35 protein-coding genes are annotated in these 41,773 nt (G+C 37.5%); 11 read left to right on the forward strand and 24 right to left on the reverse strand.

All coding sequences use genetic code 11. The features are described from left to right. Positions 1 to 1,973, forward strand: a 1,973-nt coding sequence (locus I2F23_RS08660) for a pyrroloquinoline quinone-dependent dehydrogenase (protein ID WP_213014693.1), incomplete at its 5' end; no start/stop codon positions are given. 58 nt (positions 1,974 to 2,031) lie between these two features. Here the strand turns inward: I2F23_RS08660 and I2F23_RS08665 are convergent. From I2F23_RS08665 to I2F23_RS08675, 3 genes are all read right to left on the reverse strand, one after another. Continuing rightward, complete coding sequence (locus I2F23_RS08665; protein WP_195772201.1) at positions 2,032 to 3,531, reverse strand: cation:proton antiporter; 1,500 nt, start codon at positions 3,529 to 3,531, stop codon at positions 2,032 to 2,034. A gap of 91 nt (positions 3,532 to 3,622) precedes the next feature. Beyond that, the gene (gene ypfJ, locus I2F23_RS08670; protein ID WP_195772202.1) at positions 3,623 to 4,525 is read right to left on the reverse strand and encodes a KPN_02809 family neutral zinc metallopeptidase; all 903 of its coding nucleotides are present in this window, start codon (positions 4,523 to 4,525) and stop codon (positions 3,623 to 3,625) included. A gap of 22 nt (positions 4,526 to 4,547) precedes the next feature. Beyond that, positions 4,548 to 5,459, reverse strand: coding sequence for a DUF808 domain-containing protein (locus tag I2F23_RS08675; RefSeq protein ID WP_195772203.1), 912 nt, complete (start codon positions 5,457 to 5,459; stop codon positions 4,548 to 4,550). A 188-nt stretch (positions 5,460 to 5,647) separates the two neighbouring features. On the opposite strand from I2F23_RS08675, the gene trpS reads away from it, so the two are divergent. Next, a complete protein-coding gene (gene trpS, locus I2F23_RS08680) occupies positions 5,648 to 6,661 on the forward strand; it encodes a tryptophan--tRNA ligase (protein WP_195772204.1) in 1,014 nt (337 codons plus the stop codon). A gap of 241 nt (positions 6,662 to 6,902) precedes the next feature. Here trpS and lpdA read toward each other — a convergent pair whose 3' ends face one another. From lpdA to sdhC, 7 genes are all read right to left on the reverse strand, one after another. Further along, positions 6,903 to 8,336, reverse strand: coding sequence for a dihydrolipoyl dehydrogenase (gene lpdA / locus I2F23_RS08685; protein WP_195772205.1), 1,434 nt, complete (start codon positions 8,334 to 8,336; stop codon positions 6,903 to 6,905). Positions 8,337 to 8,404: 68 nt separating this feature from the next. Next, complete coding sequence (gene odhB, locus I2F23_RS08690; protein WP_195772206.1) at positions 8,405 to 9,628, reverse strand: 2-oxoglutarate dehydrogenase complex dihydrolipoyllysine-residue succinyltransferase; 1,224 nt, start codon at positions 9,626 to 9,628, stop codon at positions 8,405 to 8,407. Between the two features lie 18 nt (positions 9,629 to 9,646). Next, positions 9,647 to 12,469, reverse strand: coding sequence for a 2-oxoglutarate dehydrogenase E1 component (locus I2F23_RS08695; protein WP_195772207.1), 2,823 nt, complete (start codon positions 12,467 to 12,469; stop codon positions 9,647 to 9,649). A 553-nt stretch (positions 12,470 to 13,022) separates the two neighbouring features. Next, entirely contained in the window at positions 13,023 to 13,736 is a 714-nt protein-coding gene (locus I2F23_RS08700) for a succinate dehydrogenase iron-sulfur subunit (RefSeq protein WP_195772208.1), read from the reverse strand. 13 nt (positions 13,737 to 13,749) lie between these two features. After that, the gene (locus I2F23_RS08705; protein WP_195772209.1) at positions 13,750 to 15,645 is read right to left on the reverse strand and encodes an FAD-dependent oxidoreductase; all 1,896 of its coding nucleotides are present in this window, start codon (positions 15,643 to 15,645) and stop codon (positions 13,750 to 13,752) included. Between the two features lie 16 nt (positions 15,646 to 15,661). Beyond that, positions 15,662 to 16,030 carry a succinate dehydrogenase, hydrophobic membrane anchor protein gene (sdhD, locus tag I2F23_RS08710; RefSeq protein ID WP_195772210.1) on the reverse strand — a complete coding sequence of 123 codons (369 nt, stop codon included), beginning with the start codon at positions 16,028 to 16,030 and terminating at the stop codon, positions 15,662 to 15,664. Beyond that, the gene (gene sdhC / locus I2F23_RS08715; protein ID WP_195772211.1) at positions 16,030 to 16,431 is read right to left on the reverse strand and encodes a succinate dehydrogenase, cytochrome b556 subunit; all 402 of its coding nucleotides are present in this window, start codon (positions 16,429 to 16,431) and stop codon (positions 16,030 to 16,032) included. The genes sdhD and sdhC overlap by 1 nt, the downstream gene beginning before the upstream one ends. Positions 16,432 to 17,225: 794 nt before the next feature. Between sdhC and gltA the strand changes: the two genes are divergently transcribed. Continuing rightward, positions 17,226 to 18,500 carry a citrate synthase gene (gene gltA, locus I2F23_RS08720; protein WP_195772212.1) on the forward strand — a complete coding sequence of 425 codons (1,275 nt, stop codon included), beginning with the start codon at positions 17,226 to 17,228 and terminating at the stop codon, positions 18,498 to 18,500. A gap of 51 nt (positions 18,501 to 18,551) precedes the next feature. Here gltA and ftn read toward each other — a convergent pair whose 3' ends face one another. From ftn to smc, 4 genes are all read right to left on the reverse strand, one after another. Beyond that, positions 18,552 to 19,016 (reverse strand): heteropolymeric bacterioferritin subunit Ftn, encoded by a 465-nt coding sequence (ftn, locus tag I2F23_RS08725; protein WP_195772213.1) that lies wholly within the window; start codon positions 19,014 to 19,016, stop codon positions 18,552 to 18,554. Between the two features lie 224 nt (positions 19,017 to 19,240). Next, the gene (gene ligA / locus I2F23_RS08730) at positions 19,241 to 21,298 is read right to left on the reverse strand and encodes an NAD-dependent DNA ligase LigA (RefSeq protein WP_213014694.1); all 2,058 of its coding nucleotides are present in this window, start codon (positions 21,296 to 21,298) and stop codon (positions 19,241 to 19,243) included. A 52-nt stretch (positions 21,299 to 21,350) separates the two neighbouring features. Then, the gene (locus I2F23_RS08735) at positions 21,351 to 22,391 is read right to left on the reverse strand and encodes a cell division protein ZipA C-terminal FtsZ-binding domain-containing protein (RefSeq protein WP_195772214.1); all 1,041 of its coding nucleotides are present in this window, start codon (positions 22,389 to 22,391) and stop codon (positions 21,351 to 21,353) included. Position 22,392: 1 nt separating this feature from the next. Next, positions 22,393 to 25,848, reverse strand: coding sequence for a chromosome segregation protein SMC (smc, locus tag I2F23_RS08740; RefSeq protein WP_195772215.1), 3,456 nt, complete (start codon positions 25,846 to 25,848; stop codon positions 22,393 to 22,395). 158 nt (positions 25,849 to 26,006) lie between these two features. Between smc and I2F23_RS08745 the strand changes: the two genes are divergently transcribed. Then, complete coding sequence (locus tag I2F23_RS08745; protein ID WP_195772216.1) at positions 26,007 to 26,612, forward strand: alpha/beta fold hydrolase; 606 nt, start codon at positions 26,007 to 26,009, stop codon at positions 26,610 to 26,612. On the opposite strand, the gene I2F23_RS08750 is transcribed toward I2F23_RS08745, so the two are convergent. The 4 genes from I2F23_RS08750 to I2F23_RS08765 all read right to left on the reverse strand — a co-directional run bounded on the left by I2F23_RS08750 (position 26,609) and on the right by I2F23_RS08765 (position 29,253). Continuing rightward, on the reverse strand, positions 26,609 to 27,640 hold the full coding sequence (locus I2F23_RS08750; protein WP_195772217.1) for an omptin family outer membrane protease: 1,032 nt from the start codon (positions 27,638 to 27,640) through the stop codon (positions 26,609 to 26,611). The genes I2F23_RS08745 and I2F23_RS08750 overlap by 4 nt on opposite strands. A 171-nt stretch (positions 27,641 to 27,811) precedes the next feature. Next, complete coding sequence (locus I2F23_RS08755) at positions 27,812 to 28,303, reverse strand: BLUF domain-containing protein (RefSeq protein WP_195772218.1); 492 nt, start codon at positions 28,301 to 28,303, stop codon at positions 27,812 to 27,814. Between the two features lie 149 nt (positions 28,304 to 28,452). After that, positions 28,453 to 28,980, reverse strand: a complete 528-nt coding sequence (locus tag I2F23_RS08760; RefSeq protein WP_195772219.1) for a YecA/YgfB family protein — start codon at positions 28,978 to 28,980, stop codon at positions 28,453 to 28,455. A 69-nt stretch (positions 28,981 to 29,049) separates the two neighbouring features. Beyond that, entirely contained in the window at positions 29,050 to 29,253 is a 204-nt protein-coding gene (locus I2F23_RS08765; protein ID WP_195772220.1) for a PA3496 family putative envelope integrity protein, read from the reverse strand. 280 nt (positions 29,254 to 29,533) lie between these two features. Here I2F23_RS08765 and rpoD point away from each other — a divergent pair, with 280 nt between their 5' ends. From rpoD to I2F23_RS08795, 6 genes are all read left to right on the forward strand, one after another. Beyond that, complete coding sequence (gene rpoD, locus I2F23_RS08770) at positions 29,534 to 31,474, forward strand: RNA polymerase sigma factor RpoD (protein ID WP_407648013.1); 1,941 nt, start codon at positions 29,534 to 29,536, stop codon at positions 31,472 to 31,474. Between the two features lie 101 nt (positions 31,475 to 31,575). Beyond that, on the forward strand, positions 31,576 to 31,863 hold the full coding sequence (locus tag I2F23_RS08775) for a YbeD family protein (RefSeq protein ID WP_195772222.1): 288 nt from the start codon (positions 31,576 to 31,578) through the stop codon (positions 31,861 to 31,863). Positions 31,864 to 31,930: 67 nt separating this feature from the next. Next, the gene (lipB, locus tag I2F23_RS08780) at positions 31,931 to 32,599 is read left to right on the forward strand and encodes a lipoyl(octanoyl) transferase LipB (RefSeq protein WP_195772223.1); all 669 of its coding nucleotides are present in this window, start codon (positions 31,931 to 31,933) and stop codon (positions 32,597 to 32,599) included. A gap of 9 nt (positions 32,600 to 32,608) precedes the next feature. Then, complete coding sequence (locus I2F23_RS08785) at positions 32,609 to 33,133, forward strand: hypothetical protein (protein WP_195772224.1); 525 nt, start codon at positions 32,609 to 32,611, stop codon at positions 33,131 to 33,133. 4 nt (positions 33,134 to 33,137) lie between these two features. After that, positions 33,138 to 34,322, forward strand: a complete 1,185-nt coding sequence (locus I2F23_RS08790) for an iron-containing alcohol dehydrogenase (RefSeq protein ID WP_195772225.1) — start codon at positions 33,138 to 33,140, stop codon at positions 34,320 to 34,322. Between the two features lie 247 nt (positions 34,323 to 34,569). Next, positions 34,570 to 35,961: an APC family permease gene (locus I2F23_RS08795; protein ID WP_277094496.1), complete on the forward strand. Its 1,392-nt coding sequence runs from the start codon at positions 34,570 to 34,572 to the stop codon at positions 35,959 to 35,961. 45 nt (positions 35,962 to 36,006) lie between these two features. Here I2F23_RS08795 and I2F23_RS08800 read toward each other — a convergent pair whose 3' ends face one another. Further along, positions 36,007 to 36,564, reverse strand: coding sequence for a flavodoxin family protein (locus tag I2F23_RS08800; protein ID WP_195772227.1), 558 nt, complete (start codon positions 36,562 to 36,564; stop codon positions 36,007 to 36,009). Positions 36,565 to 36,652: 88 nt separating this feature from the next. Between I2F23_RS08800 and I2F23_RS08805 the strand changes: the two genes are divergently transcribed. Further along, positions 36,653 to 37,021 (forward strand): winged helix-turn-helix transcriptional regulator, encoded by a 369-nt coding sequence (locus tag I2F23_RS08805; RefSeq protein ID WP_195772228.1) that lies wholly within the window; start codon positions 36,653 to 36,655, stop codon positions 37,019 to 37,021. On the opposite strand, the gene trmL is transcribed toward I2F23_RS08805, so the two are convergent. From trmL to lolA, 5 genes are all read right to left on the reverse strand, one after another. Beyond that, positions 37,018 to 37,491, reverse strand: coding sequence for a tRNA (uridine(34)/cytosine(34)/5-carboxymethylaminomethyluridine(34)-2'-O)-methyltransferase TrmL (trmL, locus tag I2F23_RS08810; protein ID WP_195772229.1), 474 nt, complete (start codon positions 37,489 to 37,491; stop codon positions 37,018 to 37,020). The genes I2F23_RS08805 and trmL overlap by 4 nt on opposite strands. 31 nt (positions 37,492 to 37,522) lie before the next feature. Then, entirely contained in the window at positions 37,523 to 38,896 is a 1,374-nt protein-coding gene (cysG, locus tag I2F23_RS08815) for a siroheme synthase CysG (RefSeq protein WP_195772230.1), read from the reverse strand. Between the two features lie 55 nt (positions 38,897 to 38,951). Continuing rightward, positions 38,952 to 40,223 (reverse strand): serine--tRNA ligase, encoded by a 1,272-nt coding sequence (gene serS / locus I2F23_RS08820; RefSeq protein WP_195772231.1) that lies wholly within the window; start codon positions 40,221 to 40,223, stop codon positions 38,952 to 38,954. A gap of 122 nt (positions 40,224 to 40,345) precedes the next feature. Continuing rightward, on the reverse strand, positions 40,346 to 41,134 hold the full coding sequence (locus I2F23_RS08825) for an RsiV family protein (RefSeq protein WP_195772232.1): 789 nt from the start codon (positions 41,132 to 41,134) through the stop codon (positions 40,346 to 40,348). 116 nt (positions 41,135 to 41,250) lie between these two features. After that, the coding region (gene lolA, locus I2F23_RS08830; RefSeq protein ID WP_195772233.1) for an outer membrane lipoprotein chaperone LolA at positions 41,251 to 41,773 on the reverse strand (523 nt) is incomplete at its 5' end.

A 41,773-nucleotide genomic window follows, 5' to 3' on the forward strand; every position in this document is an offset into this window, starting at 1 on the left:
GTTCTGGACAAGAAATTTCAAATCAACCATTGGTAAGCGGAGACATCAGTAGCGACCCAACACAATCCGACTCTGATTGGAAATATTATGGTCGTGATGCAGATGGCACACGCTACTCTCCATTAAAACAAATTAATGCAGACAATGTAAAAAATTTACAACGTGCATGGGTATATCACACAGGTGACTTACCTCCTGCGGGCAAAAAAGATGTATGGGCTGCTGAGCACACACCAATTAAAGTCGGTAACGGTCTTTATGTTTGTAGTGCAACCAATAATGTTAGTCGCGTAGACCCAGCAACAGGTAAAGAAGTATGGAAGTTTAAATCAAACGTTGCTTATGAAAGCATTCCATATACTGCTGCATGCCGTGGTCTCACATATTACGAATCTAAAGTTATTCCTCGTGGTCAAGCCTGCCATACACGTATTGTATTAGGCACGTTAGATATGCGTTTAATTGCTTTAGATACCGAAACAGGTGAGCCATGTGCAAACTTTGGTGATCATGGTACAACAAATCTAAATACAGGTCTTGGCCATACAGTGCCAGGTTTTGTTTCAGTCACATCACCTGCAACAATTGTAGATGATACTGTGATCGTAAACCATGAAGTACGTGATAACCAACGTCGTTGGGCACCATCTGGTGTAATTCGTGGCTACGATGCGGAAACAGGTAAATTCAAATGGGCATGGGACATGAAACGTCCAGATGACCATAGCGAACCAAAACCTGGACAAGAATATAGTCGTGGTACACCAAACTCTTGGGCACCAATGATTAGTGATGAAAAATTAGGATTGGTTTATATTCCTATGGGTAACGCTGCTGCAGACCACTATACTGCCATGCGTAGTCCTGAAGAAGAAAAAGTAAATGCTTCATTGGTTGCTTTAGATGCAAAAACTGGTGACTTGCGTTGGACTTTCCAAACTGTACATAAAGATGTTTGGGATCAAGATTTAGGCTCACAGCCAACACTGATTGATTATCCAGATGCAGATGGAAAATCTGTTCCAGCAATGTTAGTACCAACAAAACTTGGCCAAACATTCTTATTAAATCGTGAAAATGGCAAACCATTGTCACGTGTGGAAGAACGTCCTGTTCCAACAACAGGCGGTGTAAAAGATGATCCTCGTTCTCCGACACAACCTTTCTCAGTAGACATTCCACGCTTAGGTTTCCCAGATCTAAATGAAACGAAAATGTGGGGTATTTCACCAATCGATGAAATGATATGTCGTATCAAATATCGTAAAGCCAACTATCAAGGGATCGACACACCACCTAGTCTAGATAAACCATTTATCATGTACCCAGGAAATAATGGTGGTAGCGATTGGGGAAGTTACTCTTATGACAGCAATCGTGGTGTGATTATTGCGAACTGGAATAATAACCCAATGTACGGTCAGCTTATTACACGTGCACAAGCCAATAAAGATGGCTTAGAATCGATGGATGCTAAAAACTATAAACCTGTAGGTGGTATTGGTCGACCAATGGCAGATACACCATATGGTATTGAAATTAGCGCATTCTTTAGTCCAACAGGTATGTTATGTAGCGAACCACCATACGGTATGATCACTGCTATTGATTTACACAATAAATCAATTTTATGGCAACATCCGCTAGGTAGTGCTGAACGTAATGGTCCATTTAATATGGCGACACACATGCCTATTAATATTGGTACACCAAACAATGGTGGTCCAATTACTACAGCAGGAAATATTATCTTTATCGCTGCAACTACAGATAATAAAATCCGTGCATTAGACCTACGTACAGGTAAAGAGCTATGGAGTGACACACTTCCTGCAGGTGGTCAAGCAACACCTATGACGTACTCAATTAATGGTGAACAATATCTTGTCATTATGGCAGGTGGACATCACTTCATGCGTACAGGTGTAAGTGATGCTCTCGTTGCATATAAGCTTCCAAAGAATATGCAATAAACTTAAATAGAAGACTTAAAAAAACCAGCATTTATGCTGGTTTTTTATTTAACTTCGATTAGAAATTATTTGGATTTTCCAATTTACTCATCTCAACCACTTTATTTGGATCATGTACTGCAGCAACGCCATCTGCATCAATCACATCAATATTTTGTTCAGGATTATAAATACTAATGGTTTCATTACCTTCCGTATCTTCTCCAACAATATATTTCACGCCTGTGCGATTCATCTTATGGCATAAACGCTGATACCAACCCTTTAATCCAGTCGTTTCCTCATTAGGGTTGTGATAAAAAGCATTCATTACAGCAGGTAAGCCTAGCCCACATACCAATCCAGACATTAATACACTAATAAAAGTATAGCCAATCAGAATACTACTATAAGGACTTAATGATGGATGGTTAGCTACAGCAAGAATCAAGGCCAGCGAAATACCACCACGTACGCCTCCCCAACTTAAAATAGTTAAACTTCCGTTATAACTGTTTTTTCTAAATGCAGGAATAAAGGCAAAAGACAAAAAGTTTGCTGCAAATCGAGAGATATGTAGAATAATAAATGCAACCATTCCGCCTAAAATCATATCTGCATTTAAGTCTAAAATGAAAAGCTCTAAGCCAATGAGCGTAAATAGAAATGAGTTAATAATACCTTCAACTGTATGCCAAAAGTGATTAATCTCTGTCGTTTCCCGCTCGCCTAAAATTTCTTCCCATTTATTACCTACAATTAAACCACCAATCACACAAGCAATAGGCGCTGAAGCATGTGCAAACAATGCAACTAAGTAAGAACCACAAGCCAATAATGCCGTCGTTAAAATTAATGATTCGTGCTCATGCTTACCACGTAAAAGTCGTAAAATTCCTGTACCAAATGCCCAACCAATTAAGACAGCAACAACAATTTCGTACAGTAGTGTTTCTAATGTGCCCGCCAGCGTAAAATGATTACCCTGAATTACATTTAACAATGTCATAAATACGGCAATACACATTGCATCATTAAATAATGATTCACCTTCTAATTTAACAATAAGATGGTGCGGTGCTCTTACAGAACTTAGAACACCTTTTACCCCGATTGGATCTGTTGCACCAAGTGCCGAGCCTAAAAGTAACAACACCAATAAAGGTACAGGACTACCAATTAAAAATTGAAATCCGTATAACATACCACCAAATAATACTGCACAAAGCACTAAAGAAATGGTTGCTAAAATACCAATAGGCTTCCAGTGATTTCTTAAATCAGATATTTTAAATTTCAATGCAGAAGATGTTAAAATAAAACAGATCACACCATTAATTAAAAAATCATAAAAATCAATATGCCTGACTGCATTTTCAATATTATGAATATTAATAGTAATAAATTGATTTCCGCTGAGTAAACTTGCACCCCACTGCAAAATAAAAACCAATAGTGCAGAAACAATCGGAACACCAATCGCTTGAGGAAAACCCAAAATACGCTTATTAAATATCGTCGTTGCAATAGATAAGGCAAAAATTACAGTAAACACCTGTAATATAAAATAACTTCCCATACGTACACGTACCTTTTACTTACAACTTACATCATCATCAAAATATATTCAGCTGAATATAGAAAGGGATATATTAAATATCCCTTTAAGCTTAAATCGTTGTATTAAATGTATCACAATCTTGGATACTGCCAGATTTAAATCCTCGATCGAACCAATGCATTCGCTGTTCACTGGTTCCATGAGTAAAGCTATCTGGCACAACTTGACCTGTCGCACGTTTTTGCAAGTAGTCATCACCAATTTTTTCAGCAGCATCCATCGCTTGATGAATATCACCTTCATCAAGAAATTTTACACGATCATTTGTACGTTTTGCCCATACACCAGCAAAACAATCTGCTTGCAACTCTTGCTTTACTGAAAGCTGATTCCCTACTTTTTCGCTTGATTGACGGCGCAAATTATACACTTGATCAGAAACACCCAATAAGTTTTGGACATGATGACCCACTTCATGCGCAATCACATAAGCCAAGGCAAAATCACCCGCCTGATCCTTTCTTGAAAATTCAGTTTGGTTACTACTTGCTGTAATTCCCATTTTATTTTTCATTTCTTGGAAAAATGAGGTGTCTAAATAAACTTTCTGATCTGTTGGGCAATAAAATGGTCCCATTGCAGCACGTCCCGCACCACAAGCAGTCGTTGTTGAACCACTATATAAAACTAATTTTGGATCGGTATAACGTTTTCCATTTTCCTGAAAAATCTGTGTCCATGTTTTTTCAGTATCTGCCAATACCGTTGCAGAAAATTGTTTTGCTTCAGCCTGATCTACAGTTTGATGTTCTAAAGGTTTACTTTCGCTTTGTCCCTGTTGCTGCGTCACTTGTTTAGTTACCTGATACGCCTGCTGAGGATTTACACCAAAAAACTTCCATGCCACAAATGCAACGACTAAGCCAATAATACTAATGCCACCTGCTTTTAAACCACCACCACCTCGACGGTCTTCAACGTTGGTACTCTCTTCTCGGTCTTTCCAGCGCATTTTATTCCCTTTCTTTAAAATATTAAGATTTGTTAAATACTTTTTTTGCTGTTCCCACGACAATAAATACAATAAGTCCGGCAACCAGTCCAAGCGCCAAATTAATAAACATAGGCGTCGTACTGCTTAATATTGTGCCCACATTTGGAATAGAGCCCACATAATCTGCAGAGTCTTCTGTAAAATGATGTGCAGCAGGAATAGCATGGCTAATAATTCCACCGCCTACCAAGAACATTGCAATAGTTCCTACAATAGAAAGCAATTTCATTAATTTTGGTGCAAAGCTGAGTAATAGGCCACCTACTGTTTTTTGCCATGCTTGTGTTTTATTTTTTAAATACAAACCAAAATCGTCAATTTTTACGATTAAAGCGACAAAACCATAGACACCAATCGTCATTGCAATAGAAATTAAACTCATGACAATAACTTTATCTAACAATGTCGCTTCTGCTACAGTGCCTAAGGTAATTACAATAATCTCGGCTGATAAAATAAAATCCGTTTTAATCGCACCTTTTATTTTGTCTTTTTCGTAAGCCTCTGCATTTTTTTCCGAAAGTTCAGCCTCTGTATCATCATGCGCGTGCCCTTTCTTTTTCTGAAAAGCATGTATGACTTTCTCTATCCCTTCATAACAAAGGAATAAACCACCCACTACAAGTAGAGGATTAATTAACCATGGGGCAAAAACACTAATTAAAAGGGCAAGAGGAACTAAAATACATTTATTAAGGAAGGAGCCTTTTGCAACGCCCCATACCACTGACAATTCTCTGTCGGCTTTTACGCCTGTGACTTGCTGAGCATTGAGTGCTAAATCATCGCCCAATACACCTGCTGTTTTTTTTGCTGCGACTTTGCTCATTACAGCAACATCGTCTAGCGTAGATGCAATATCATCTAGCAAAAGAAGTAAGCTACCAGCCATTTTCATCTCTTTTTTGGTTTTTATACTTTATTTTAATCTGTTTTCTTGCTATTTAAATAGTAAATATCGCAATATCAATACAAAGCCTGTATATCAACACATAACCGTTATATCTATGATACAGCGGATCAATTTATGACGTACAATATCGTAACTTAAAATTTAAATCGCTCATTTAGGATTATAGTATGACAGTAGAAAATCAACGTCCAATTATTTTAACTGGGGATCGTCCAACAGGACAGTTACATTTAGGACACTTTGTTGGTTCTTTACGCTCACGTGTAGGTTTACAAGATTCTCACCATCAACACATCTTACTTGCTGATGCACAAGCACTCACAGACAATGCTGATAATTTTGAAAAAGTAAGAAAAAATATTATAGAAGTTGCAACAGATTACCTAGCTGTCGGCATTGATCCAACGAAAACAACGATCTGTGTACAGTCACACTTGTCTGCTTTAAATGAATTGACTATGCTTTATTTAAACTTCGTGACTGTTGCTCGTCTAGAACGCAATCCAACCATTAAATCAGAAATACAGATGCGTGGTTTTGAGCGTGATATTCCTGCTGGCTTTCTTTGCTACCCTGTAGCACAAGCGGCAGACATTACCGCATTTAAAGCCACTGTTGTGCCTGTTGGTGAAGATCAGATACCAATGATTGAACAAACCAATGAAATTATACGTCGTGTTAATAGACAAATAGGCAATGATATTCTGCCAGAGTGTAAAGCACTACTATCAAACGTTGGGCGTCTTCCAGGCTTCGATGGTAAAGCAAAAATGTCTAAATCTTTAGGTAATACGATTGTATTAAACGCAACTGATAAAGACATTAAAAAAGCAGTGAATGCCATGTATACAGACCCAAATCATCTTCGTATTGAAGATCCAGGTCAAGTTGAAGGCAATGTTGTATTTACATATTTAGATGCTTTTGATCCAAATAAAGAAGAGTTAGAAGACTTAAAAGCGCACTACCGTCGTGGTGGCTTAGGCGATGGCACTGTTAAAAAGCGTTTGGAAGGTATTTTAAAAGAACTTATTACACCAATTCGCGAACGCAGAAATGAGCTTTCAAAAGATCCTGACTACATTATGGATGTTCTACAAGAAGGTACAAAGAAGTGTCAGATCTTAACTCAAAGCACTCTAGATGAAATTAAATCAGGTTTAGGGATGTTTAAGTTTTAATAGTACAAGTGAGAAACGTGGGGATGTCATGTCTCGCGTTTTTATTCATGAAACTACATACGCTGACATTTTATCACAAACAGTGACTTAACTATTTGCATAAATTTTATATAATCATTTATGCAAAGAACATAAAGTTTCGTTGTTATACGCAATGTGTCCCCAACCATTGCGTATTTTTTTGTCTGTAGATTCATAAAAAAAGCGACCTCTTTAAGGCCGCTTTGAGGTTTTAATAACTTTACTTACGCTTACGCTGAATGGCATGAATCGCACGACCATCTACAGCCAATGCAGCTTCATGAACGACTTCTGAAAACGTCGGGTGACCAAAAGTCATCAATTGCAAATCTTCTACCGAAGAAACAAACTCAAGTGCAATCATACCTTGGTGAACAATATCAGATGCTGCTGGACCAACAACATGCATACCCAATAAACGATCTGTTTTTGCATCTGCCACAAATTTAACAAAACCAGCACTTTCGCCTGCTGCAAGTGCACGACCATTTACAGCAAATGGGAATTGCCCTGCTTTCACTTCGTAGCCTTGTTCTTTCGCTGCTTCTTCAGTTAAACCCACCCAAGCAGCTTCAGGATGCGTATAGATCACACTGATAATGGTATCATAGTTCACTTGAGCCGCATGACCATGCATACGCTCAACAGCCATTACGCCCTCTTCCATCGCTTTATGTGCAAGCATTGGTCCGCGTACAAGATCACCAATCGCATAGACACCATCTACAGATGTTGCACAGTGATCATTCACTTCTACGAAACCACGTTCTGTGATTTTAACGCCCGAGTCTTCAGCAAGAAGACCAGCTGCATAAGGTTTACGTCCGACACAAACAATAAGCTTATCAAAAGTTTCTGTTTGTTCCTGACCATTTTGCGTATATTTAACCAATACTTCGTTATTATTAACTTCTGTACCTGCCACCTTAGCGCCAATACGAATATCTAGACCCTGTTTTTTCAGAATTTTTTGATATTCTTTTGCAAGTGCTTTGTCAGCCATTGGTAAGAATGTATCCATCGCTTCAAACACAACGACTTCTGCACCCAAACGACGCCATACAGAACCAAGCTCTAGGCCAATAACACCCGCACCAATGACCCCTAAGCGTTTTGGTACTTCAGGAAAGCTTAATGCGCCTGTCGAGTCGACAATAAGCTCTTGATCTACAGGTGCAACAGGAATGTTTACAGGCACAGAACCTGATGCCAGAATTACATACTTTGGTGATAAAACTTGTGTTTCACCTTCATGCGGTACAAATTCTACTTTTTTACCTGCAAGGAGTTTCCCCGTACCTTGCAACCACTCAATATCATTGCCTTTAAGAAGTTGAGCGACACCACCTGTCAGTTGCTCTACAACTTTATCTTTTCTAGCAAGTAATTTTGCAAGATCAACAGATACTTCACCTGTTGTAATACCATGATCTGCAAGCTCATGTTGCGTAGATTCAAAGCGATGAGATGAATCGAGTAATGCTTTTGATGGAATACAACCCACATTTAGACAAGTACCGCCTAAAGATGGTTTTCCATTGTGAATACGCTTTTCAATACATGCAACTTTAAAGCCTAACTGTGCCGCACGAATTGCAGCTTCATAACCACCTGGCCCACCGCCAATCACAACAAGATCAAACTGTTGAGACATATTTATCTCCATAGACCACAATAAGTGGTTTAACTTATTGTGGTTTTTATAGCTGTTCGTTTAAAAAATTAAAGATCGAGAATTAGTTTTGCTGGCTCTTCTAAAAGCTCTTTCACTGTTACTAAGAATCCAACAGCCTCTTTACCATCGATCATACGATGATCGTAAGACAAAGCAAGATACATCATCGGTAAAATAACCACTTCACCATTGACAGCCATTGGGCGCTCTTGAATCTTGTGCATACCTAAAATACCAGTTTGTGGCTGGTTCAAAATAGGTGTAGAAAGCAATGAACCAAATGTTCCACCATTCGTAATCGTAAATGTTCCACCGCTCATTTCTTCAATAGACAATTTACCATCACGTGCTTTTTCAGCGTATCCACGAATGCCCGCTTCAACTTCTGCATAACTCAATCTATCTGTATCACGTAAGACTGGCACAACCAAGCCACGCTCAGATGAAACTGCAACGCCAATATCGTAATAACCATGATAGACAATATCATCGCCATCTATAGATGCATTCACTGCAGGATAGCGTTTTAATGCTTCAGTTACCGCTTTTACAAAGAACGACATAAAGCCTAGACGTGCACCATGACGTTTTTCGAAAAGATCTTTATATTGCTGACGAATATCCATAATTGGCTTCATGTTGACTTCATTAAATGTTGTCAACATCGCAGTTTCTTGTGTTGCAGAAAGTAATCTTTCAGCCACACGTTTTCTTAAACGTGTCATTGGTACACGTTTTTCAATACGCTCACCTACAGCCATGCTTAATGGAGCGACTTGAGGAGATACTGGTGCAGATGTTGGCTTACTTTGATGATTAACAACATCTTCTTTTGTAATACGACCACCACGACCAGTACCTTGTACTTCTTCAGCCGAAATACCTGTTTCTGTTAAAGCCTTACGCACAGAGGGTGCCTGATGCTGTACTTGTTCACGCTCAACAATAGCAGATGCACCTGCTTCTGTTTTTGAAGAAGCAACTTCTACACTTTCTTTAACTTCAGAAGACTGTGTCGATACAGCGGGTGCCGAACCCTCTTCAAACTGTGCAATCACTTCATTTGAAAGTACTGTATCACCTTCATTTTTAGCAATTGAGACCAAACTACCATCTGCAGGAGCAACAACTTCTAGCACCACTTTATCTGTTTCAATATCACAAATCACTTCATCACGTGATACTGTTTCACCTACTTGCTTGTGCCAAGTAGCAATTGTTCCATCTGCTACTGACTCTGGAAATACGGGTGCCTTAATTTCGGTTGCCATTTCTATCATTTCTCCTGATTATTCAGCTTCAATCGCCAACGCGTCAGAAATAAGCTGAGCTTGTTGTTTTGCATGCAAATACGGTGAACCACACGCAGGCGCTGCCGAAGCTTCGCGTCCTGCGAAATGAACTTTAATTTGTTTTCCTGTACTCATAAATCCGTCAAATAGACGTGGTGCAATAAAGTGCCAAGCACCTTGGTTTTGTGGTTCTTCTTGACACCACACCACATCTTTTACATTCGGATAAGCGTCAAGTACTTCAGCTAAACGTTGTGCTGGATATGGATACAATTGTTCTACACGTACAACTGCAACATTTTCCAGATTGACTTCACGGCGTTTTTCTAAAATATCGTAGTAAACCTTACCACCACACAGTACGACACGATTTACATTCGCTTTATTTAATGGGTCTACATCATCAATAACTGTTTGGAATTGGCCATGTGCAAGTTCTTCTAAACTTGAAACAGCCAACTTATGGCGTAATAACGACTTAGGTGACATTACAATAAGTGGTTTACGTAACGGACGAACAACTTGGCGACGTAAAAGATGGAAAATTTGTGCTGGTGTGGTTGGTGTTACCACCTGCATGTTGTCTTCAGCACACAATTGTAAGAAACGCTCTAAACGTGCAGACGAATGTTCAGGTCCCTGACCTTCGAATCCATGCGGTAAAAGCATTGCTAAACCACATACACGCTCCCACTTCGTTTCACCAGATGCGATAAACTGGTCAATGACGACCTGTGCACAGTTTGCAAAGTCACCAAATTGTGCTTCCCAAACGACCAAGGCATGTGGTTGTGTTGTTGCATAACCATATTCAAATGCAAGCACAGCTTCTTCAGAAAGTAATGAATCCCAAAGTGCAAAACGTGGCTGATTTTGTTTAATGTGACAAAGTGGTAGGTATTCTGAACCATCTTTTTGATTGTGAAGTTTTGCATGACGATGTGAAAATGTCCCACGTCCAACATCTTCACCACTAATACGAACTAAATAACCATCATCTAAAATTGTGGCATATGCTAAGGTTTCAGCAGCTCCCCAATTTAATGGCGTTTCACCTGTTTGCATTTTCAAACGTTCGTCAATCACTTTAGATACCTGACGTTGCATTTCAAAACCTTCAGGTAATGTATGCATTCTACGACCAAGCTCTTTCAAACGCTCAATATCGAATGAAGTATCCCAATTATCGGTATAATCTAGACCAAGATACGGCTTCCAGTCGACAAACATTTTCTTGTTTGGTTCAAGCACCAAGGCATTTGCAACGTGCTTACCTGCTTCCAAGTCTGAGCGGTAATGCTCAATCATTTTGTCAGCTTCACCACGGTCTAAAACTTGTTCTTGTACCAATTTATCTGCATATAGTGTACGTGTGGTTGGCTTCTTGCTAATCACTTTATACATCATCGGCTGAGTTGCAGAAGGCTCATCAGCTTCATTATGACCACGACGACGATAACAGAATAAATCGATCACAACATCTTTACGGAATGTATGACGGAAATCATGTGCAAGCTGAGAAATAAATACAACAGCTTCAGGATCATCACCATTTACATGGAAAATTGGTGACTGAACCATTTTTGCAATATCTGTGCAGTATTCAGTTGAACGCGCATCTTTAGGATTTGATGTTGTGAAACCAACTTGGTTGTTCACCACAATATGAACTGTACCACCTACCGTATAGCCACGAGTTTGTGACATTTGGAAGGTCTCCATATTCACACCCTGACCAGCAAATGCAGCATCGCCATGTACAATAATTGGTAGAACATCATCACCGCCAATATCTTTACGACGAACTTGGCGTGCTCTTACCGAACCTTCTACAACAGGGCCAACAATCTCTAAATGCGACGGGTTAAATGCAAGTGCCAAATGCACTTCACCACCAGGTGTGACCACATTTGAAGAAAAACCTTGGTGATACTTCACATCACCAGAACCTTTTTTAGTCAGCGACTTTCCTTCAAACTCACCGAAAAGATCTGCTGGGTTTTTACCCATAATATTAACAAGTAAATTTAAACGACCACGGTGAGGCATCCCAATAACGACTTCTTTACAGCCGACTGCACCTGCACGTTGGATCAATTCATTTACCATAGGAATAAAAGATTCACCACCTTCCACACCAAAGCGTTTTGCACCAACGTATTTATTGCCTAAATATTTTTCTAAACCTTCAGCAGCAGTTAGACGTTCCAAGACGTGCTTTTTTTGACCTGCTGAGAAATTAAATTGACCACGTGCACCTTCTAGACGCTGTTGAATCCAACGCTTCTCTACAGTATTTACGATGTGCATGTATTCGGCACCAATAGACTGACAGTAGGTTGCTTCCATTGCATCTACCATTTCGCCTAGCGTTGCTTCACTTTTGCCAATCGCTAAATTACCTGTATTAAAGATCGTATCTAGATCAGATTTAGTTAAACCATGTGCGCCTAACTCTAAATCTGGTACTTCTTCACGATCTGCAATACCTAAAGGATCGAGATGTGCTTTTTGATGACCACGGTTACGATACGCTGCGATGAGTTGTAATACACCCACTTGGCGGCGTTCATGCTCTGTACTTACTGTACTTTGTACAATTGGTTGTCCACGATTTGAATTACGACCGAGTAATAGAAATTGTTCACGCACAGATCCGTGTGGTTGATCGCCCTTAGGGTATTTATCGAAATATTTACGCCAGTCTTCACTGACTGTAGATGGAGAAGTTAAGTACTGCTCATATAGTTGTTCAATATATGCTGCACTATCAGCTGAAAGTTCAGTATCGAGACGCAGTGCGTCAGCAACTTCTTGCATTTTTGGACCCATTTCCTTGTTGCAAAAACATTTACAGGCTACTCGTGAAGCAACCCATGATCGATCATGTCAATAGTTGAAAATACGATTAACATTATGCCCGACTAGAGTAATATTTGTTGAATATAGGCCTCGTATTAGATCAAATACTCACCTAACACTTATAATGAGACATCAATCTCACTCAACATCACTCATTTATATACCCAGTTTTACACTGTGCAATTTTTACTAATCGACTTAGAAAAAATAAACCACTATTTAGCTTTTCTAAAGCGACTCAATCCTTGTGTACACTTTACTGTTTTTTCATACTATCTAGCATGGCTAAGCTGGCTTTTTTCAATGTTCTTGCCTAGAAATTCTATCACAGGTATTTTCGCTTTTTATGCCTTTTGTCATCAGGATTTCATGAATAAAAGGTGTATGTTTATCACTATTTCTAATGTTGAGCTTAGTACACATTTTTTTCAAGAAAAACAAACGCATTACAGGCTTTCATTTACATAAATAAAATAAAAGCGCACCCAAGTGCGCTCTTATTTACAACTCGTTACCCTGCTTGATCTAAAAGCATATTACGAATGTGACCAATTGCCTTGGTTGGGTTTAAACCTTTAGGGCAAACAGATACACAATTCATAATACCTTTACAACGGAATAAGCTAAATGGATCGTCTAAACGTGAAAGACGATCTGCTGTTGCTGTATCACGAGAATCGATAATAAAACGATATGCATTTAACAATGCAGATGGGCCGAGGAATTTATCTGGGTTCCACCAAAATGAAGGACAAGATGTCGAACAACATGCACATAAGATACATTCATACAGACCATTTAAATGATCACGCTCTTCTGGTGTCTGTAAGCGCTCTTTTGGCGGTGCAGGCTGATTATTAATTAAGAAAGGTTGAATCTTGTCATATTGATCATAGAACTGATTCATATCTACAACAAGGTCTTTAATTACAGGTAGACCTGGCAGTGGACGAATGACTATTTTCTCTGGTAAACCATTTAGATTTTGCAAACAAGCCAAACCATTTTTACCATTAATATTGACACCATCCGAACCACAAATACCTTCACGACAAGAACGTCTAAACGTTAACGTTTCATCTTGAATTTTTAGGGCCAACAACGCATCTAACAACATACGATGCTTCTCAGTCAACTCTAACTTAAATGTCTGCATATATGGCGCTTTATCCTTATCAGGATCATAGCGGTAGATTTCGAAAGTACGTGTTCCTCTACTACTCATTTCTATCTCCCAATTAGAATGTACGTGGCTTCGGTTGAATAGGATCAACAGTTAACGGGCTATACCGCACTGGCTTGTACTCTAAATGGTTATCTGCAGCATACCAAAGTGTATGTTTCATCCATTCATCATCACGGCGACCGTAAGAATATGTTGGATGATCAGCAGGTAATTCATAGTCTACAACTGTATGTGCACCGCGACACTCTTTTCGTGCTGCTGCCGAAATAAGGGTTGCTTTCGCAACTTCATACAGATTTTCTACTTCTAGTGCTTCAATACGTGCAGTATTAAATACTTTAGATTTATCTTTTAAATGAATATTACGCACACGTGGCTCAAGTGCAAGAATCTCTTTCACACCCTTGTCTAGTAACGCTTGAGTACGGAATACACCTGCATGGTCTTGTACAATATCACGTATCGCATCTGCAACATCTTGGGCATTTTCACCAGATACGGAGTTATCTAGTTTATTTACACGCGCTAACGTCTGTTCAAGAACATTTGTTGGCAGTGGTGCATAATCATCGCCATGATGCTTAGTCACATAATCAATAATATGCTCGCCTGCTGCTTTTCCAAATACTACGAGGTCAAGTAGAGAGTTTGTACCCAAACGATTTGCACCATGAACAGATACACATGAGCATTCACCAATCGCATACAAGCCTTTTACAGGTTGAGTAAAGTTGCGCTGACTATTGCTTTCGTACTTATCTTCAGCAACATCATAACCTGCTTCTAAAGATGTATCTTTTTCACCTACTGGAACAACGACTTGACCATGAATATTGGTCGGAATACCACCCATTTGATAATGAATGGTAGGCACAACAGGAATTGGTTCTTTTGTAATATCTACGTTTGCGAACTTTTTACCAATTTCAAAAACTGATGGTAAACGCTTCATAATCGTATCTGCACCCAAATGTGTCATATCTAACAAGATATAATCACCTTTTGGCCCACACCCACGACCTTCTTTAATTTCTTGGTCCATAGAGCGAGATACAAAATCACGCGGTGCAAGGTCTTTTAATGTTGGTGCATAACGTTCCATAAATGGTTCGCCATCTTTATTTCTTAAGATTGCACCTTCACCACGACAACCTTCAGTCAGAAGTACGCCTGCGCCAGCAACGCCTGTTGGATGGAACTGCCAAAACTCCATATCTTGCAACGGAATACCAGCACGTGCAGCCATACCTAAGCCATCACCAGTGTTGATATAAGCATTGGTTGATGCACGATACACACGGCCTGCACCACCTGTTGCAAACAATGTTGCCTTAGCTTGGAATACTGCAATGTCACCAGTTTCTTGATCATACGCAGTTACACCAAGTACTTCACCCTCTTCGTTACGAATAAGGTCAAGGGCAATCCACTCTACAAAGAACTGTGTACCCATTTTTACATTGCTTTGATATAGCGTATGTAAAAGCGCATGACCTGTACGGTCAGCTGCCGCACATGCACGTGGTACGGCTTTTTCACCATAATTTGCAGAATGACCACCAAATGGGCGCTGATAAATCGTACCATCATTGTTACGGTCGAAAGGCATACCCATGTGTTCAAGTTCATAAACTACTTTAGGTGCTTCACGACACATAAATTCAATTGCATCTTGGTCACCTAACCAATCTGAACCTTTTACTGTGTCATAGAAGTGATAATGCCAATTATCTTCTTGCATGTTCCCAAGCGATGCACCAATACCACCTTGAGCAGCCACTGTATGTGAACGTGTTGGAAACACTTTGGTAAGAACAGCAACTTTTAAACCTGCTTGAGCAAGTTGATACGCAGCTCTCATACCTGAACCACCACCACCTACGATGACAGCATCAAATGTTAAATTTTGAATATTTGAATAATTTTCTTTGGGAGTAATTGCGCCCATGATGATGTCTTCCTATCTATCGGTTTGCCCAAAAAATCTGGATACCCCAGATTGCATAAACGAATACAGCAATAATTACTGCTGTCGTCAGAACCAAGCGCAAACCCGATGCAGATGGCCCCATGTGACGTGTCGTAACATAGTCCGTAAAGACCTGCCACATACCAATCCATCCATGAGCAACTAAAGAAAGAATCGCAAGCAATGAGAAAATCTTCATTGGAAGCGTCATCATAAAACCAGACCATTGCTCATAGCTAAAACCGCTATGACACAAAATCCATCCAAAAACAATTACAGTATATGCTGCTAAAACGATAGCACTCACACGTTGAATAAACCAATCACGTGAGCCGGAGCCTGTTAAACCTGTAGCACTTTTCATTAGATTACGATCCATATAAACGCTGCGATTATCCCAATCGCAGACAAGCCCAATGAAACTGTAGCTGCCACTCGACCACTCTGTAGTTCCTCATTAAATCCGAGATCTGCAAGCAAGTGTTTAATTCCCATAATGAAATGGTAAATTAATCCTGCAACAAAAGCCCAAACAATAAGGCGTACGAAGAAACTTCCAAAAATTTGTTCTTTCACATAAGTAAAGCCTTCAGGAGAAGACAATGACTTATCCAATATCCATAAAAGTACTGGAACCAACAAGAATACGATTACACCAGACAAACGGTGTAGGATTGATGCAATAGCCACGGGAGAGCGTAAATTAACCGCTAACACCTGTCCCATGGACAAATTGACAGGTCTGTTGCTTTTCACAGCGGGCATCCTGTAAGTAAAAACTCCCTCTGGAGTTTGTTAGATTAATTCAAAGGAAAGCTAGCATATTATTTAGGCATCATGCCTAAATTCTTTTCTATGTCCGAGAATTATAGAACGCCTATTGACAAATTTCAAACAAGGTTCTTGCCCTAAAATCACTCAATTTTAGTTAAATAATAATCATTTATAAAAACCAAATGTGTCCCTAAACCGTATTTAAATCGTCCAAAATCAATCATCTATTTTTATTTTTAAATACTTATATTTTCTCATATATTGATATATTGCATATTTTTAGTGACTTTTTTTATCTTTATTTTTTTTTGATTCAAAATTGTTTTTTTGCGTTTCAGAAGAATTAATGCTTGTTTTATTTAAGCTTATCTCATAAATATGATGTTTTTATGAAAATAAGCGATCTTTTTTTAATCTTTTTTTTGACAAAAAATACCAGCGTTACAAAAATGTTTTACTAAATATTTCTGTGTTCCAAACCTTTATTTTTATATAGGTTCAGCCCTCTACTGTCTAAAAAAAATACATATTTTGGTCAGTTTTACTCTGTATTTTCTCACTTATAAAAAATAAATTACTATATTTTTTCCCCTATCTTGCTGTACATTGAGAACTATAAGGACGTGATATGTTCATTTTGCATACAAGATAAAAAGGGAAATTCATTAAAAACTCCCATGCAGAGTGCAAACACAGGCAGTGACAAGAGGCTGCTTTATCCAGCTTATGCCAGATAAAGCGACTAAACATATCGGATTACATTCACCAGGACAGGAGATCTATGAATGTCTGAAGCAAATACTAAGAAAGCCACACTCAAACTTAATGGACAAGAAATAGAGTTACCCATTTACAGTGGTACATTAGGCCCAGACGTTATTGATGTTAAGGATGTCCTTGCGTCAGGACACTTCACTTTTGATCCTGGCTTCATGGCAACAGCATCTTGCGAATCAAAAATTACTTATATTGATGGCAATGCAGGAATTTTACTGCATCGTGGCTACCCAATTGATCAACTGGCAACAAAAACAGACTATTTAGAAACATGCTATTTATTATTAAATGGCGAATTACCGACACCTGAACAGAAAAAAGAATTTGATAGTCAGGTTCGTAACCATACTATGGTACACGATCAAGTCAGCCGTTTCTTTAATGGTTTCCGTCGCGATGCACACCCTATGGCAATTATGGTAGGTGTTGTTGGCGCGCTTTCTGCGTTTTATCACAACAATCTCGACTTAGATGATGTAAACCATCGTGAAATTACAGCTATTCGCCTAATTGCAAAAGTACCTACGCTTGCAGCATGGAGCTACAAGTATACTGTAGGGCAACCATTTATTTATCCTAGAAATGACTTAGATTATGCAGAAAACTTTTTGCATATGATGTTTGCAACACCTGCCGATCGTGACTATAAGGTAAATCCAATTCTTGCAAAAGCTATGGATCGTATCTTTACATTACATGCAGACCATGAGCAAAATGCGTCTACGTCTACAGTACGTTTAGCAGGTTCTACTGGTGCTAACCCTTACGCATGTATTTCAGCAGGAATTGCAGCACTTTGGGGGCCTGCACATGGTGGTGCAAACGAAGCTGTTTTAAAAATGCTTGATGAAATTGGTTCAGTTGAAAACGTTGCAACGTTCATGGAGAAAGTTAAAACCAAAGAAGTTAAACTGATGGGCTTTGGCCACCGTGTTTATAAAAACTTCGACCCTCGTGCTAAAGTCATGAAAGAAACCTGTGATGAAGTACTGGGTGCATTAGGTATTAATGATCCGCAACTTGAACTTGCTATGGAACTCGAACGAATTGCTCTTTCAGATGAATACTTTATCAAACGCAATTTATATCCAAATGTAGACTTTTATTCAGGAATTATCTTAAAAGCAATTGGTATTCCTACCTCTATGTTTACTGTTATTTTTGCGCTTGCACGTACTATTGGGTGGATTACACACTGGTTAGAAATGCAATCGACAGCTCATAAAATTGGTCGTCCACGTCAACTCTATACTGGCGAAACACAACGAGATATTCAACGCTAATTATAGTAAAAAAAAGCTGCCTTATTGGCAGCTTTTTTATTCAAATAAAAATTACATTTGTGATTGGATGTAATTTTGTTCACCGATTAATTCAACAAGGCGGATTTGTTTTTCTAACCAGTAAGTATGATCTTCTTCTGTATCAGATAGCTGACGACGCAACATATCTCTACTCACATAATCTTTATGTTCTTCACAAAGTTTGATTCCTTGAACCAATTTTTCACGAACATGATACTCCAATGCTAAGTCAGCTTTTAAGCAAGAGATCACATCTGTACCAACATCAATGTCATCACGGCCCATATCAGGCGTACCACCAAGGAAGAGCACACGGCGAATAATATCATCTGCGTGTGATGCTTCTTCCTCCATCTCGTGATTAATACGCTCATAGATTTTACCTAGACCCCAATCTTCATACATACGAGAATGAATAAGATATTGGTCTCTAGCTGCCAATTCGCCGCCAATTAGCATATTAAGGTAATCTATAACTTCTGGATTGCCACGCATCTGAGTTCTCCTAATTCAATAAAGACATTATGCTTTTTTTTCAATCTAGTTGCAAAACAAATATAAGCATAAGTTACTGATTTTTATATAATTAAAATGAGAAGCATACGCATTTACAATTATAAAAATAATTTCCTATTAAAAAATAGATGTTTAACATTAGCTAAATTAAAAAAAGACCATATTTACAATATGATCTTTTTTGTAACTAAAAAGAATGAATCTTATTCATCAGCCTCATTGGGTGTTTGTCCATAATCTTTCATAAGTATAAGAAATTCAGATTCAGATAAAACTTGAATACCTAACTTTTGCGCCTTATCAAGTTTAGAACCCGCTTTTTCACCAGCAACCAGACATTTTGTTTTACTTGAAACACTTCCGCTTACACGTGCGCCTAATGCTTGTAACATTTGTGTTGCTTGATCTCGATTTAGTTCTGAAAGTGTTCCAGTCAGCACCCAACTTTCACCGTTTAAAGGCTGTGATGTAGAAGCACTTGGCGCGTCCCAATGTATACCACTTTCTAAAAGTTTATCTATCACTTCAATATTATGTTCAGCCTGAAAAAAATCAGCAATCCATTCTGCTGTAATTTCTCCAACATCTGGTGTTTTTTTCAGGGATTCAGTATCTGCTTTACGCAAAGCTTCCAACGTTTTAAATGTGGTCGCTAACATACGTGCTGTTGTTTCACCTACCCCTCGAATTCCTAAGGCATAAATAAAACGTGCCAGTGTGGTTTTTTTACTAACTTCAATTGCATTAAAGAGATTCTGTACAGATTTTTCACCCATTTTTTCTATATTTAGAAGTGTCTCTTTATGTTTATTTAAATGATAAATATAAGAAACATCTTTTAATAACTCTAAATGTAAAAGAGACTCAACCCAGCGATCACCAAGACCCTCTATATCCATCGCTTTTCTAGAGACAAAATGGCGTATTGCTTCTATGCGTTGTGCTGCACAATATAACCCACCTGAACAGCGTGCAAGGGCTTCTCCTTCAGGCATAACCACAGGAGATGCACAAACAGGACAGCTTTCAGGAAGCATCGTTTCTTGCAGATCTTCTACTCTTAGATCGTGCCAAACTTTTTCAACCTTTGGAATCACATCTCCAGTCCGATATACACTAATCGTATCGCCAATGCGTACATCTAAACGGTGTACTTCTCCAATATTATGTAAGGTTACATTAGATACAGTTACACCACCGACGAGTACAGGGGTTAAACGTGCAACAGGCGTTAAAGCTCCTGTTCTGCCAACTTGCCAATCAATACCTTCCACTTTAGTGATTGCAGCCACAGCAGGAAATTTATAGGCGGTTGCCCAACGTGGTTCTCGGCTCAGAAAACCCAACTGTTTTTGTTGTTTTAGGCTATCTACCTTAATAACCATACCATCAATTTCGACAGCTAAATGATCGCGCTCCTCTTGTATTTGTTCATATTTGTCCTGAACCTCTTGAATAGATTTACAAAGGAACTGACGCTCTGCAATTTCAAAACCTAATTGTGTAAGCCACTGTAAACTCTCATGCATTGTTTCTAAAGTATTTGCAGGTTCACACTGGGCAATTCCATAGGCATAAAAAGCAAGGGGTCTAGATGCAGCAATGTTTGGATCAAGTTGTCTTAAGCTTCCTGCTGCTGCATTACGTGGGTTAGCAAATGTTTTTTCACCCTTTTCTTCATTGGTTTTATTTAACTTTTCAAATCCAGACTTGGGCATGAGTACTTCACCACGTACCTCTAATAAACTTGGCAACTCAACATTGCTCGTATGAAGTATCTTCGGTAAATTACGAATCGTTTTCACATTTTGTGTGATTTCTTCTCCAGTTTCACCATCCCCACGTGTTACTCCTTTTACGAAGACTCCATGCTCATACCATAAGGAAATTGCCAAACCATCTAACTTTAGCTCAACATCATAGTTCACATGCTGGTTTGGTAATCTTTCTTCAACACGGCGAGCAAATGCAAATAGATCTTCTTGATTAAATACATTTCCTAACGACAGCATAGGTACTGCATGAACAACTGTATTAAACTTACTTAATGCTTCTCCACCTACACGTTGCGTGGGTGTATCGTGCTGTATATAGGCAGGATATGCTGTCTCTAAATCTTTCAACTGGTGAAATAGCTGATCATATTCATGGTCAGAAATTGTTGGTTCATCCATCACATAATACGCATGATTATGTTTCGCTAACAATTGAATGAGTTGTCGCATACGACTCACAATTTGTGTTTTATCTATATTCACCATAAAAACCACCGTAAAAAAGGCGGAACAATCCGCCTTTTATTTTTAAAATTGATCAGGCTGATGCTGTTGGTTTAAAATCAATGACCTGACGACGCCAATACTCTTTCAATTGGACAGATAACTCATCGTTATTTTCGTCAAATACTTTGCCATCAATTTCCCTTGCAATAAGCCCTGCAGTACTAGCCATGGTATCGAAGCCTTCTTGTGCATATGTATTTGGCAATGCTAAAAAGAAGGCTAAACCGTGCACTTGCTCTGTAGAAAGTGTTTCTAAGTCAAAGCCAACAGGGCCTTCATCAGAAATTTTTAGTACGGAAAACATTAAAGGTGCTTGTGATTGATCATCTTTTGTATCATCTATATTTTTATAGCGATGAAAACAAGATAACTCGCCAAAACGTAATCCATATTTAAGTAATATTTTTAGTGTTTTATCACCAGACAAAATACAGCGTGGCCCAGGATAAACATTTAAGCTAATAATATGCTGTGCATTTGCCAATGAGCATTCATCATCATATCGCTGTTGCTCATTTAAATGCATATCTAAAATAGAGCTTTCTTCATCAAACTCTTTAATTTCAGCTTTTTCTATATCCTTATTTAAATGATATACAGGTTCTTTCTTAGGTTTATCTTCTACAACCTGAACTGCTTGAGCTTGAGTCATTGCTGCTTGTTCTTTTTTTTCAGGTGCAACCGTTGCTACTTCCGGCTCAGCTAAAGATATTTTTTCAACTTTCTCAGTTTGAACCTTTTCTTCAGATGCTTTAGACACATCATTAATCGTTTTGGCTTCTTGAGATTCTATCGCTACTTCAGATTCTTTCTCAGCCGAATTCTCTTTATTTTCTTGAGTTTCAGGTACAGTTTGCTTATCAATACTCTTTTTAATTTTTTGACCAAACTCAATCATATTCAATTGCTGTCGAACAAATCGTGGTAAAACAGGTTGATTTGTTTCCGGATTAATATGTAGCTCAGCATCGAGTGACGGTACAAATTCTTTTGGTTTTCTTAACAGTATATACAATGCAAAGATAATAATACCTACTGCAATGACAATACCAATAATTGTAGTTGTTTCCATGTCAAGACTCCGCAACTAAGCCGTATTCTTTCGCTTCTTCTAAATTCACAGTAACTAGTTTTGATGTTCCTGGCTCAGGCATTGTAACACCAAGCAGATCTGTCGCCATCGTCATTGCTAGTTTATTATGGGTAATGTAAATAAATTGTACTTGTTCTGAAAGTTCTTTCACCAGATTGCAAAATCTGGCGACATTTGCATCATCTAATGGCGCATCAACTTCATCTAGCACACAAAATGGTGCTGGGTTTAATCTAAAAATTGCAAAAACCAGTGATAATGCTGTTAAAGCTTTTTCACCACCAGACAAAAGCGCCAATGAACTATTACGCTTACCTGGAGGTCTTGCCATCAATTTAACACCAGACTGCCAATCGTCTTCTAAACTTAAACTTGCTTCTCCACCACTAAATACTTTTGGAAACAAAACTTTTAATTCGGCATTGATCTTATCAAATGTTTGCATAAAAAGCTTTTTTGTTTCTTGATCGATGCTTTTCATCGCTGCATGTAATTGTTGGGTCGTATTTTCCAAATCTGACATTTGATGTACTAGTGCTTCATGGCGTTGTTTTACATCTTCATACTCAGCAGAAGCCACCAAATTTACAGCACCTAATTTAGAAAATTGCGCTTGTAGTTTTATTAACTTTTCCTGATGTGCTGAGACATCAATATGTATATTTTTCAGATAATCTACATTTAAATCTTTTCGTTGCTCATGATAATGATCTAAATCAGATTTCACCGTATGCCAAGCTAAGCGTTTTTCTTCTAATAAGTCACGAATCTGCTGATCATCCACTTCAAGTTGATGTCTTTTTTCTGTAAGACCTTGCTGTTTTTCTTGAATTGAATTTAATTCATTTTGCCATGTGCTTAGTTGTTTTTGTAGCTGCGCTACAATAATTGTTTGAGCTTCATATTGTTGCTGTAAAACAGGAATTTCTCCGTCTAAAGGTGCTATCAGTGTATCTAGATGCACAATTTGTGTTTGCAATTGCTGTAATTGTAATTTAAAAAAAGAATCATCTTTTTCTAATAGGCTAATGTCTTGTTGGCAACGATTGAACTGATTGTTCACCTCACGATGCTTATCTTCCAATAATTTGATCTGACTAATTAAAGTTTCTGCATCATTTTCTGATGTTAAAAAGAGATTTTGTGCCTGATTATATTCAGATTGCAAATCGTCTAATTTCATTTGTACAGCATGCAAATCAATATCTATATCATCTTTTTGCATTTCATCTTCTTCAAGCTGAAAATCTAGTTGTTTCAGTTGCGATTCTAATTGTTGACAGTGTGAAATATAGGCTTGCTTCTGACTTTGTGTCTTAATTATAGCAATATTAGCGTCTTGTGCTTGATGATGTTGTTGTTTCAATTGGACTTGCTGTGCTTCGATAATGTGTTTTTGTTGTATACATTGGTCTTTGAATTCACTGAGTAACAACTCGTGGGTTTGATGCGTTTTTTCAAGTTGTTCTAGCGCAATTGTGATTTCCTCTAGACGAACCTGATGACTTAAAACACCCTCTATTTTACTACCATCATCATAAAACAACGCTACAATCCAATCTGAGCCAATCCAATAACCATCAAGTGTCAGTATAGATTGACCTTGTTGTAATTGATGCTGCAATTGCAATCCATTTTTTAGCGTATCTATTAATCCCACATCTCGATATAGGGATAACACTGGTACTTTAATCCATGAAGATAATGTAGGTAAATTTAAAACTAGATCCGAAACCACTTCTCTTTCATTTGGAATAAGTTGCCTAGCAACATCTGTACGCAATTCATGGCCATCTACTAAGATATCAGCCATCAACCATTGAGCTAAGAATTTTTCAATAAGATTTGCATATGGCTTCGCTTGGGCCGTTAGTTGCAGAACATGTATTAACTGTTGATTCTTACCCTTACTTCGAGAAGATGTTTTTTTAACTTGTAATTTTTCTAAATTCTGTTTCTCTTGACGTAAAGCACTTATTTGCGAATAAGTATTATCATAATTAATTTTCGCTTCATCGTATTTTTGCTCAAACTGTTTCAGTTTATATTGATCATCTGTTAAGATTTTTTCAGTAAGTTCAATACTTGCCAACAAATCTTGATACTCTTGCTGTAAATCTTGTAATACTCCATCATCATTTTCTTTCTTTAATTTGTCAGACTGAGCTAACAAAATCTCTTTTTGTTGTTGTCCTCTTTGAATATTCTTTATTAACTGCTCAAGTTGAGACTTAAGTGTTTCATTTTTTTGTTTTTGCTTCTCAAAAGATTGATACAATGTTTCTGATATTTTTCTCTTTTCCTTATAAGCAATATTGACATGCTCTACAGAAGCTCTTTTTTGCACCAATTCATTTTCAGCTTCGATTACCTTTTGTTGTAAATCCTCTTTTTGGGTATATAAATCATCAAGTTGAATATCAATTAGTTTTACTTTCTGTTTTAGATCATCTTTTTGTTGTGTTAACAGCGAGAATTGTTGTTGATTTTGATCTAATAGTTGAGTTTTTTGCTGCAACAACATATGTATAGACTGTTTTTTATTATCAGCAATTTGCCATTCTTGCTGTAAAGGTGAAGCATTTCTTACCAATTGCTGGAATATTTGTCCAACATCATTTAAGTTATGTTCAACAGTACTTAACTCAGAACGTGTTTGCTTAAAACGCTCCCCAAGTTCATCCATTTGTAGACTATATTCTTGCTGTAACTTCGTACTTTTTTCATATTGAAAAGACAATATTTCTACTTTTATTGTAAGTATTTCTTTTTCTAACTGTTGATACCGTACAGCACTTTCAGACTGACGCTTTAAGGTTTTAAGCTGTGCTTTTAATTCACTCTCAATATCTTCTAAACGGGACAAATTTTGTGTGGTTTGTTCTAAATGTTGTAAGGTTTCCTTACGACGAGATTGATAACGAGAGATTCCAGCAGCTTCCTCAATAAAGACACGCATATCGTCAGGTTTTGCATCAATCAACCGGTTAATCATACCTTGTTCGATCACTGCATAAGAGCGAGGACCTAAACCCGTCCCTAGAAAAATATCTGTAATATCTCGACGGCGGCAGCGTGTTCCATTTAAAAAATATTCAGACTTTCCTTCGCGCGTTACCTGCCGACGTACAGCTAGCTCCGTATATGCATTATATTCACCACCCAGTTTTCCATATGTATTGTCGAAACGTAACTCAACACTTGCAACACCTACGGGCTTACGCTTTGCTGTTCCTGTAAAAATGACATCTTGCATGCTCCCACCGCGTAATTGACGAGCACTAGACTCCCCCATTACCCAACGTACAGCATCAATCACATTTGACTTTCCACAACCATTTGGTCCCACAATCGCGCTACGATTTGCCTTAAATTTTAGTGTAGTCTGATCTGCAAATGACTTAAATCCAGAAAGCTTTAAACTGCTTAAACGCATACGATACCAATTTTCTAAAAACCATGTCTTTGCCTTGCTATAAATTATTCATAGCACGCACTCAGGGTGCTATTCTTCTTGAAAAACACATATAAATAAAGTGCTTTTTTGAACTTCTTCGCTTAAAGTTAAGGCAAAAGTCACAATTAATTCACTATATGTCTCATTTTTATTTTCTTCCAGGCGCTTCAGGAAATACCCATTTTTGGCAACCACTCCTTACAAAGTACTTAAATACGCCTCACACCTGTAAAATTATTTCCTACCCTGGATTTTATAACGAACCGCCTGTACCACATATTCAGTCTTTTGAACAACTCAGCGATCATGTGCTCTTACAAATTCAGTGTCCGAGTATTGTAGTTGCTCAATCGATGGGAGGGTTATTCGCTATACGAGCAGCTTTAGAAGCCAAGAGCTTCGTGAAAGGCCTAGTACTCGTTGCTACGTCAGGCGGTATAAGTTTAGATGAGTTTGATATAGACGATTGGAGAGCGGACATTCAGAAACAAAATGCTCAGATGCCAGACTGGTTTATAGAAACTCAAGCCAATTATGAAAAAGAACTGATATCAATAAAAATACCAGTTCTTCTTATTTGGGCAGATGAAGATCCGATTAGCCCACTCGCAATTGCGCTTAAGCTCAAATCCTATTTACCTCAGGCGGAACTCAAAGTTATTCCTTCAACTAGCCATCATTTCGCCTCATTACATAGCGAAGAAATTAAAGGCTACATCGATGAACACTTTGACTTATTTTAAAATTGGTATTGTGCACCAATGCCTAAGTTATAATACTTAGAAGAAATTCCTGCATTTCCTTTATAGCTGCTATTGCCTTTAATGGTGGTGGTTGCAGGTGCAAACTTATAATCATTCCAAGTCGCTTCACCAAATAGTTTTACTTTAGGAGAAATATAGTAACCTCCATTCAGTGTCACAGAATAATAATCTGACATTTCACCTTTTTCATAAAAGGTGATATTTCTTGCATAATGCTCGTCTTGATCACGTGCCCGTACCCACTGGCTCATTTTCGCAATCGCATTAAACTCATATTTATTATTGGTATAACGACCAACTAATCCAATATAAGGTGCTTTAAATTTTTGTTGATAACCGATTAAAACCCTATCATCAGCAAACTTTCCTTCGAACAGCATTGCTGTTCCTTGTATGTAGTTTCCAGAAGAGTCCGTTACACCATAATGATATTCACCACCTTTTGCTGTCCAACTAAAGCGACTTTGCTCGTAACCTGCCAATATACCTACTTTATAATTCGGTTTCTGTACAAACCAAGAAGTAAAATTAATATCAACTTTGTTTGCAGAATTTAATGATGTATTTGGATGATGTGACCAATCTGTATTTAGAGATCTTGCTTGAGGATCTTTCCAGTCATAGTCATTCATTGTAACTGTATTAGAAGAAAGCGTAGTCCAACCATTAATATTCATAGTCAGCCAAGATCTTAACTCCCAAGTAAAATCTGCTTTAATCGTTGGTGCATTTTTTATTTCCCAGTTTAGTAAACTGATCATATCTCTAGTATTACCATTAAAGACATACTCTTTCGCTTCACCACCTGTAAGGATAGACGGTGTTAGGCTGAAATACATCGGCCCAGTAGAGCTTTTCTCTTTTTGTGATACTTGCTGTTCTTGTTGTATAACAACTTGCGACTGTTCTTCTTGTATAGGTTGAGTTTGTATTTCAGATTCACTTTCAACTTCTACAGGTTCCAAAGCATCCCATGAAACTGCATATGCTGATTGTACTGAAAACACCCCAAAAAACAAAAATAACGAATGCAAAGGCTTTAACTTAAAAGACATATCTGCGATTCAGCTTTGACAATTAATATACAAATATATTAACAAAAAACAAACAGAATAAACATATTTCAAGCACAAAAAAATCAGGATAAATTTTAACCTGATTTTTTTTAAAATATATATTTAAATATAGCTAATATAACCGCGCTTATAACCTTTATTATTATTAAATGACTCAGCATCTGCACTTACTTTGCTTAAAGTCACTTCTTCAGCCTCTAACAGATGCTGGATAAATTCTCCGACTTGAATATCATTTAGCTTCATTGGTTGAAAATATTCATAGTTTTTTGCTTTAAAAAAGAGATCTACACCTCGATTACTTTGAACATACTTCATAGACCAATCAGAGAAAGCCACTTGATCGACTTCTTTTTTGCTAAGTACGGTCACATTTTGATGTCTTTGGTCTTTTTTAATACTTTCAAAAATCTTTTCGACGGTTTCTTTCTCCCCTTCTAAACACTGGAAAAAAGAATTGTGTGCATAATACAAAACACCATAAACATTATGTAGGCGGTTAAAGCGAATAGATACAGTTAAAATATCACTTAGATCTTGTAAGAGTTCTTGATGATCTTTACGCGTGCTTGCATAGCATAATTGTATTAACACAAGTTACCCCTGTTAAACTTTTATGTAGAATTTAGGTATTAACCGCTCGGGATTACACTTAATATACCGAAAACAATAGTTATTAACAATTTATTTTTTGAAGTATTTAACAAAAAAATGCCTCTTAAATTAGAGGCATTTTTTAATATTTATGCATTTGGCGTATGATACATTAAATATAACTCATTCAAATTATTTGGAATTTCTTCAGCAATCTCATCCATTAACTGACCATTTCTACGAAAGGATTCCATTTGGGCATCTTCTTCGTCAATACCACTAAATACCATCATTGGTAGAGTCAGATCAATTAACTGCTCTTCAAACTCAGGAGCAAACCAAGCTTCTTCATTTAAGAACATGGCATCGACAAAACCAACTGACCAGTCACCTAAACTTGAGTCAACATCAGCTTCTTCAACCTCAAATGGGAAAACAATACCTTCCTCATTTGAAAGGTCTTGTCTAAGATCATCTAACCATAGTTTAATTTGTTCAATAATATTTTGAGGCACAGCCTTTTGCTTATGATCAAATAATTCTTCCAACCATGGCTTGAACACAGGTCCTACCGCAATTGCGCTAAGAAAACCATGAGTTGCAGCAAAATCTAGACCATGTTCATTTTGGTCACCATCTAAATATTCAGCCAAGAGATCTAAATCTAAAGCACTCATATTTTCTTCCATCACCCTGTTTAAACTTCCCAAGAGAATAACATTGATTTATGACAACGGTAAAAAGGTTTACTCGTCTTCATCATCAAAATCATCATCGTCAAAGTCAAAATCAAATTCTTTTAACTCTTTTTCAAGACGACGTTGTGCAAGTAAATCATCAATTAGACGACGCTTCTCTAATGATTCTTTTGCAGTGATTTTACTTGATGACTCATCGAAACCATTATCATCATCATAACTTTCATCTAATTCAAAATCTGTAGAAGACACTCAACTACACCTCAGTAAACAATACCTTTCAATCCGCTATTTATCTCTCTTCTAGCACTTTGTCAAGAAGAAAGTCGTTATATACTGATATTCCCATTAAAACTGCTTTTTTTATAGTAGAATTTACCAATATCATTTAATCCTAATGACGATCATGACAAGGCATAACCTTGAAAAAAATAGATATGCCCCGATATAAAAAACAATAACCCACTAGATTTGATATAATGTCAAACAGCAAATATCATTTCTTAAAAAAATATTGGTAAATTGTGCTATAATGCACGGTTTTTCACTGCCACAGATTCAACTAAAGAGTAAGCATAAGATGAGCGATATGAATTCCCCTACTTCTCAAGTAGCGGCTCTGATTAGCCGAGGCAAAGAACAAGGTTACTTAACTTACGCTGAGGTTAACGATCATCTCCCAGACTCGATTACCGAAAGCGAACAAATAGAAGACATTATTCAAATGCTTCAAGATGTTGGTATTCCTGTTCATGAACGTGCTCCTGAAACTGATGACACTGTGTTTGGTGAGTCCGCAGATGCTGGTGATGAAGTTGCAGAAGAAGAAGCTGCGGCTGTTTTAGCATCGGTAGAAAGTGAACCTGGTCGAACCACTGATCCAGTGCGTATGTATATGCGTGAGATGGGTACGGTAGAGCTTCTTACTCGAGAAGGTGAAATTAGTATTGCAAAACGCATCGAAGAAGGTATTCGTGACGTATTACATGCTATTGCTTACTGGCCAAATGCTGTCGAAGTCGTACTTAAAGAATATGAAGATTACAACAACGGTGAACGTCGTTTAGCAGACATTCTTTCAGGTTATTTAGATCCTGAATCAGATGAAGAAATTCCTGAAGTATTAGAAGATGAAACACATTTAGATGATGATGAAGAATCGACTAGTACTTCAAATAAATCTAAAAAAGACAACAAATTAGATGAAGATGACGAAGAGTCAGATTCGGAGTCAGATGATTCAGAAGGTGATTCTGGACCAGATCCTGAAATTGCACGTGTTCGCTTTTCAGAGTTGCAACAAGCATGGACTTCAACAAAAGAAGTTGTGGCAAAATATGGCCGTGAATCAAAAGAAGCGAATGAGTCTCTACAAAACTTAGCAACTGTCTTTATGATGTTTAAGTTTACTCCTCGTCTATTTGAAATCATTTCTGAAATGATTCGTGGTACACACGAACAAATTCGCCAATCTGAACGCGAAATTATGCGCTATGCATTACGTCGTGGTCGTATGGATCGTAACCAATTTAGAAAAACTTTCCCAGGACAAGAATCTAATTTGGCATGGTTAGATGAGCAAATTCAAGTAACGCCAACTGAAATGCGCGCTTATTTAGAAAAAGTACGTCCAGATATTATTGCATTTCAACAAAAGATTGCAGACACAGAAAAAGACCTCGGTCTATCTGTAGCAGAAATTAAAGATATTTCTAAACGCATGACCGTTGGCGAAGCAAAAGCTCATCGTGCGAAAAAAGAAATGGTGGAAGCAAACTTACGTCTTGTAATTTCTATTGCAAAGAAATATACAAACCGAGGCCTACAATTCTTGGATCTTATTCAAGAAGGTAACATTGGTCTGATGAAAGCTGTAGATAAGTTTGAATATCGCCGTGGTTATAAATTCTCAACTTATGCAACATGGTGGATTCGCCAAGCAATTACACGTTCAATTGCAGACCAAGCGAGAACTATCCGTATTCCTGTACATATGATCGAAACGATTAATAAAATTAATCGTGTATCACGTCAGTTATTACAAGAAATGGGACGAGAACCAACTCCAGAAGAACTTGGTGAACGTTTAGAAATGGATGAAGTTCGTGTTCGTAAAGTTTTAAAAATTGCAAAAGAACCAATTTCAATGGAAACGCCAATTGGTGATGATGAAGATTCGCACCTAGGTGATTTTATTGAAGATGCAAATATTACATCTCCTGTAGATGCTGCAACTTCTGAAGGTTTAAAAGAAGCAACACGTGATGTTCTTGAAAACTTAACAGAACGTGAAGCACGTGTATTAAAAATGCGCTTTGGTATTGATATGCCAACAGATCATACACTTGAAGAAGTAGGTAAACAATTTGACGTTACTCGTGAGCGTATTCGTCAAATTGAAGCAAAAGCTTTACGCAAACTACGTCACCCTTCTCGCTCTGAACACTTACGCTCATTCTTAGAAAATGACTAAGTCCTTTAGGTTGAAAAAATAAGATATATCCTTATATAAGGATATATCTGATATAAAAAACGTCTGCGTATTTGCAGACGTTTCTACATAAAGAGGCGCATATGTTAGACCGTACCCCATCAAGAGAATTACGTGAAGATCTTTGGGTTTTCCCTATGGATTATCCAATTAAACTCATTGGTGAAGCTGGTGATGACCTACATCATGCTGTTGTTGATATTTTACTCAAGCATTTCCCAGATTTCAAAAAGGAAACGCTTACTGTACAACCTTCACGTACTGGAAAGTATCATTCAATTACAGCTAATTTACGTTTTGATGAACTCGAGCAAGTCCATGCGCTGTATGCAGATCTCGCTGCTTGTCCGCTGATTAAAACCGCATTATAAAATAAAGTAACCAGTACATCAGTGACTGGTTTCTTTTTATTTGAAGATCAAACCAAGGTTATATCACATGTGTGAGTCTAACATTGCTACCTCACCTCTCCTGAAAATTCGTTGCTTTAATGAACCAAAAGATTACAAACACATGTTTGAATCGATGAAGAACTTCACGAATGAGAGAGATGAAACAACACCTGATGAAATATGGCTATTGCAGCATCAAGAAGTATTAACTCAAGGTCAGGCAGGCAAAGCCGAACATATTCTTGTTAAAAGTGACGTTCCCATTGTACAAACAGACCGTGGAGGACAAGTTACTTGGCATGGCCCAGGTCAACTCGTTGCCTACTTTTTGCTAGATTTAAATCGTTTATCTTGGAATGTAAGAACATTAGTAAGTTTTGCTGAAAATATGATGATTGAGCTACTCTCAGCCTATCAGATTAAAGCTTATGCCAAACCAGATGCACCTGGTGTTTATGTCGACGAAAAAAAAATTGGCTCTTTAGGATTTAAAATACGTAAAGGTCGTAGTTATCATGGATTTGCACTCAATATCGATTGTCAACTTGAGCGTTTTTTAACAATTAATCCATGTGGCTATGCTGGTTTAGAAATGACTCGTGTTCATAATCTAGTATCTTCTTCACCGCCATCAATAGACATCCTCTACCAAGATATTATTTCTTATTTATCGAATAAGGTATACTTTCAAAATATTCACATTAGCCATGAATAGGGATATCGCATGCAAATAAGTCAAATCAAACCCAACATACAGCATATGTATGTCAAGTTAATGATGGAAGTCATTGGGAGAGGATTGGTTACAGCAAGCCAAATAGACCACGAAATTCAAAAAGAAATTCAAGGATTTCCTACTGGATTTATTTTTGCAATGAAAGTATTCCCTCATGGCCCATCATTTAAAATTAAAGTATTAGATAATAAACAACTTCAATTAATAGATGACACCACCAAGCCTCATCTTAGTATTATCTTTAAACATATTTACCATGCATACCTCGTATTTTCTTTCCAAGAAAGTACTGCACGTGCATTTGCAAACGATCGAATGGTTGCAGATGGAGATTTATCTTATGCCATTCGTCTCGTACGCTGCCTAAATAAAATGGAAGCGTTAATTTTGCCTAAACCTATTGCAACCTTGGCTGTAAAAAACTATCCAGAGCAATTAAAACTTAAAGAAAAGATAAATCATGCTAGTCGTATCTATATCAAAATTGCACAATCTTTTCTAAAACGGAGTTAATTCTATGAGCAAGCCATATTACGAGTTCTTCTGCCCAGTCAAAATTATTGCTGGTCATGCCGCATTAGAAAATATTCCTTTTGAACTAAATGCGTTGGGTTCAAAAAAACCAATGATTATTACAGATAAAGGAATAAAAAATAATGGCTTACTTTCTCCTATAGAAGATATTTTCTTAGCTGCTGAACAGCAAATCGGTTATATTTTCGATGATGTTCCTGCAGATTCAAGTTTAGAAACGGTACAAACTGCTGCAAAAGCATATAGAGACTATGAATGTGATGCAATTTTAGCAATTGGTGGTGGTTCAGTAATAGATACTGCTAAGGCCACTAATATTTTAGTATCCGAAGGTGGAGACGATCTTTTAAAATATTCAGGTGCCCATAATCTACCTAAACCTTTAAAACCTTTCTTTGTTATTCCAACAACTTCAGGTACAGGTTCAGAAGCTACGATGGTTGCAGTAGTCGCAGATCAAAAGAATAATGTGAAGTTAGCCTTTGCATCAAATTATTTAATGCCAAATGCAGCAATTCTAGATTCTAGAATGACCTTAACCCTACCTAATCATATTACTGCTATGACAGGCATGGACGCACTTACACATGCCATTGAAGCATATACCTGTATGGCTGCTAATCCGCTAAGTGACGCATATGCAACGGCTGCCATAAAAAAGATTTCAGAAAATTTATTCGTTGTTTTAGCAAATCCTAAAAATGAGCAAGCACGCCTTGAATTATCACAAGCGTCCACAATGGCAGGCATTGCATTCTCAAACTCAATGGTTGGTCTTGTTCACTCTTTAGGTCATGCACTTGGTGCAGTTGCACATTTACCACATGGCATTTGTATGAATTTATTTCTACCTTACGTTTTAGAATATAATTTTTCTGTGAATGCCAATAAAGTCGCAGATCTTCTCCTCCCATTAGCAGGTGCAGAAATATATGCAAACACACCTGAAGAACATCGTGCAGAGCATGTTATTACTATGATTCTAGCAATGCGAGATCGTTTGTTTGAGCAAGTTCAACTACCAAGAACCTTAAGAGAAACTCATAAGGTCTCACTTGAGCAACTTGATAAAATTGCAGAGAAAGCACTTGATGATGGTTCAATTATTTATAACCCTAAAGAAGTTACTCTAACCGATTTAAAAAACATATTACAGAAAGCATGGTAATAGGAAAAATAAATAGTATTTAAAAAAGCTCGAAAGCGTTTGTATTTTGAGCTTTTTTTATTATATAAATAAGAAAGTGCAGTGTAAGAAAAAACAAATCTTGTTAAAAAAACTATTTTTCCTTACAAAATTAAGAATCTTACTATAGAATTGCGCGCTTCACTTAAAAAAGCAGGTGGGATCGTTCGTCCTACACGATCCTTAAATTTCTAGTTGATCGTTGATCAAAAATATGAGGATATCGCCGTTGAATAATACTTCTGGGACTCAACCGGCAGCTTCACTGCAAAAATCTCTTCTTCTTGGCCATATTATTGTTATTGGGCTTGCATATATCCAACCCATGACTTTATTCGATACTTTTGGAATGGTATCTGAGGCCAGTGCTCAACATGTTCCAACATCCTACTTTTTTGCACTCTTAGCTGTACTCTTTACAGCCGTAAGCTATGGCCATATGATTAAGCGCTATCCATCATCTGGATCAGCCTATACTTATGTCCAACGATCAATTCATCCAAATGCTGGATTTATGGTAGGTTGGTCATCACTTCTTGATTATATCTTAAGTCCAATGGTCAATATTTTATTGGCTGTCATTTACCTTACCAGCATGTTCCCGGATGTAAATCATTGGGTTTGGGTTGTAGGCTTAACGTTATTCATGACATGGGTCAATTTAAGGGGCATCAAGTTTGTTGCAAACCTAAATGGTCTAATCGTACTATTTCAGATTTTAGTCATTGTTATTTTTACATTTTTAATTATTAAACAATTACTTGTAGGAAACACTGCACTGAACACGCTAGGCTTGTCTCAATCACACGATGCACATATTTGGTCAACTACGCCTTTTTTTAGCGAGCATGCACAAATTGGAACACTCATTGGTGGTGCAACCATTTTATGCTTCTCATTCACAGGATTCGATGCTCTTAGCTCTCTCGCAGAAGAAACGCATGATACCGATAAAGTTCTGCCACGTGCAATTTTTCTTACTGCACTTATTTCTGGTTTAATTTTTATCGCAGCAACATATTTCATGCAACTGTACTTTCCAGGTAATCCTAGTCAATACTTTGCTGATGTAAATGCAACCCAACCCGATATTTTACGTATTGTAGGTGGTGAGCTTTTTAAATCAGTTATTCTTGGTTTTGCAATCATTACCGTAATGGCATCAGGGATTTCTGCACATGCAGGTGTATCGCGTCTAATGTATGTTATGGGACGTGATGGTGTATTTAATAAAAAATATTTTGGTCAAATTAGTACCAAAACAGCCGTACCAAAATTTAATATTATTTTGGTAGGAATAATTGCACTATCTGCAGGATTTACAGATTTAGACCACGTTGTTTCTTTAATTAGTTTTGGTGCGTTAACAGCATTCAGTTTTGTAAATCTTTCTGTACTTTCGCAGTATGCATTACGCGAAGGTCGTGTCAAAACGCCTAAAGAAATTTTTAACTACGTTGTTATACCTAGTCTAGGTTTTATTGCAGTAGGTCTGCTGTGGCTGCAAATCGATCACACTGCATTAAAATGGGGAATTGTATGGGCCGTTATTGGGGTCTTATTCCTAGGTTATAAAACAAAAGGATTTAAAATTCCACCTCCACAATATAAGAACGATTAAATAAAAAAACCAGCGACTAGATCGCTGGTTTTTTTATATTAGATGCTACAGTCCTGTTATTTTTTCAGTGATTTCTTTAACTCTTTTTGCAAATACTCTTGCCGTTTCTAAGTCACCTTGAGGAATCTCATCTACACTTGCATCAGATGGCGACTGCACCAATAATCCGATTGAACCGCCTAAATTATTAACATCATTACGTGTTGAATTTTTTGTATTTGCAGGTAATAAGCCTAAACTTACCCATATTCCACCATGCTGTGATGCCAGTGTTTGAAGCTCAATCAGTGTATTTTGTTTGTCACCATTTAAGCTTGCACTATTGGTAAACCCTGCAAATACTTTATCTTGCCAACCTCGTACAAACCAAATTTTAGATGAGGCGTCTGCAAACTTTTTAAACTGCCATGGTGCTGCACCCATATATGTTGGTGCACCAAATACAATTGCATTTGCTTGCTCTAAAACATCCCAACCTTCTTGTGCAACTTCACCTTCTGAATTAATTTCAACCAATGTTGCATCTGAAGCCTTTGCAAAGGTTTCTGCAATAACTTTCGTGTGTCCATACCCTGAAAAATAAACAACTGCAATTTTAGCCATGATCCCACCTCTATGTTTTATGTCATATTGATAATATACTTTAGAAACTAAGTGTCAATAAGTTACCTAGATGTAACTGGGAGGAAAAATGAGTCAACTTAATGCCTACAATGTATGTAGCATGGATTGTCCAGCACGTTTATTTTTTGAGACTTTGGCAGATAAGTGGGTATTATTAATTATTACTACACTAGAAGAAAATGCTCAACATTTTAATTTACTGAAAAAAACAATAGAAGGAATTTCACCAAAAGTACTTTCTCAGAAATTAAAACATTTAGAGCGATACGGATTTATACAGCGAACAGTTTTAGATACATCACCTATTCGTGTTGAATATACACTCACAACGTTCGGAAAGGATTTTGCCCAAACTGCATATCAAATGAAATTGTGGGCAGAAAAAAATATCGATAAAGTTCTATTTGCACAAAAAGAGTATGACAATTGTCATTAAATAAGTGGTTTAAACCCTTGCTGACGCCAAGCCTCATACACAATTACTGCTGTTGCATTCGACAAGTTTAAACTGCGTGAGTTCTCAGCCATAGGTAAACAAATCCATTGTTGCTGAGGAAACATTTTGCGCACATCCTCAGGTAGCCCGCGAGTTTCAGGGCCCATAAGTAACGCAATTGGTTGATTTAAATTTACCGTGTGAGGTGTTGCCTTGCCTTTGGTGGTCAGTGGAAATACATGCGATACTCCCTGTGCCTCTAAATGCTTAAGACATTCATCAAAACTATCCCAAATTTTCATGCGTGCATATTCATGATAGTCTAAACCTGCACGTCGTAATTTCTTATCATCCAACTCAAAACCAAGTGGCTTAACTAAGTGTAACTGTGCACCTGTATTTGCACATAGACGAATAATATTACCAGTATTACTTGGAATTTCAGGTTCAAACAAAACAACATGTATCACAACATTTTCTCTACTTTTCAGATGGCTTTAGTTATTGCCATTGCAGTTGCTCTCGCAACTTCACAACTTCACCAATAATTGTTAATGTTGGTGCTTGTACTTCATGTTGCACCACTTTTTTTGCAATATTTTCTAGATTACCAACAATCACTTTTTGCTCTGGTGTGGTTCCCTTCGAAATTAAAGCAACAGGCATATCTGGTCTTTGACCATGCTCAATCAAACGATTACATATTGTCTCTAAACCAACGAGCCCCATATAAAGTACTAAAGTTTGATTTTCATATATAAGTTCGGGCCAAGGTAACTCTGGGGAACCCTCTTTTAAATGGCCAGTTAAGAACCTAACACTCTGAGCATAATCTCTATGGGTCAAAGGAATACCAGCATAAGCAGAACAACCCGATGCAGCTGTAATTCCAGGTACAACTTGGAAAGGAATATTTGCTGTCACCAGTTCTTGGATTTCTTCACCACCTCGCCCAAAAATGAAAGGATCACCACCTTTCAAACGACATACACGCTTCCCTTCTAACGCATACTGAATTAAAAGTTGATTAATACCTTCTTGGGGTACAGCATGGTTCGAACGTGATTTACCCACATAAATTTTATCTGCGTCTCGTCGACATAAATCTAAAATTGGTGGAGAAACCAATCGATCATAGATAACAACATCGGACTGTTGCATGAGTCTAAGTGCTTTTAAAGTAAGCAGTTCAGGATCACCCGGTCCTGCACCAACCAAATATACCTCTCCTTTTGGTGTGGTCCATTTGGCAAGTGCATCCTCCATCATTTGTTTTGCAACAATTAAGTTGTCATTAAAGACTTGTTCTTTGAAAGGACTTGCATACAAGTCTTCCCAAAAAATACGTCTTTCGTCTGGGTTAGAAATTTTCTCTTTCACAGCCTTACGCCACTCACCAGAAAACTGAGCGAGTTTCCCCATACCATGCGGAATTAATGTCTCGAGTTGTGTGCGTAACTGTCTCGACAATACAGGTGATGTTCCATTAGATGCAATCGAGATTACTAACGGAGATCGATCAATCAGTGCAGGTACCATAAATCGGCAGTTTGGAATATCATCTACACTATTCACCAATAAATTTTTCTGCTCACATACCACGAAAACATGATGATTTACATCTGGTTGATCTGTTGCAGCAATCACAAGCTTATACGGTTTATTTAAATATGCTTCATCAAATGGTTTATATACCAATTCACCATGAGATGCTTGTACAAGCATTTTTAGATTTTCATCAATTTCTGGTGCAATTACATGCAATATTGCACCAGCTTTTGCCAATAACGATGCTTTACGAAAAGCAATACTTCCACCACCTACGATAAGACATAACTGCTGTTTCAATTTCAATGAAATTGGAAAGATATCCACAAAAACCCCTTAATGACAAATTACCTTAAATGGTGAAAGTTTGCTTGACTCGCAGTTAATCGATAAACGTAAGACCGCCTAAATATGGACGTAATACCTCTGGTATTTCTATAGAACCATCAGCACGTTGATAGTTTTCCATCAAAGCCAACAACGTGCGTCCAACAGCTAAACCTGAACCATTTAAAGTATGTACAAGCTCAGTTTTTTTCTGTTCATTACGATAACGTGCTTTCATACGGCGAGCTTGGAAGTCTCCCATATTTGAACAGCTAGAGATTTCACGATATGTATTTTGACTTGGCACCCATACTTCTAAGTCATATGTTTTTACAGCACCAAACCCCATATCACCACCACAAAGCAAGACTTTACGGTATGGTAAACCAAGCGCTTGTAAAATACCTTCTGCATGTGAAGTCAATTCTTCTAATGCTTCCATTGAAGATTCAGGTTTTACAATATGAACCATTTCAACTTTATCAAATTGATGCTGACGAATTAGACCACGTGTATCTCGACCATAAGAACCAGCTTCACTACGGAAACATGGCGTATGGGCTGTATATTTTAATGGAAGACGATCTGCATCAATAATTTCGTCACGGACAAAGTTTGTAATAGGTACTTCTGCTGTCGGGATAAGGTAATACTCTTTCTCACCTTGTAGTTTAAATAAATCTTCTTCAAACTTAGGGAGTTGACTTGTTCCTCTTAGGCTATCGGCATTTACTAAGTAAGGAACGTATGCTTCAGTGTAGCCATTTTTAAGTGTATGTGTATCCAGCATAAATTGTGTAAGTGCACGCTGTAGACGTGCCAGTGGCCCTTTAAGTACACTAAAGCGAGAGCCTGTCAGCTTTGTTGCAGTCTCGAACTCGAGTCCACCCATCCACTCACCTAAATCTGTATGATCTTTGATCTCAAAGTCGAATTGTCTTGGGGTTCCCCATGTCATCACTTCAAGATTATCTGCCTCATCTTTACCTTCTGGTACAGACTCATCTGGTAAATTTGGAATTGATAACAGTTTCTGCTCAATTTCATTTTGTAATTCTGAAAGCTCTACTTCTGCAGCTTTAATTTCATCCCCAATAGCTTGCATACGTGACATAATTTCAGATGCATCGCCACCAGATTTTTTTATTTGACCCACTTGCTTTGCACCAGCATTACGCTCTGCTTGCAAATTTTCTGTTCTAGATTGTAATTCTTTGCGGCGTGATTCTAAAGATGCCCATTCATCGACATTAAGTTGAACACCACGTTTCGCTAGTGCTAAATTTACAGCTTCAATATTATTTCTAAGTAGTTTAGGGTCGATCATAGCTCGTCTGATTGAATGAAAAAACTAGATATAGTGTAATCTGTTCATTCATAAAAATAAACGTACTTCGCGACAATCCCCTACAGCACATCTAACTTCGTAGATGACTGTAGGTATAATCATCATTTTGGTAAATATTCAGGATTAATCAACCCTTTTGTAGCATGATATGGCAAGACCAATTCAGTCATTCCTTCGGAGTAAGGTGCCAATTCATACAACGGATAAACAAATACAAGACCTTTATCATTATAGTAAAAATTATCGGTAGGCTCTAATCGACCAGATTGAATTCCATGTGCTTCCAACCAAGATTGATTTGCATCAAATACAGCCTGATAAACTGCTACTTGTTTATCTGAACTAAATAGATCAGATATTCCAATACGTTTATGAGTATTTATATCGAATATAATATATTCATGATGATACATACCATGCGCTGCGCCGGCAGCATAGGTTGTCGTATCTAAAACAAAAGTTGCCAAATGCCCTTTCTGCCCTAAGAAACCAACACGATAAGTACTTTGATTAATTTGGGATGGTGTTAAAGTTGATGCAGGTAAATTTGCTGTTTTTTGAAAAGCCAATGGAGCATCTTTTTGTAGACGATGCACAAAATAATCATTGATCCAATCTACATTGGTCTCAATTGTATCTACTTTATATTCAGTACACTCATCTGCTTCACAAGAAACTTTCTGAGGCAATGACATCGACATAGTTTCAGCATGAATTTTTGTAGGTGTACTTGCTAAGTCTGGAACAGGTTCAAACACGCTCGCTGGAGGATTGGTCTCCCCTTTATTATTATTTGATGGTGCTTGCTTATTCTCACATCCTACAAACACGAGACTGCATAAACAACTAGACAATAGTACAGCCAATCTCATTTTTTGCTGTAAATACATAGAAAACAACCTAAAACTGATTTACCTATACTATACAAACTTTGCATTCAATAAAAAAATACTAAATATGTATCCTTAAACAAAAAAAATGCTATTTACATAGCATTTTTTCATTTTTATTGATCAATAATATCTGTACCTTTGGGTGGTACAAAGTTAAATACGCTAGCAGGAATACTCACATTTTTTGCAACATGGTTAAAACGAACCGTTGTTACCTGACCTAGTGAATCATTTAAGATCATCAAGGCAGGTGCTCCTTGTGCGCCAAAACTAATGGTTAAATCTTGAAAAGCTGTATCTTTGGCTTTTGGTGTAAGCGTATAGTACGTTTTTGTTTGATCGGGCTGTGTCACTTTATATGCCTGCATAATACTATTTGTATTACCTGACAATAATAGTGCTGGGGTATTTGCGACCTGATCGCTCATACTTTGACGTACGACTTGTTGTAAGTCTGGATCATAGATCCAAATTGTTTTACCACTAGTAACAATAGTTTGCTTAGAGGGCTGTGTAGTTTCCCAAAAGAATTTTCCTGGTCGTTCGACTTTAATTGTACCTGTAAATGTCTGGTTTAAATGCTGAGCGGTTAAACCTTTCTTTTGGCTCACAACTTTACCTGTAGCCTTCGTACTC

It is taken from the genome of Acinetobacter pollinis (genome assembly GCF_015627175.1).
Taxonomy (GTDB): Bacteria; Pseudomonadota; Gammaproteobacteria; order Pseudomonadales; family Moraxellaceae; genus Acinetobacter; species Acinetobacter pollinis.

Excerpts from the sequence above, each read along its gene's own strand:
- ftn (WP_195772213.1), bottom strand. The coding sequence starts at position 19,016 with ATGCGTGGCAATCCAGAAGTTATAGATTACCTTAATATGCTAATTGGC.
- smc (WP_195772215.1), bottom strand. The coding sequence starts at position 25,848 with ATGCGTTTAAGCAGTTTAAAGCTTTCTGGATTTAAGTCATTTGCAGAT.
- lipB (WP_195772223.1), top strand. The coding sequence starts at position 31,931 with ATGTGTGAGTCTAACATTGCTACCTCACCTCTCCTGAAAATTCGTTGC.
- odhB (WP_195772206.1), bottom strand. The coding sequence starts at position 9,628 with ATGGCAACCGAAATTAAGGCACCCGTATTTCCAGAGTCAGTAGCAGAT.
- ligA (WP_213014694.1), bottom strand. The coding sequence starts at position 21,298 with ATGGTGAATATAGATAAAACACAAATTGTGAGTCGTATGCGACAACTC.
- I2F23_RS08760 (WP_195772219.1), bottom strand. The coding sequence starts at position 28,980 with ATGAGTGCTTTAGATTTAGATCTCTTGGCTGAATATTTAGATGGTGAC.
- I2F23_RS08695 (WP_195772207.1), bottom strand. The coding sequence starts at position 12,469 with ATGCAAGAAGTTGCTGACGCACTGCGTCTCGATACTGAACTTTCAGCT.
- I2F23_RS08745 (WP_195772216.1), top strand. The coding sequence starts at position 26,007 with ATGTCTCATTTTTATTTTCTTCCAGGCGCTTCAGGAAATACCCATTTT.
- I2F23_RS08705 (WP_195772209.1), bottom strand. The coding sequence starts at position 15,645 with ATGGGCGCAATTACTCCCAAAGAAAATTATTCAAATATTCAAAATTTA.
- I2F23_RS08805 (WP_195772228.1), top strand. The coding sequence starts at position 36,653 with ATGAGTCAACTTAATGCCTACAATGTATGTAGCATGGATTGTCCAGCA.
- I2F23_RS08735 (WP_195772214.1), bottom strand. The coding sequence starts at position 22,391 with ATGGAAACAACTACAATTATTGGTATTGTCATTGCAGTAGGTATTATT.
- gltA (WP_195772212.1), top strand. The coding sequence starts at position 17,226 with ATGTCTGAAGCAAATACTAAGAAAGCCACACTCAAACTTAATGGACAA.
- lpdA (WP_195772205.1), bottom strand. The coding sequence starts at position 8,336 with ATGTCTCAACAGTTTGATCTTGTTGTGATTGGCGGTGGGCCAGGTGGT.
- ypfJ (WP_195772202.1), bottom strand. The coding sequence starts at position 4,525 with ATGCGCTGGAAAGACCGAGAAGAGAGTACCAACGTTGAAGACCGTCGA.
- I2F23_RS08790 (WP_195772225.1), top strand. The coding sequence starts at position 33,138 with ATGAGCAAGCCATATTACGAGTTCTTCTGCCCAGTCAAAATTATTGCT.
- I2F23_RS08825 (WP_195772232.1), bottom strand. The coding sequence starts at position 41,134 with ATGTATTTACAGCAAAAAATGAGATTGGCTGTACTATTGTCTAGTTGT.
- sdhC (WP_195772211.1), bottom strand. The coding sequence starts at position 16,431 with ATGCCCGCTGTGAAAAGCAACAGACCTGTCAATTTGTCCATGGGACAG.
- sdhD (WP_195772210.1), bottom strand. The coding sequence starts at position 16,030 with ATGAAAAGTGCTACAGGTTTAACAGGCTCCGGCTCACGTGATTGGTTT.
- trpS (WP_195772204.1), top strand. The coding sequence starts at position 5,648 with ATGACAGTAGAAAATCAACGTCCAATTATTTTAACTGGGGATCGTCCA.
- I2F23_RS08700 (WP_195772208.1), bottom strand. The coding sequence starts at position 13,736 with ATGAGTAGTAGAGGAACACGTACTTTCGAAATCTACCGCTATGATCCT.
- rpoD (WP_407648013.1), top strand. The coding sequence starts at position 29,534 with ATGCACGGTTTTTCACTGCCACAGATTCAACTAAAGAGTAAGCATAAG.
- I2F23_RS08665 (WP_195772201.1), bottom strand. The coding sequence starts at position 3,531 with ATGGGAAGTTATTTTATATTACAGGTGTTTACTGTAATTTTTGCCTTA.
- I2F23_RS08675 (WP_195772203.1), bottom strand. The coding sequence starts at position 5,459 with ATGGCTGGTAGCTTACTTCTTTTGCTAGATGATATTGCATCTACGCTA.
- serS (WP_195772231.1), bottom strand. The coding sequence starts at position 40,223 with ATGATCGACCCTAAACTACTTAGAAATAATATTGAAGCTGTAAATTTA.
- I2F23_RS08785 (WP_195772224.1), top strand. The coding sequence starts at position 32,609 with ATGCAAATAAGTCAAATCAAACCCAACATACAGCATATGTATGTCAAG.
- I2F23_RS08775 (WP_195772222.1), top strand. The coding sequence starts at position 31,576 with ATGTTAGACCGTACCCCATCAAGAGAATTACGTGAAGATCTTTGGGTT.
- I2F23_RS08800 (WP_195772227.1), bottom strand. The coding sequence starts at position 36,564 with ATGGCTAAAATTGCAGTTGTTTATTTTTCAGGGTATGGACACACGAAA.